This window comes from uncultured Jannaschia sp. (assembly GCF_947494025.1).
Lineage (GTDB): Bacteria > Pseudomonadota > Alphaproteobacteria > Rhodobacterales > Rhodobacteraceae > Jannaschia.
The window spans coordinates 1-57034 of record NZ_CANLTQ010000008.1; the positions used below are offsets into that span (position 1 = coordinate 1).

Annotated in this window: 49 protein-coding genes and 3 pseudogenes (1 of these 52 cut by a window edge); 27 read left to right on the top strand and 25 right to left on the bottom strand. The window is 69.3% G+C overall.

All coding sequences use genetic code 11. The features are described from left to right. The 4 genes and pseudogenes from Q1B08_RS11770 to Q1B08_RS11785 all read left to right on the top strand — a co-directional run. On the top strand, nucleotides 1–438 hold a 438-nt coding region (locus tag Q1B08_RS11770), incomplete at its 5' end, for a transposase (RefSeq protein ID WP_299818739.1). Nucleotides 439–707: 269 nt separating this feature from the next. Then, nucleotides 708–974, top strand: coding sequence for a transposase (locus tag Q1B08_RS11775; RefSeq protein WP_299818742.1), 267 nt, complete (start codon nucleotides 708–710; stop codon nucleotides 972–974). A 46-nt stretch (nucleotides 975–1020) separates the two neighbouring features. After that, nucleotides 1021–1461 (top strand): annotated as a pseudogene (locus tag Q1B08_RS11780) (transposase); the annotation flags it as partial. Continuing rightward, complete coding sequence (locus tag Q1B08_RS11785; protein ID WP_299818745.1) at nucleotides 1349–1882, top strand: transposase domain-containing protein; 534 nt, start codon at nucleotides 1349–1351, stop codon at nucleotides 1880–1882. The pseudogene Q1B08_RS11780 and the gene Q1B08_RS11785, both read left to right, overlap by 113 nt. 457 nt (nucleotides 1883–2339) lie before the next feature. On the opposite strand, the gene Q1B08_RS11790 is transcribed toward Q1B08_RS11785, so the two are convergent. Further along, nucleotides 2340–3062, bottom strand: coding sequence for a VPLPA-CTERM sorting domain-containing protein (locus Q1B08_RS11790; RefSeq protein WP_299818748.1), 723 nt, complete (start codon nucleotides 3060–3062; stop codon nucleotides 2340–2342). A gap of 255 nt (nucleotides 3063–3317) precedes the next feature. Then, a pseudogene (locus tag Q1B08_RS11795) lies at nucleotides 3318–4443 on the bottom strand (DDE-type integrase/transposase/recombinase). Between Q1B08_RS11795 and Q1B08_RS11800 the strand changes: the two are divergent. Both Q1B08_RS11800 and Q1B08_RS11805 read left to right on the top strand, forming a co-directional pair. Further along, entirely contained in the window at nucleotides 4379–4921 is a 543-nt protein-coding gene (locus Q1B08_RS11800; protein WP_299818751.1) for a DNA-binding domain-containing protein, read from the top strand. The pseudogene Q1B08_RS11795 and the gene Q1B08_RS11800 overlap by 65 nt on opposite strands. Nucleotides 4922–5021: 100 nt before the next feature. After that, the gene (locus Q1B08_RS11805; RefSeq protein WP_299818754.1) at nucleotides 5022–5291 is read left to right on the top strand and encodes a hypothetical protein; all 270 of its coding nucleotides are present in this window, start codon (nucleotides 5022–5024) and stop codon (nucleotides 5289–5291) included. Here the strand turns inward: Q1B08_RS11805 and Q1B08_RS11810 are convergent. The 4 genes from Q1B08_RS11810 to Q1B08_RS11825 all read right to left on the bottom strand — a co-directional run bounded on the left by Q1B08_RS11810 (nucleotide 5288) and on the right by Q1B08_RS11825 (nucleotide 9294). Further along, on the bottom strand, nucleotides 5288–5461 hold the full coding sequence (locus Q1B08_RS11810; RefSeq protein ID WP_299818757.1) for a hypothetical protein: 174 nt from the start codon (nucleotides 5459–5461) through the stop codon (nucleotides 5288–5290). The genes Q1B08_RS11805 and Q1B08_RS11810 overlap by 4 nt on opposite strands. A 3-nt stretch (nucleotides 5462–5464) precedes the next feature. Beyond that, nucleotides 5465–6592: a YeeE/YedE family protein gene (locus Q1B08_RS11815; RefSeq protein ID WP_299818760.1), complete on the bottom strand. Its 1128-nt coding sequence runs from the start codon at nucleotides 6590–6592 to the stop codon at nucleotides 5465–5467. 24 nt (nucleotides 6593–6616) lie between these two features. Beyond that, nucleotides 6617–7552 carry a rhodanese-like domain-containing protein gene (locus tag Q1B08_RS11820; RefSeq protein WP_299818763.1) on the bottom strand — a complete coding sequence of 312 codons (936 nt, stop codon included), beginning with the start codon at nucleotides 7550–7552 and terminating at the stop codon, nucleotides 6617–6619. A gap of 704 nt (nucleotides 7553–8256) precedes the next feature. After that, nucleotides 8257–9294, bottom strand: a complete 1038-nt coding sequence (locus Q1B08_RS11825; protein ID WP_299818766.1) for a LacI family DNA-binding transcriptional regulator — start codon at nucleotides 9292–9294, stop codon at nucleotides 8257–8259. Nucleotides 9295–9397: 103 nt separating this feature from the next. Between Q1B08_RS11825 and Q1B08_RS11830 the strand changes: the two genes are divergently transcribed. The 7 genes from Q1B08_RS11830 (at nucleotide 9398) to Q1B08_RS11860 (ending at nucleotide 18501) form a co-directional block, all read left to right on the top strand. Further along, entirely contained in the window at nucleotides 9398–10417 is a 1020-nt protein-coding gene (locus tag Q1B08_RS11830; protein ID WP_299818769.1) for an ABC transporter substrate-binding protein, read from the top strand. Nucleotides 10418–10465: 48 nt separating this feature from the next. After that, on the top strand, nucleotides 10466–12676 hold the full coding sequence (locus tag Q1B08_RS11835) for an iron ABC transporter permease (protein ID WP_299818772.1): 2211 nt from the start codon (nucleotides 10466–10468) through the stop codon (nucleotides 12674–12676). Continuing rightward, the gene (locus tag Q1B08_RS11840) at nucleotides 12673–13728 is read left to right on the top strand and encodes an ABC transporter ATP-binding protein (protein WP_299818775.1); all 1056 of its coding nucleotides are present in this window, start codon (nucleotides 12673–12675) and stop codon (nucleotides 13726–13728) included. Before Q1B08_RS11835 ends, Q1B08_RS11840 begins: the two co-directional genes overlap by 4 nt. Further along, on the top strand, nucleotides 13725–14555 hold the full coding sequence (locus Q1B08_RS11845; RefSeq protein ID WP_299818778.1) for an inositol monophosphatase: 831 nt from the start codon (nucleotides 13725–13727) through the stop codon (nucleotides 14553–14555). Before Q1B08_RS11840 ends, Q1B08_RS11845 begins: the two co-directional genes overlap by 4 nt. 51 nt (nucleotides 14556–14606) lie before the next feature. After that, nucleotides 14607–15419 (top strand): phosphatidylinositol-specific phospholipase C/glycerophosphodiester phosphodiesterase family protein, encoded by an 813-nt coding sequence (locus tag Q1B08_RS11850; RefSeq protein WP_299818781.1) that lies wholly within the window; start codon nucleotides 14607–14609, stop codon nucleotides 15417–15419. 638 nt (nucleotides 15420–16057) lie between these two features. After that, complete coding sequence (locus Q1B08_RS11855) at nucleotides 16058–16831, top strand: nitrilase-related carbon-nitrogen hydrolase (RefSeq protein ID WP_299818784.1); 774 nt, start codon at nucleotides 16058–16060, stop codon at nucleotides 16829–16831. Between the two features lie 23 nt (nucleotides 16832–16854). Continuing rightward, the gene (locus Q1B08_RS11860) at nucleotides 16855–18501 is read left to right on the top strand and encodes an NAD(P)/FAD-dependent oxidoreductase (RefSeq protein ID WP_299818787.1); all 1647 of its coding nucleotides are present in this window, start codon (nucleotides 16855–16857) and stop codon (nucleotides 18499–18501) included. Nucleotides 18502–18504: 3 nt separating this feature from the next. Here the strand turns inward: Q1B08_RS11860 and Q1B08_RS11865 are convergent, their stop codons facing one another. The 13 genes from Q1B08_RS11865 to Q1B08_RS11925 all read right to left on the bottom strand — a co-directional run bounded on the left by Q1B08_RS11865 (nucleotide 18505) and on the right by Q1B08_RS11925 (nucleotide 33487). Then, nucleotides 18505–19476, bottom strand: a complete 972-nt coding sequence (locus Q1B08_RS11865; protein WP_299818790.1) for an ATP-binding cassette domain-containing protein — start codon at nucleotides 19474–19476, stop codon at nucleotides 18505–18507. Continuing rightward, entirely contained in the window at nucleotides 19473–20408 is a 936-nt protein-coding gene (locus Q1B08_RS11870; RefSeq protein WP_299818793.1) for an ABC transporter ATP-binding protein, read from the bottom strand. Before Q1B08_RS11870 ends, Q1B08_RS11865 begins: the two co-directional genes overlap by 4 nt. Then, entirely contained in the window at nucleotides 20405–21229 is an 825-nt protein-coding gene (locus Q1B08_RS11875) for an ABC transporter permease (protein WP_299818795.1), read from the bottom strand. Before Q1B08_RS11875 ends, Q1B08_RS11870 begins: the two co-directional genes overlap by 4 nt. Continuing rightward, the gene (locus Q1B08_RS11880) at nucleotides 21226–22161 is read right to left on the bottom strand and encodes an ABC transporter permease (RefSeq protein WP_299818798.1); all 936 of its coding nucleotides are present in this window, start codon (nucleotides 22159–22161) and stop codon (nucleotides 21226–21228) included. The genes Q1B08_RS11875 and Q1B08_RS11880 overlap by 4 nt, the downstream gene beginning before the upstream one ends. Nucleotides 22162–22224: 63 nt before the next feature. After that, nucleotides 22225–23820: an ABC transporter substrate-binding protein gene (locus tag Q1B08_RS11885; RefSeq protein ID WP_299818801.1), complete on the bottom strand. Its 1596-nt coding sequence runs from the start codon at nucleotides 23818–23820 to the stop codon at nucleotides 22225–22227. Nucleotides 23821–24106: 286 nt separating this feature from the next. After that, nucleotides 24107–24913 carry a 5-deoxy-glucuronate isomerase gene (gene iolB, locus Q1B08_RS11890; protein ID WP_299818804.1) on the bottom strand — a complete coding sequence of 269 codons (807 nt, stop codon included), beginning with the start codon at nucleotides 24911–24913 and terminating at the stop codon, nucleotides 24107–24109. Nucleotides 24914–24976: 63 nt separating this feature from the next. Further along, nucleotides 24977–25876 carry a myo-inosose-2 dehydratase gene (iolE, locus tag Q1B08_RS11895; protein ID WP_299818807.1) on the bottom strand — a complete coding sequence of 300 codons (900 nt, stop codon included), beginning with the start codon at nucleotides 25874–25876 and terminating at the stop codon, nucleotides 24977–24979. After that, a complete protein-coding gene (iolD, locus tag Q1B08_RS11900; RefSeq protein ID WP_299818810.1) occupies nucleotides 25873–27705 on the bottom strand; it encodes a 3D-(3,5/4)-trihydroxycyclohexane-1,2-dione acylhydrolase (decyclizing) in 1833 nt (610 codons plus the stop codon). Before iolD ends, iolE begins: the two co-directional genes overlap by 4 nt. Then, entirely contained in the window at nucleotides 27702–29615 is a 1914-nt protein-coding gene (gene iolC / locus Q1B08_RS11905; RefSeq protein WP_299818813.1) for a 5-dehydro-2-deoxygluconokinase, read from the bottom strand. The genes iolD and iolC overlap by 4 nt, the downstream gene beginning before the upstream one ends. Next, entirely contained in the window at nucleotides 29612–30430 is an 819-nt protein-coding gene (locus tag Q1B08_RS11910; RefSeq protein WP_299818816.1) for an ATP-binding cassette domain-containing protein, read from the bottom strand. Before Q1B08_RS11910 ends, iolC begins: the two co-directional genes overlap by 4 nt. Continuing rightward, nucleotides 30430–31542, bottom strand: a complete 1113-nt coding sequence (locus tag Q1B08_RS11915; protein WP_299818819.1) for an ABC transporter permease — start codon at nucleotides 31540–31542, stop codon at nucleotides 30430–30432. The genes Q1B08_RS11910 and Q1B08_RS11915 overlap by 1 nt, the downstream gene beginning before the upstream one ends. A gap of 76 nt (nucleotides 31543–31618) precedes the next feature. Continuing rightward, a complete protein-coding gene (locus Q1B08_RS11920; protein ID WP_299818822.1) occupies nucleotides 31619–32545 on the bottom strand; it encodes a sugar ABC transporter substrate-binding protein in 927 nt (308 codons plus the stop codon). 99 nt (nucleotides 32546–32644) lie between these two features. Then, nucleotides 32645–33487: a MurR/RpiR family transcriptional regulator gene (locus Q1B08_RS11925; protein WP_299818825.1), complete on the bottom strand. Its 843-nt coding sequence runs from the start codon at nucleotides 33485–33487 to the stop codon at nucleotides 32645–32647. A 115-nt stretch (nucleotides 33488–33602) separates the two neighbouring features. Between Q1B08_RS11925 and iolG the strand changes: the two genes are divergently transcribed. After that, nucleotides 33603–34604 (top strand): inositol 2-dehydrogenase, encoded by a 1002-nt coding sequence (gene iolG, locus Q1B08_RS11930; RefSeq protein WP_299818828.1) that lies wholly within the window; start codon nucleotides 33603–33605, stop codon nucleotides 34602–34604. A gap of 2 nt (nucleotides 34605–34606) precedes the next feature. Further along, nucleotides 34607–35374, top strand: a complete 768-nt coding sequence (locus Q1B08_RS11935; RefSeq protein ID WP_299818831.1) for a TIM barrel protein — start codon at nucleotides 34607–34609, stop codon at nucleotides 35372–35374. A gap of 217 nt (nucleotides 35375–35591) precedes the next feature. On the opposite strand, the pseudogene Q1B08_RS11940 reads toward Q1B08_RS11935, so the two are convergent. After that, nucleotides 35592–36762: pseudogene (locus tag Q1B08_RS11940) on the bottom strand (Gfo/Idh/MocA family oxidoreductase). A gap of 148 nt (nucleotides 36763–36910) precedes the next feature. On the opposite strand from Q1B08_RS11940, the gene Q1B08_RS11945 reads away from it, so the two are divergent. Continuing rightward, on the top strand, nucleotides 36911–37765 hold the full coding sequence (locus Q1B08_RS11945) for a universal stress protein (RefSeq protein ID WP_299818834.1): 855 nt from the start codon (nucleotides 36911–36913) through the stop codon (nucleotides 37763–37765). Nucleotides 37766–37830: 65 nt separating this feature from the next. Next, nucleotides 37831–38223, top strand: coding sequence for a cytochrome c (locus Q1B08_RS11950; protein WP_299818837.1), 393 nt, complete (start codon nucleotides 37831–37833; stop codon nucleotides 38221–38223). 37 nt (nucleotides 38224–38260) lie between these two features. Here the strand turns inward: Q1B08_RS11950 and Q1B08_RS11955 are convergent, their stop codons facing one another. The 4 genes from Q1B08_RS11955 to Q1B08_RS11970 all read right to left on the bottom strand — a co-directional run bounded on the left by Q1B08_RS11955 (nucleotide 38261) and on the right by Q1B08_RS11970 (nucleotide 45685). Next, a complete protein-coding gene (locus Q1B08_RS11955; protein WP_299818840.1) occupies nucleotides 38261–41065 on the bottom strand; it encodes an EAL domain-containing protein in 2805 nt (934 codons plus the stop codon). Nucleotides 41066–41871: 806 nt separating this feature from the next. Further along, on the bottom strand, nucleotides 41872–44043 hold the full coding sequence (locus tag Q1B08_RS11960) for a xanthine dehydrogenase family protein molybdopterin-binding subunit (protein ID WP_299818842.1): 2172 nt from the start codon (nucleotides 44041–44043) through the stop codon (nucleotides 41872–41874). Beyond that, nucleotides 44040–45059, bottom strand: a complete 1020-nt coding sequence (locus Q1B08_RS11965) for a xanthine dehydrogenase family protein subunit M (RefSeq protein ID WP_299818844.1) — start codon at nucleotides 45057–45059, stop codon at nucleotides 44040–44042. Before Q1B08_RS11965 ends, Q1B08_RS11960 begins: the two co-directional genes overlap by 4 nt. Then, on the bottom strand, nucleotides 45059–45685 hold the full coding sequence (locus Q1B08_RS11970) for a (2Fe-2S)-binding protein (protein ID WP_299818846.1): 627 nt from the start codon (nucleotides 45683–45685) through the stop codon (nucleotides 45059–45061). The genes Q1B08_RS11965 and Q1B08_RS11970 overlap by 1 nt, the downstream gene beginning before the upstream one ends. 353 nt (nucleotides 45686–46038) lie before the next feature. On the opposite strand from Q1B08_RS11970, the gene Q1B08_RS11975 reads away from it, so the two are divergent. The 9 genes from Q1B08_RS11975 to Q1B08_RS12015 all read left to right on the top strand — a co-directional run bounded on the left by Q1B08_RS11975 (nucleotide 46039) and on the right by Q1B08_RS12015 (nucleotide 56470). Beyond that, complete coding sequence (locus Q1B08_RS11975) at nucleotides 46039–46740, top strand: FadR/GntR family transcriptional regulator (protein WP_299818849.1); 702 nt, start codon at nucleotides 46039–46041, stop codon at nucleotides 46738–46740. After that, nucleotides 46737–47711 carry an ABC transporter ATP-binding protein gene (locus Q1B08_RS11980; RefSeq protein ID WP_299818852.1) on the top strand — a complete coding sequence of 325 codons (975 nt, stop codon included), beginning with the start codon at nucleotides 46737–46739 and terminating at the stop codon, nucleotides 47709–47711. Before Q1B08_RS11975 ends, Q1B08_RS11980 begins: the two co-directional genes overlap by 4 nt. Further along, complete coding sequence (locus tag Q1B08_RS11985) at nucleotides 47708–48781, top strand: dipeptide ABC transporter ATP-binding protein (RefSeq protein WP_299818855.1); 1074 nt, start codon at nucleotides 47708–47710, stop codon at nucleotides 48779–48781. Before Q1B08_RS11980 ends, Q1B08_RS11985 begins: the two co-directional genes overlap by 4 nt. After that, a complete protein-coding gene (locus Q1B08_RS11990; RefSeq protein ID WP_299818857.1) occupies nucleotides 48778–50295 on the top strand; it encodes an ABC transporter substrate-binding protein in 1518 nt (505 codons plus the stop codon). The genes Q1B08_RS11985 and Q1B08_RS11990 overlap by 4 nt, the downstream gene beginning before the upstream one ends. Nucleotides 50296–50354: 59 nt before the next feature. Continuing rightward, nucleotides 50355–51302: an ABC transporter permease gene (locus Q1B08_RS11995; RefSeq protein WP_299818860.1), complete on the top strand. Its 948-nt coding sequence runs from the start codon at nucleotides 50355–50357 to the stop codon at nucleotides 51300–51302. Next, the gene (locus Q1B08_RS12000) at nucleotides 51299–52189 is read left to right on the top strand and encodes an ABC transporter permease (protein ID WP_299818863.1); all 891 of its coding nucleotides are present in this window, start codon (nucleotides 51299–51301) and stop codon (nucleotides 52187–52189) included. Before Q1B08_RS11995 ends, Q1B08_RS12000 begins: the two co-directional genes overlap by 4 nt. Nucleotides 52190–52210: 21 nt before the next feature. Further along, nucleotides 52211–53995, top strand: a complete 1785-nt coding sequence (locus Q1B08_RS12005; protein ID WP_299818867.1) for a gamma-glutamyltransferase — start codon at nucleotides 52211–52213, stop codon at nucleotides 53993–53995. Between the two features lie 121 nt (nucleotides 53996–54116). Beyond that, a complete protein-coding gene (locus Q1B08_RS12010; RefSeq protein ID WP_299818870.1) occupies nucleotides 54117–55022 on the top strand; it encodes a 3-keto-5-aminohexanoate cleavage protein in 906 nt (301 codons plus the stop codon). Next, nucleotides 55019–56470: a carnitine 3-dehydrogenase gene (locus Q1B08_RS12015; RefSeq protein WP_299818873.1), complete on the top strand. Its 1452-nt coding sequence runs from the start codon at nucleotides 55019–55021 to the stop codon at nucleotides 56468–56470. The genes Q1B08_RS12010 and Q1B08_RS12015 overlap by 4 nt, the downstream gene beginning before the upstream one ends. Before the next feature lie 45 nt (nucleotides 56471–56515). On the opposite strand, the gene Q1B08_RS12020 is transcribed toward Q1B08_RS12015, so the two are convergent. Continuing rightward, on the bottom strand, nucleotides 56516–56779 hold the full coding sequence (locus Q1B08_RS12020) for a hypothetical protein (protein WP_299818875.1): 264 nt from the start codon (nucleotides 56777–56779) through the stop codon (nucleotides 56516–56518). Between the two features lie 124 nt (nucleotides 56780–56903). Between Q1B08_RS12020 and Q1B08_RS12025 the strand changes: the two genes are divergently transcribed. After that, on the top strand, nucleotides 56904–57034 hold the 5' portion of the coding sequence (locus Q1B08_RS12025) for an AbrB/MazE/SpoVT family DNA-binding domain-containing protein (RefSeq protein WP_299818878.1). The gene runs 100 nt beyond the window's last position; the window shows 131 of its 231 coding nt (coding positions 1–131); it begins with the start codon at nucleotides 56904–56906; its stop codon lies off the right edge, out of view.

Sequence of the window (57034 nt, forward strand, 5' to 3'; positions counted from 1 at the left end):
TCTTCTTCGTCATCGTCCATCTCCCCTTGGGGTCAGAATGGACCGGCAACCTCATACACAGAAGATCGGACACTCTCCCCGGACGCCGATGCCGCCCGCGAAGCCCTGGAAGCTTTCGACGCCCAATGGGGCGGTCAGTACCCGTCCATCGCTCAGGCCTGGCGGCGGGCCTGGGAGGAGGTGATCCCGTTCTTCGCGTTCAGCCCCGAGATCAGGCGCGTGATCTACACCACGAACGCCGTGGAAAGCCTGAACCGTGTGATCCGAAAGGCGATCAAGACCCGGGGCTCGTTCCCCTCCGAGCAATCGGCCGAGAAGCTGATCTACCTCGCGATCCGCGCCCACGAGAACACGTCGCGGACGGTCAGAGGATGGCTGACAGCGGTCAACCAGTTCGCCATACTGTTCAAGGACCGCTTCTCCCCCGTCAGGGGCTGAGAGCGGCCGCCACGTAACCGGACCGGCCGCCGGATACACAGAACTCCTGACACTCCCTCCCGACGAAGAGAAGGACAAGCCAAAGCGTCGGCAGCCGATCCCCGATCACATCCCCCGCCAGAAGATCGAACTCACCACCGTGGGCGACGACTGTGTCAAGTGCGGCGATGCGTTGCGACGCCTGGGCGAGGATGTGACCGAAGAGCTGGAATACGTGCCGGGCACTCGACCATTGTCCTTGGACCAATGGCGGACAAGGTCTCGTCGTCGTGAACCGGATCGTACGGCCGCGCATGGCCTGTTCCGGCTGCGAGGCCTTCACCCAAGCCCCTCTGCCATCCCGCCCGATCGAGCGTGGCCGTCCCGGGCCCGGTCTGCTGGCGCATGTCCTCGTCAACGAACGTGCCGACCATCTGCCACGCTACCGGCAGAGCCGGATCTTCGAGCGCGAGGGGCTCGACCTCGACCGTTCGACGCTGGCGGACTGGGTCGGCAAGTCGACGGCGCTGCTGGAACCGCTCGCCCCCTCTCATTGATTGCTTTGCAATCAACTGCCGGGCAGTGGACGCCATCGGGCGGCATGTGCTGGCCGGACAGGCGATCTTCGCCGACGACACCCCTGTCCGGATGCTGGCGCCCGGCATCGGCAAGACGGCGACAGCGCGTCTCTGGGCCTATGGTCGGGACGAGAGGCTTTGAAGCGGTGCCGCACCGCCTGCCAACTGGCATCGGTTCTCACCCGACCGGCGGGGCGAGCATCCGAAGGATCATCTCGCAAGCTATCGGGGCCGGATGCACGCGGACGGCTATGCGAGGTTCGATGACCTCTACCGCTCGGGCGACATCCGCGAGCTCGCCTGCATGGCCCCTCACGGCAGATTTGCGATGCAAATCGCCTGTCGGGCAATGCATGTCCGGCGCAAGTTCGTCGACGTCCCCAGGGCCCAGGGGTCGGCGATCGCCGACAAGGCCATCCGGCGCATCGCACAGCCCTACGCGGTCGGGAAGGAGACGCGGGGTCCGCCACCGGACCGGCGCGTCGAGGTCCGGCAGGCGAAGGCGAGGCCGGTCTTCGACGATCTCGAGGCCTTGGCTGCACGTGCAACTGCCCAGCATCTCCGGCAAGTCGCCGCTGGCTGTGGCCAGCCGCTACGCCCTGACCCGCATGACGCGGCTCAGACCCTATCTCGACCACGACTTCCTGGAACTCGACAACAACACAGCCGAACGCGCCATGCGATCGGTGGCCGTCGGTTGGGAGAACTACCTCTTCGTCGGCTCGCAGACCGGCGGCCGCGCCGCCGCCATCGCCTACACCCTGATCGAGACCGCCAAGCTGAATGGTGTGGACCCGCAGGGATGGCTTGCCGATACCCTCGCCCGCATCCCGGGTTACAAGATCACCCGCGTCGATGATCTTTTGCCGTGGAACAGGCCGAAGTAGCGCGGTCAGGCCGGACCGTTACGATCCGGCTACATCGCCGCGGGTCATTCGTGTCGGGCGGCGGCGCGGGCGGCGTGCGCTAGGCGATCCGACCGGCGTCCGATCGCCGTGACCGGGAGGCGATCGCTGCGAAGCGACGGGGTCGCGCACCGGGAACCGCGGGCAAGCCCGCACCGCACATGGCGATCCCGGCCGGGATCGTTCGTGCGGCGCCGGACATTGCCCTGAAGGAACCTATCGGAACGTCTTCGGCGTCGCGGGATACATACCCGATTGAACGCAAGCCGCTTTGGGCCGTCAGGCCGACCCTCGATTTGCCACGCACGGAGGGCGCAAGACGTCCGTGATAGAACGCCCAGAGAATTCGCTCGAGCGCATGAAAAGGGCCGCAAGCGGTTGCTTGCGGCCACGGTGTTCTGGTTCGACCAACCTGGCGGTCGAGCCGTAAACCTGACGATCAGGCCTTCTTGCGACGCAGAGCGGCGAGGCCGCCCATTCCTCCAAGCAGCAGCAGGCTGGTTGCCGGCAGCGGGATGACGTTCGGCGTATCGCCGGCGTTCAACGTGATCGCGTCGATCTGACCGTCGATGTTGTCCTGCAGCCCGGTCGTATCGACGACGAATTGCAGCGCATAGACGTTGCTGAAGTCGAAATCGTCATAATCCTCATCGGTGCTGAACTGCGTGAGGAACAGGTTCGGGCTGAACGATCCGCTTGCGACGTTCTCCATATAGGTAACCACGGACCCTGCGCTGTCGGTCAGGTTTGCCGTGATGTTCACATTGCTGTTGTTGTCGAAGGACGCGCCTTCAAAGCTGAAGAACGGGTCGGTCCCGATCAGCAGGCTCGTCATCAGGCCTTCGCCGTTCGCGTCATAGGTCAGCGTGCCGGAGCCGGTCGAGTTCCGGGTATTCGAGAAGGTCAGGATGCCGTCGAACGAGTCGAAGGTCGTGGCATCGGTCGGACGATTGCTCGTCGAATTGTCCGCCGTCATCGTGCGGAATCCACCGATGGCGTCGGGTGCCGCGACGGTCGATGTGTTGACGCTGTCCGCGCTCGGGACGTCGCTGACGACCTGATCAGTGTCGAACTGGTCGATCGTGACGGTCGCAGCGAACGCGCCTGCAGTCGACATCAACAGCGCAGCAGCGGCGGTAAGGCCGATATACTTCGTGTTCATATTTGCTCTCCTCAAGAAGCGAAATTACTTCCCGTTAACCTATCGCCGATGTGATACCTTGTCACCCGTAATCTTTTCTGGCTGCGAGAGAACCTGTAGCCTGATCCTGTTCGACGGTTGAATTGTGATGTTAGGCTTCTGAATCCATAAGAATAAAGCATCAGATCGTAGGTCTGGCACATAGCCTGCGCAGCCAGAGGTGGCTTGGTTTGTCTGAACAGCTTCCGGGCTTCGCTAAGTGGATCTCCGCGGTGGTTATGCCGCCGCCGGGATTGGCGATGGCTGGCTGAGATAGGCGCTGTCAGGCGTCAGCCTGCCGAGCAACGAATGGGGCCGTATGCTGTTGTAGAAGCCGGGATAGCGGCCGACGCTCGGGCTTCGGAGATGCTGGCATAGGCCCGCAGATAGACATCCTCGTATTTGATTGTCCGCCAGAGCCGCTCGACGAAGACGTTGTCGCGCCGGGCGCCTTTGCCGTCCATGCTGATGGCGACCTTGGCATCCTTCAGACCCTGCGTGAAGTCGACGCTGGTGAACTACGAGCCTTGGTCGGTGTTGAAGATTTCCGGCCTGGCCTGGCGTCAGAGCGCCTTCTCCAAGGTCTCGATGCGAGACAGTCGGCGGATAGCGTGATCGACAGCCGCCAACTCAGGACCTTGCGGCTGAACCAGTCGACGACGGCGGCAAGATAGACGAAGCCCCGGGGCCATGGGGATGTAGGTGATGTCCCCTTGCGGTGATTGCATGAGATCACCTTACGGGCAGTGATCGCCCAGACTCGGTTGGGCCGGGTCACGGCCAAGGCCCCTCAGCAGATAGGGAAAGGACTTGTGCCCCGGCGCCGGTTTCGACGTCCTCGGACGGCGGTAGATCGCCGCGACCTCCATCCGCTTCATCCACTGCCCGGCAGTGCATTGCGCAGCAATGTCACGAAAGGGAGCGTCGTCACGTGGCACCGGCCGACCTCGTGGCCCTCGTCGTTCAGCAGGCCTGTCGCACGAGACTGAGCCTATGGTTCCGGTCGATCATCGCTTTAAGCTCGGCAGGAGACCTGCCCTCCCGAGCGCGACGGACATCGGAGCAGGGACCGTGGTTCCAGCAGGGCCGCGTAAGCCCTGCGGAGCATCGTTCTCCAGCGTCAGCTCGCCGATCTTCGCATGCAACGTCTTCACTTCGACAACCGGAGTGCCTTCGGCGGCAGGCGCGATCCCGAACACCCCTGAGGCCCCCTCGAGCAGCTGCGAGCGCCATTGCGTGATCTGGTTGGGATGACATCGAACCGTTCGGCCAGCTCAGCCAGAGTTCGCTCTCCCTTGATGGCTGCAAGCGCCACCTTCGCCTTGAGAGCCGAACTGCGGTTCCGGCGCGGTCGTCTCGTCATGGTCTCGCATCGCTCATCCGCATCATGCCGATGTCGCGCGGATCATCCACTCATAGCCCATGTTCAGATTTCTCGAGCCGGCTCTCCGCTGCAGACGCTGATCGAATGGGACAACGACGTAACCGCCGTCGGCGACGTGGCCCAACGCTTCTCGATGTATCGCAACGAGGCGCATCATTCCCGGACCAAAGTGCTCAGAGACCGTTTCCCCGTCGTGCGCCGTCTGGTCGGCACGACATTCTTCGTGGCAGCCGCGCACGAGTTCGTCCGCGTGAGTTCACCGACATTCCCGATCCTCGCAAAATATGGCGTAACCTGCCCGGAACACATTGCCGGGTTCGCATCTGCCAGCGGGCTTCCCTATCTCGCGGGCGCGGCATGGCTTTTGTGGATGCGCGGTTGCGCCTACCATGCCGCCGACGCAGAGGCCCTCACGCCGGGGCAGAACTGCCAACGGCATATACAGCACGGCGCGTAGCGTCGCTCACATCGGTGGGGTGACCGGGGCGAGACCGCCGAACACCAGAACCATCGCCGAATTCGCCTCCCGGTTGGATAGGAACAGACAAGGATGTCGTGTGCTGCATCGCAGTCCATCGGCCCAAGGACGTGATTTTCGCCGTGACGGCGAGTATCTCGGTCGACGGCGCGCCGACGATCCGATCCTGCCGGGAAGCGATCAGCAGCGACTGGCGATCCTGCTGCTGGTCGATGGGATTGTGCCTTCGCCGCGATCGACCTTCCGGCCGATCAGTATCGGGGCCGAGGATGTTCTGCATGTGCCGCTGGAGACCGGCCGCCGGGTACGCGTCGACCTGTGGGGACACGACCGGCGGGTCGCCCGCTAATTTGCAGTCGGCAGGGAGGCGCAATGGGCGCCCGCCGCCACCGCCCCCGATCCGAGCGCGAGGAACGCCGGCTGCGCGTAAGGATCGAGCGGTTCCGAGGCCGCGAGGTCGAAGGCCAGAAGCCCCACGACCAGCAGCGCGACGATGGAGGCGGTGAGTTTGCGGGTCATCGGTCAGCCTCCCAGTCCGAGTCTCGGGCGTAGCTTCACACCGATGACCGATCCCGCAAAGGCCGCAGCGAACCATACCCAGCCATGCAACGACCCGGTCGAGATACCCGAAAAGAACGCGCCGACGTTGCAGCCGAACGCGATCCGCGAGGAATAGCCGAGCGCCAGCCCCGCCACGATGGCCGAAATCCACGCCTTCGTCGGGTAGCTCGGCAGCTTCTGTCCGAAGCCTCCGCGCCATGCCGTCACAAGGAACGCGCCACCAATGATTCCGAGATTGGTCAGCGAGGTTACGTCGGTCAGCAGGCTCTCGGCAATGCGGTCCTGGTTGGCGGGCAGGCTCCAGAAGGCCGACGCCTCGGTCGGGAACCCGAGACTGGTCGCGCCCTTGGCGACCCAGAGGCCCAGGCCATAGACCACGCCCCAAGGCTGTCCGGCCACGATCAGGTTCAGGATGGCCAGCGCGGCGATCACGACCGAGGCGACGACGTAGCGGCGCTGGATGCGGCGATGCTCGGCCGGTGCGAGCCTCAGCACCAGCACGGCCACCGCGGCCAATCCCGCCAACGTCACGAGAAGCCCCCCGGTCCCGTCGAGCGCGATGACCGGAAGCGCCCCGAGATCCGTCCACCAGATCAGGTTGAATGCGCCGAGGAACGAGCCAATCGCGAAGAACGGCAGAGAGATCAGCCCGATCGGATTGCCGCTGCCGGAGTTGACCAGCGTGCCCGACCCGCAGCCCAAAACAAGCTGCATGGCCAGCCCGAAGACGAAGGCGCCGCCGATCATGGCGAAGCCGACCGGGGCATGCGCGCCGACAAGCTCTTCGCCGTGACTGGCCAGGAGCGGGAACGCGACGAGCGCGACCAGGCCGATGGACAGGAGGTGGCCCAGAAGCCCGTCCGGATTGCGATCCACGATCATCCGGCGCCACGGACCGGCAAATCCGAAGCGGAACCCTTCGAGCGTCATCCCGAAGCCCAGCCCGATCAGGATCAGCGCGCCGTAGCGCGCGCCGGCGAGCGCCGCGACGGCCAACGCGACCGCCAGCGCCGCCCCGATGAGGGCGGCGCGGGTCAGGGTCGATGCGCCATCGGTGGACGTGGGCAACGCGGCTTCGATATTGGACATGGTCTCTCCCCTTCGGGGTGTTCCTTAGAAGGCCGAGGTGATCTTGTTCCACATCACGCGCAGCGGACCGGGAACGTTGGCCATCTCATAGCCGGCATTCGACCAGCCGACCATGGACTCGGGGTAAAGCTTCACGTTCTCGATCCCGGCAAGCTCGGACAGCGCAAACCAGTTGGTCGCCGCCCAATGTCCGGTGTTGCAGAACGAGATGATCGCCTCGGCGTCGGTGAAGTCCTGTTCGATCGCGATGTCGCGCGCAGCGTCGGCATCGACGATGGCCGGTCCATCCGAGAACCAGCCGGCATGCTCGAAATACTGCGACTGCGGCAGGGTGCCGGGCTTTGCAGCCGCCGGATGGGATTGCCTGCCCTCCCAAAAGCTCTCGGAGCGTGCGTCAAGCAACAGGGCCTCGTCTTCCCCCCCGATCGCCTGCTGCACGTCATCGACCGTCGCCGTCCACCGGTCGTTCCAGGTGACTTCGATGTCAGATGCTTCGACCTCGGTCGATGCGTTGGAAAGTTCGTAGCCCGCTTCGATCCAGGCGTTGACGCCGCCGTTCAGGATCGAGAGATCCTCGAAGCCCGAGGACTTCAGGGTCCAGTATACGCGGGCGGCGGCGCCGAAATCGGTCACGTCGCTGCCCTGGTAGGTGATGACGACATGGTCGGCGGTTTCAAGACCAAGCTCGCGATAGGTCTGCTCCAACGCGTCGGGAGCAACGATCGCACCGGGATTCTCAGCGGGACCGCGAAACAGCTGGTAGGGCGCCGATGCGGCGCCGGGAACGTGGCCTCTGCCAAAACCGTCGTTTTCGGCGCTGCGGATGTCGATGACCCGGACCTCGTCGAGGGCGGCCTCGAGATCGGCGGGCGCGACAAGCGGCGCCAAATCGGCCGCCGACGCGGCAGAGGCGGCAAGGGCGAACGCGCCGATAAGCGCAGTTTGTGGCAGCGTGAGCATGCGGACGTCTCCGATCATTCGGTTCCGGTCATTCGGTATTGCATGCCATGTGGTCCGCGAACCCGACTGGAACAAGCCGCCGGGTATCCAGCGTCAGGAACGCGGACAGGGAAACGCGGGCGTCCGATGAAACACCCGTTCTCCAGAAGACGGCGTGTCGCGTCGTATTTCTCGCCGAACCTCCGGTCGCTGGTTTTACTTCCTTTTCCCGGGGAACTGTTGCGACGCTGACCGCCGGGTACGGATACCGGCTCCGGGGTAAAAGGAGCATGCCATCCGCCGCAATCCGTTTATGGGGCATCGGTTCCCGCGCGATGTCATCCTTTGTGCGGTGTGCCGGTACTGGCAAGATCCTCTGCAGCCTTATCGAGGCCCAGATGGTGATCGGGACATAGCGCCTCCAGTGCGAGATAGCGCGTCCCCACTCCTCCCTAGGCTATCGGCTCCCCCTACCCGCTTGGTTCAGCTTGGCAGGTTCGTGGAAGTGCCACCGTCACATCGTCACATCGTCCCATCGTGCCGTATTTGCCTCGTCGGAGCCGCCGCGCTGGAGCACGTTCTTTCGGTTGTGACGAAGGGCGCGACGTAGGGTGATTTGCGAGTCGGGGGACTGCAACGAATACGCCGCGCCGGAGACACCGCCCGTGACGACGTAGGACTCGAACCGAATTGCGTCCGGCAAACCCGGAACGTTTCATGACGACCTAGGTAACCTCGTTTGCAGGGTGAAGTCCGACCGTATCACGCAGGACCAGACTCGCCTCGAGGCTGATGGCGTCGCCACCGACGGCAGTCTCATCCAGCCACGAGACGCAAGCCTCGCACATTCGGTCGATAGGTTGGGAAAAGGTCGTCAATCGGTAATTCTCCCAACTGGCCTGCTGAATATCGTCGAATCCGATGACGGACAGGTCCTCGGGAATCCGAAGGCCGAACTGGCCGCGCGCAACGTCGACAAGGCCGCAGGCCATGAGATCGGTTGTACAGAACACTCCATCGGGCGGATGTTCGGCAGAGAAAAGCGCAATCCCAAGTTCGCGACCGGTCGCATAGGATGTTTCGCCAATCGCCTGCTCGACGACCGGAACGGACGCCGCGCGAGCGGCGTCGACGAACCCCTTCGCCCGAAGGCGCAGGCTTGTCGTCGCGGAGAGGGAGGTGGCGAGAGCCGACTTGACGCACCCGCTTTCGCGCAGGATCCTGAAGGCGCGCTGACCGCATGCGACATCGTCGAGCCTGACATGCAGCGCATGGGGAAACTCCTCGTCGCGATTTATCAGGATCAGACGAAGACCGTTGCGCGCGCAGAGCGTTCCAAGGCTCGCGTCAGGACGCCCTGACAGGACGATGGCTGCATCCGTGCGGTAGGACATCGCCTGTCGCAACGCCCCCTCGACGCTCTCGTCGGATCGGTCGGTATTGATGAGCATCGCGACCTTGCCGGCGGCCTGAAGCCGGTCGGTCAGGGCGGCAAGAAGACGAGCCCGGAACGGCGTATCCAGCTCAGCGACAATCAGAGCGACGATGCCCGACTCGGACCGGGTCAGGCCCCGTGCAAGGTGGTTCACGTGGTAGCCGAGAGACTCCGCGGCGGCGAGGACCTTGGCGCGGGTTGCCGGCGAGACGCTCGCACCCGGCGTGAAGGTCCGCGAAACGGCGGTGCGGGAGACGCCCGCTGCCTCCGCGACATGCTTGGCGCTGACACTGCGACGGGACGGGCGAGGGCCGGGGTTCTGCTTCATGGATATGGTTCGATACCTCGCGCCGTGTACCGCGCATGCTTTTCCTTGACAGACGCCTTACCACAGGGTGTGCTTTTGCACAGCTGTGCAAAGGGAGGAAGTCATGAACAAGACGATAGCGATTCTGGTTGCCGGGGGGGCATCGGTCGTTGCGGGGGCGGCATCCGCGCAGAACCTCAATTTCATATGTTCCGCGGATCAGGCCGTCTGCGAACGTCTGGTATCGGAGTTCGAGGGTTCGCACGATATCGACGTCAACATGGTGCGGCTGTCATCGGGAGAAGCCTATGCGAAACTTCGCGCGGAAGCCCGTAACCCACAAACGGACCTGTGGTGGGGCGGCACGGGCGACCCGCATCTACAGGCTGCCTCGGATGACCTGACGGAGGAATACCAATCCCCGATGCTCGAGGAATTGCAGCCTTGGGCCGTCCAGCAAGCGGAGACGTCGGGGCACCGGACTGTCGGCGTGTATTCGGGCGCCCTCGGATGGGGATACAATACGGAGATCCTGTCGGAAAAGGGGGTCGAGCCGCCCCGATGCTGGGACGATCTGCTTGACCCGGCGCTTGCGGGCGAGATCCAGATCGCGGATCCGAACTCCTCCGGGACTGCCTATACGGCGCTCGCGACCCTGGTGCAGCTCATGGGCGAGGACGAGGCTTTCGAGTACCTGAAGGAACTCGACGCGAATGTAAGCCAGTACACGAAATCTGGCTCCGCGCCGGTCAAAGCCGCGGCGCGTGGCGAGTCGGGCCTTGGAATCGTGTTCATGCACGATGCCGTCGCGCAGGCCGAGGAAGGCTTCCCGATCGAGGTCGTCGCGCCCTGCGAGGGAACGGGGTACGAAATCGGCTCGATGTCACTGATCGCCGGTGCGCAGAACGAGGAGGAGGCCAAGACCTTCTACGATTGGGTATTGACCGCCGAGGTCCAGTCGATCCTGCCTGAGGCCGGATCGTTCCAGATCCCGTCGAACAAGAATGCCGAAGCCCCCGAGGCGGCGCCGGACCTGAGCGAAATCAAGCTGATCGACTACGACTTCGCCGAATACGGCGGAACCGAGCGCCGGTCCGAACTCCTGTCCCGCTGGGACAGCGAAGTCGGCGGCGTCGGCAACTGAGCGGGTGGCCGACGGGGATCCGTCGGCCACGTCCTAAAAGGATCCTCCATGCAACGTGACAACCGGCGGCTCGACGTCCTTCTTCTGGCTGCGCTGGTCTGTTTCGTCCTGCTGCCGTGGTACCATATTCGCGGAGGATTCTTCGGGCTTGGCTGGGTCGCGGACTGGAGGAGCGACCCGGATCTCTGGCCCGGGATCGCGCAGCTTTCACGTTTCTGGCTCTGGCCCCTGCCGATCCTTGCGGGTGCAGCCGTGGCGCTCAGGCTCCTGTGTCCGGCTGGACGCCCGCGCGGCACGCTGCTTCTGACGATCGGCGCCCTCGGTCTGGCCTGGATGATCGTCGAAGGCCTCTCGATCGGCCTGCGCGGCTGGAACTGGTCGCTTCTGGAGGCCATGTTCGGCGACGTGAACGGCCAGCCGGCTTTCGGCGCCGGCGCGGTCGGACTCGGCCTCTGTTTTGCGGGGATGATCGCTTTCGGATTGGCCGAACGCGGCGCGCTCAAGGGCGACGCTTTCGTCATCGGCGCGATCACGCTCCTGGTCTTCCTTGTCACGGTCTTCGTCCTTTACCCGCTCGTTTCGATGTTCACAGGGGCCTTCCAGGACTTCCGTGGCGCGTTCACCACCGAGGGCGTGCGGAACAACATCGGCGATCCGCAGGTCTGGAGCCTCCGTTGCGTGACCGGGTCGGGCGGTTGCGGCGTCGCGTGGCGGACGCTCCTTCTCGCGGTCTGCACGGCAACGGGAACCACCGCGCTCGGCCTGGCCTTCGCGCTTGTCGCGACGCGGACGGGAATGCCGTTCAAGAAGGGTCTGCGGCTCCTGACGGTCCTGCCGATCATTACGCCGCCCTTCGTCATCGGCTTGTCGCTCATCCTGATGTTCGGACGCGCGGGCTTCATGACCGAGCTGATCGAGGATGTGACCGGCTGGCAGCTCGGGCGATGGCTTTACGGGCTCACGGGCATCTGGATCGCACAGATGCTCAGCTTCACGCCGATCGCCTTCCTTGTCCTGATCGGCGTGGTCGAAGGCGTGAGTCCCTCGATGGAGGAGGCGAGCCAGACGATGCGGGCCGGGCGTTGGCGCACGTTCCGGAAAGTGTCGCTGCCGCTGATGGCGCCGGGGCTCGCCAACGCGTTCCTGATCGGCTTCATCGAGTCGATGGCCGATTTCGGCAATCCGTTGGTGCTCGGCGGTTCGGGCGGGGTGCTGTCGACCGAGATCTTCTTCGCCGTTGTGGGCGCGCAGCACGATCCCGCTCGTGCTGCTGTGCTCGCCATGATCCTGCTCTGCTTCACCCTTTCGGCATTTCTCGCGCAGCGTCTCTGGCTCGGCCGACGCAGTTTCGCGACCCTGTCCGGCAAGGGCGACGGGGGGCGGCATGCGCATCTTCCCAGGCGGGTCGCCGTCCCGGTGATCGCCGTGGTCGCCGGCTGGTCGGTCTTCACGATCTCCGTTTACGGCATGATCATGTTCGGCGGCTTCGTCAGGGTCTGGGGCCTCGACCATTCGCTCACGCTCGCGCATTTCGAACGGGCGTTCTCGATCTCCGTTACCGACGGCATCGCCTGGACCGGCGTGGCATGGAACAGCTTCTGGACGACCATGAAGATTGCGCTGATCGCGGCGCCGCTGACAGCCGCGGTCGGATTGCTCACTGCCTGGCTGATCGTCCGCCAACGGTTTCCGGGCCGGACGGCATTCGAATTCGCGCTGATGCTGAGCTTCGCCATCCCGGGAACGGTGATCGGGATCAGCTACATTTCGGCGTTCAATCTGCCCCCGCTGCAAATGACGGGAACGGCGCTTATCCTGATCTTCTGCTTCGTGTTTCGGAACATGCCGGTCGGGGTGCGGGGTGGGGTCGCGGCGATGGCGCAGCTCGACAAGTCGTTGGACGAGGCGTCCATGACGCTGGGCGCTTCCAGCCCGCGAACGCTACGGAAGGTGATCCTGCCGCTGCTGCGTCCCGCGATCCTGGCCGCGCTGGTCTATTCCTTCGTCAGGGCCATCACCTCGATCTCGGCGGTGATCTTCCTGGTCAGCGCGAAGTACAACATGGCCACGGCCTATATCGTCGGCCTGGTGGAGAACGGCGAATATGGCGTCGCCATCGCCTATTCGACGGTCCTCATTGTCGTGATGATTTCCGTCATCGGGGTCTTTCAGCTTCTCGTGGGCGAGCGTCGGCTTCGCCGCGGTCCCGGGAATGCGCGAAAGGCCGCGGCAAGACGGACAGAGGAGGTGCCGGCATGAACGGCCACAAACGCGGCGCGGTGTCGTTCCATCGTGTCCGCAAGGACTTCGGTAGTTTCACCGCCATTCACGATCTCGACCTCGAGATCGAACCGGGCGAGCTGGTCACGCTTCTCGGACCCTCCGGCTGCGGCAAGACGACGACGCTGCGGATGCTGGCTGGACTGGAAAGTCCCAGCAGCGGCGAAATCCATATCGGCGGACAGGACGTGACGCGACTGCCGGCAAATCGGCGCGACGTGTCGATGGTCTTCCAGTCCTACGCCCTGTTCCCGCACATGAGTGTGGCGCAGAACGTGGCCTACGGTCTGGAATCCGGCGGCACGAAGCCTCGGCAAGCCATGTCGATGGCGGAGAAGGGGCTCGATCTGGTGGGCCTCGCCGGCATGGCCGACCGGTTGCCGTCCGAGCTTTCGGGGGGGCAGCAACAGCGGGTCGCCGTGGCACGGGCGCTGGTGCTCGAGCCGCAGGTTCTCCTGCTGGACGAGCCGTTGTCGAACCTCGATGCACGGCTGCGCCGCAGGGTGCGGACCGAGATCCGCGACCTGCAACAGCGGCTCGGCTTTACCGCAGTCTATGTCACGCACGATCAGGAGGAAGCGCTCGCCGTCTCGGATCGGATCGTCGTGATGCAGGGGGGACGGATTGCGCAGCAGGGCACGCCGCGCGAGCTTTACGAAACCCCGGCGTCGGAGTTCATCGCCGACTTCATCGGCGAGGCCAACGTTATCGACTGCGTCGTCGAGGCGGTCGCGAACGGCTCCGCACGGATCGCCGTCGGCAATCTGCGGCAGGAAATGGTTGCCCGTGGCGCCACGCCCGGACCGGCGAAACTCGCCGTGCGTGCGAACGCGATCCGGCTCCTGCCCGGACCGGGCGCTCTCTCGGGGCGTGTGCTGTCGGCGGCGTATCTGGGGGATCACATGGAATACGAGGTCGAGACCGAAAACGTGCGCCTGTTCGTGATCGCCCCCGAGGACGACCGGACACTTTCACGCGGCGACCCCGTCTCCCTCGAGTTCCGGCCCCGCGGTCTGGCGTTGATCGCATGAGCGCGGATCTCGACATCAGGTCACGGCTTGCGCTCGCGGAGGCGGTGGCCCGGCAGGCAGGAGACCTCGCAAAGGACTACTTCGATCGGCGCGGGACGCTGCGCATCGAAGCCAAGCGCACGCTGCAGGACATGGTGAGCGAAGCCGATCGGGAGGTCGAAAACGTGATCCGCGCGGCGCTGTCCGAAGCGTTTCCCGACGACGCGCAGCTGGGCGAGGAGCATGGGTTGACGCCGGGCACCTCCGGCCTGACCTGGGTGATCGACCCGATCGACGGCACCGCGCCGTTCCTCGCCGGCCTGCCGGGCTGGTGCGTTTGCATCGGCGCTTGCGACAACGCCGGCCCGGTGATCGGCGTGATCCACGCCCCGGTCCTGGGTGAGACCTTCGTTGCCGCAAGGGGCGGGGAGGCCACGCTCAACGGCGATGTCATCCACGTCACCGACCGCTTCGACCTTACGACCGGGCTTCTGGGGATCGGCGCGAATGACCGCGTGCCGCATGCCCGGGTGGGGGAGATGCTGGCCGCATTGATGGCCGCGGGGGCGAACTGGACGCGCTACGGGTCCGGCGCCTTGATGCTTGCCTGGGTCGCCGCGGGCCGTTTGGTCGGCTATGTCGAGCCGCGCATGAGCGCCTGGGACTGCATGGCGGCCTATTGCCTGATCGAGGCCGCGGGGGGCCGCGTCCTGAGCTTTCCGCAAGGCGAGGCGATGCTGCGTCCGGCCCCCGTACTCGGCGCGTCGCGGCACTGTTACGATCAAATCCTGACCCTTTCGCGGCTCTCTGACGACGCGGTCTGGGGGGACCGCGAAGACCACAGGTGACGCCCCTCGAATGACGCGTCCCACGCATCGAACGAAACCCGGGAGACAGACATGCTGAAGATCATGACGATATGTGCGGCGGCGCTGGCTGCGAACGTCGCGTTGGCTGCGGAGGATGTGACGCCTCTGGCGAAGGCGCATGCCCATAACGATTACGAGCACGAGCGTCCGCTGCTTGACGCTTTGTCGTACGGCTTCACCGGCTTCGAGGCCGACATCTGGCTCGTGGACGGCGAGTTGCTCGTCGCGCACGACGAAGACGAGATCGAGGCGGGCCGGACGTTGCAGAAGCTCTATCTCGACCCGTTGCAAGCGCGCATCGAGGAGAACGGTGGGCAGGTCTATGCCGCGGGTACGGACCGTCCGGTCATGCTGCTGATCGATATCAAGTCGGACGGGGCCGAGACCTACGAAGCCCTGTCGGCCGTTCTCGAGGATTACGACGATATGCTGACGACCTATCGCGACGGCGAGATGGAGCCCGGCGCCGTGACGGCCGTCATCTCGGGCAACCGCCCCCGCGAGATGATGGAGGCGCAGGACGTTCGCCATGCCGGCTACGACGGGCGAATGGACGACCTCGAGTCGGATATTCCGGCATCGTTCATGCCGCTCCTGAGCGACAACTGGACGAAGCATTTCGACTGGATGGGCGAGGGTGAAATGCCCGGCGACCAGCGCGCCAGGCTCGACGACATCGTGACGACGGCGCATGACAAGGGCTGGCAGGTCCGGTTCTGGGCAACGCCGGACGAGGCCGGTCCGGCACGCGAAGCGATCTGGACCGTGCTGGACGATGCGGGTGTTGACCGGATCAACACGGACGATCTGGGCGGTCTGCAGGACTTCCTGCAATCGAAGTAGGAAGCCGACGGCCGGCCCATACGCCCGAGCCGGCCGTCACCTGTTGGAGCGACGGGGGACGCATGGTTGCGCGTCGGATCGGCCGGGCCCCGCCGGACTCCTCCTTCGAGGCCGGAGGCAATGCACGGGCCGAAGCCGTGATCGGGCCGTTCAAGACCGAGATCATCCGTCCGCGGGACCCGTGGGCGCAACCTGGAGGGAGTCGAAATCCTTGCCTCCGGAACAGATCGACCGGTTCGACCCCCGCCGCCTGCTCGACCCGATCGGGCACCTCCAGCCAGGGATCGATCTCGCATACCCGGGTAGACCTACATGCAGCGGCAATCCGCATAGGGCGATTCATGTTTTTTCGATCGGACATCACCCAAGCGATCCGTGACTGCCCTCCGTTTTGTCCGGACAGCCTGGCATGACCATCAAAGGCCCCAGCGGTGGATCGTCGATGATCCATCGCGGCACACCGGATGTCGTCGGGAGGCGGTCGCACCATCAGTCCCGTGCAAAGGCCCCGGACGAACGATATGGTTTTGCAGGCATCGCCGAACCGCCACCCTGGAGCCTTCCATGACCAGCTTACCGTCCCATCCACCGATACGATCCGCGCGCTGCCCGGCGGCTCGCACGGCCGAGACCGCGTCGTGAAGGTCGCGATCTGGCAGACACTCCCGCACGACGGTCTCGACGCGGCCTGCCGGGGGCTTGACCGGGCGGCTCGGACGGCGCGCGGGGCCGATGTCCTGCTGGCACCGGAGATGGTCCTCGGCGGCTACGCGATCGACCTCGAAACGATCCGCTCCAATGCCGCCCAAGCCGAGACGCTGATTGCCGAGATGGCCCGGATCGCCATCCGCCACGACATCGCGATCGTCTGCGGCCTCGCCCTGCCGGGGGAGCCGTTGCCCCGGAATGCCGCGATCGCGGTCGATCGCACCGGACGGGAGCTTGCCCGCTACGTCAAGACCCACCTCTACGGCCCGACCGACGGGGGTCGCTTCACGGCGGGCAATGCACTTTCGCCGGTCTTCGACCTCGCAGGCTGGCGGGTCGCGCTCGCCATCTGCTACGACATCGAGTTTCCCGAACTCGCGCGCTCGCTGGCCTTGCGCGGCGCGGACGCCATACTCGCACCGACGGCCAACATGCGACCGTTCGACAGCGTCGCGACCCGGCTGGTCCCCGCCCGGGCGGAGGAAAACGCCGTCTACGTCGCCTATGCGAACTATGTCGGCACGGAGGGCGGCGTCGAATACGGCGGCCTTTCCTGCATCTGCGGACCGGATGGCGAGGATCTGGCAAGGGGTGGCGGCGAAACCGCCGGGATCCTAGAAGCGACGTTGTCCAGAAAGGATCTGGATCGGATCCGCATCGGCCTGCACCACCGTGCCGACCGCCGTTCCGATCTCTACACCTGACCGTCCGAGGAACGCCCGCGCCCATGACGATATCGCTATTCGGTCCCGACTTCCCGTTCGCCTACGATGACTGGATCGCACATCCGGCGGGCCTCGGCGCCCTGCCCGACACGGCGCATGGCAAGCGCGTCGCCATCATCGGATCGGGCGCCGCGGGAATCGTCGCCGGATACGAGCTGATGAAGCTGGGGCTGCGGCCCGTCGTGTTCGAGGCGGGCGCCTTCGGCGGCCGCCTGCGCTCGCATCGCTTCGAGGGCACCAAGGACGTGGTGGCGGAGCTGGGCGGCATGCGCTTCCCAGTCTCTTCGCGCGCGTTCTGGCACTATGTCGACCTGCTCGGCCTCGATAGCGCGCCTTTCCCCAACCCGCTGACCCCGGCGGCGCGGTCGACGGTGATCGACCTGCTGGGCCAGACCCATTACGCCACCACGCTCGACGACCTGCCGGATCTCTACCGCGCGGTGGCCGACGCCTACGACGCGGCGCTGGAGCGGGGGGCGGACTTCGCCGCGCTGAAGGCTGCCATTGCGGCGCGCGATCCCGCGCGGATCAAGGAGATCTGGGACCCTATCGTGAAGACCTGGGATGAGCGCACCTTCTACGACTTCGTGGCCTCCTCGGACGCGTTCCAGGCGCTCAGCTTCCGCCACCGCGAGGTGTTCGGTCAGGTCGGCTTCGGCACCGGCGGCTGGGATTCCGACTTCCCGAACTCGATGCTCGAAATCCTGCGCGTCAACGCCACCGAATGCGACGAGAACCAGCGGCTGATCGCGGGCGGCGTGGCGCAGATGCCGCATGGGCTTTGGCGGCACGCGCCGGAGGTGTTGGTGCACTGGCCGCGCGGCACGACGCTGGCCGCGCTCAACGGCGGCGCGCCGCGGGCGGGCGTCGCCCGGCTGCGGCGCGACGAGGCGGGGGGGATCGAGGTGACCGATCGCTGGGGGCGGGCCGAGCCCTTCGACGCGGTCATCGTCACCTGCCAGAGCCATCTGCTGTCGACCGCAATCGACACCGAGGAGCGGCTGTTTCCACACGCGCTCTGGATGGCGCTGGATCGCACCCGGTACATGCAGTCGGCCAAGACCTTCGTGATGGTCGACCGGCCGTTCTGGACCGACCGCAACCCGGCGACCGGGCACGATACGATGTCCATGACTCTGACCGACCGGATGACGCGGGGCACCTACCTGTTCGACAACGGGCCGGACCGGCCGTCCGTGATCTGCCTGACCTATTCGTGGATGACCGACGCCCTCAAGGTGCTGCCCCTGCCGGTCGACCGGCGGGTGGAGCTGGCGCTCGGCGCGCTCGGACAGATCTATCCGGGCGTGGACATCCGCGGCCATATCGTTGGCGAGCCGGTCACGATCTCCTGGGAGAACGAGCCGAACTTCCTCGGCGCGTTCAAGGGCGCGCTTCCCGGGCACTACCGCTACAACCACCGCATGTTCGGCCATTTCATGCAGGAGATGCTGCCCCCCCACGAGCGCGGGATCTTTCTCGCGGGCGATGGCGTGAGCTGGACACCGGCCTGGGTCGAGGGGGCGGTGCAGACCTCGCTGAACGCGGTGGCGGGGGTGATCGCGCATCTGGGCGGGCGCTTCCATCCGGAGAACCCCTCGCCCTGCGATCGTTATCCGGACTGGGGCCCGGTCGTCCTGCCCGAATGAGCGTCAGGCCGGGGCGCAACGAACGAAATGTCCCGGCGACACTTCCAGCAGCTCCGACGGCGCGGGCACGGCATAGACGTCCGGGCGGCCGACATCCTCGGGGTGAAAGCGATGGCCCGCAGGCGGCGGCGGGGCGGCCCCCGCCGCACGGTCGCGATCCGGATGCAGGATCGTGTCGGGATCGGGGATCGTGGCGATCAGCTTGCGGGTATAGGGATGCGTCGGATTGGCGAAGATCGCGTCCCAGGGCCCCAGCTCCACGATCTGACCGAAATACATCACCGCCACGCGGTCGCTCATGTGCTCCACCACCCCGAGGTCGTGGGAGATCATCACGAAGGAGAGCGAAAGGTCCTCCTGCAGATCGAGCAGCAGGTTGATGATCTGCGCGCGCACCGAGACGTCGAGCGCCGAGACGGGTTCGTCCAGCATCAGGATCCGCGGATCGAGGATCAGCGCGCGGGCGATGCCGATCCGTTGTCGCTGGCCGCCGGAGAATTCGTGCGGGAACCGCGCGCCGTGCTCGGGCAGCAGGCCGACCTTCAAGAGAATGTCCGCCACCCGGTCGTCGATCTCGCTTCTGGTTCGCGTTCCGTGCAGGCGCAGGGGGGCGGCGAGCGAGCGATGCACGGTCTGCCGCGGGTTGAGCGACGCATAGGGATCCTGGAACACCATCTGCGCGATGCGCGCGCGCTCCATCCGGCTGGGCCCGGCCGCGCCGGTGAGGGAGCGCCCCTCGAACAGGATGTCGCCCGAGGTCGGCTCCTGCAGTCCCATGACCGCGAGCGCGGTCGTCGACTTGCCGCAGCCGGACTCGCCCACGATGGAAAGACATTCGCCCTCCCCCAGCGTAAGGTCCACGCCGCTCACCGCACGCAGCACCCGCTTGTTGCGCGCGAGCAAGGTGTTGCCGACCGGGAAATGCACGTGCAGATCGCGGATCTCCAGAAGCGGCGCGGGCGGTCCGTCCCTCATGCCCCGCCCCCCGCCCGCTGCCGCGGATCGCGCACCGGGTTTCGCGCCTCGGAGCAGAACTCCCGGCTCAGGCTCTCCCTGTCGGCGATCATCCCGTCGATATCCACGAGCCGCTGACGCCCGGCCTCGCCGTGCCGCGAGCCGAGGCGCGGCAACGCACCCAGAAGACCCTGCGTGTAGGGATGGCGGGGATCGGCGAAGAGGTCGTAGGTGTCGCGCTCCTCCACCAGCCGGCCCTGATACATCACGCCGACGCGCTGGCACATGTTGGCGATGACGCCGAGGTCGTGGGAGATCAGCAGCACCGCCGTGCCCCGCGCCGAGCAAAGCTCCGCGATCAGCTTGAGGACCTCGTCCTGCACCGTCACGTCGAGCGCCGTCGTCGGCTCGTCCGCGATGAGCAGGTCCGGATCGCAGGCGAGCGCGATGGCGATCATCACCCGCTGGCGCATGCCGCCCGACATCTGGAACGGATAGGCCCGCACGCGCTCCTCGGGGGCGGGCACGTGGACGGAGGCCAATGCGTCGACGGCCCGCTTCTGCGCCTCCCCCCAGCCCATCCCGCGATGCAGCACGAACATCTCGGCGATCTGGCGCCCCACGGTCTTGAGCGGGTTGAGCGCCGTCATCGGCTCCTGGAAGATCATCGCGATCCGGTCGCCGCGCAGCCGTCGCATCGCCTTGTCCGACAGATTGCGAAGGTCCTCGCCCTTGAAAAGGATCTCGCCCCCCGACACCGCCAGCGGCTTCTTGAGAAGCCGGATCAGCGACAGCGCGGTCAGGCTCTTGCCCGAACCGCTCTCGCCGACCAGACCGAAGGCCTCGCCCGGAAGGATCGTGAAACCCACATCCCTGACGATATCCAACGGCGCGCCCCGGCCGGGGATTCCCACATGCAGGTTGCGCAGGTCCAGAAGCGGTGCGTCGCTCATGCCGTCCGGCTCCGCATGTGCGGGTCGAGCAGGTCCCGCAACCCGTCGCCCAGCAGATTGAACCCGAGCACGGTCACGAAGATCGCGAGCCCCGGAAACACGGCCGCCCAGGGCGCGATCACGATGAGTTCGCGTGCGCCGGTCAGCATCGACCCCCAGGACGGGAACGGCGGCCGGATGCCGAGGCCCAGGAACGACAGCGCCGCCTCCGCCAGCACCGCCGCGCCGATGCCCAGCGTCGAGATCACGAGGATCGGCCCGACCATGTTGGGCAGGAGCTGCGTCGCCATGATGCGGATGTCGCCGTAACCGAGCGTGCGGGCCGCCAGAACGTAGCCCTGCCCCTTGAGCGACAGCGTGGAGGACCGCGCGATCCGGCAGGTCCAGGACCAGTTCGTCAGCCCGAGCGCGATCAGCAGGCTGGGCAGACCCGGCCCCAGGATCGCCATGATCGCCAGCGCGAAGATCAACGACGGGACCGCCAGCATCGTGTTGGTGAGCCCGTTCACCAGATCGTCCCACCAGCCGCCCCAATAGGCCGCCGAGATCCCGAGGCTGAGCCCGATCACGGAATTGATGATCTGGCTGACGATGCCGACCGTCAGCGAGATCCGCGCGCCGTAGAGGACGCGGGTATAGACGTCGCGTCCCTGTTCGTCGGTGCCGAACCAGAACTGCGCGTCCGGCGGCTCCTCGGCATACATGAGGTTCGCGTCGAAGACCGGGTCGAACGACGTCAGAAGCGGCGCGAACACCGCCCCCACGCAGACCAGCAGGACAAGCCCCCCGCCCAGCCAGAGATTGAGGTTGAACCGTCTCATGTCTGTTTTATCCGCGGGTCGATCGCTGCGTAGACAATGTCGACGAGCGTGTTGATGAGAAGAAACCACACCACGATGACGAGGATCGTCCCCTGCACCACCGGCGTGTCGCGGATCGAGACCGAGTCGACCAGCAGCGAGCCGATGCCCGGCCAGGAGAACAGCTTCTCGATCACAACCGCCTGCCCCATCATCGAACCGAACTGCAGCCCGATGGTGGTCACGACCAGCACCATGACGTTGCGCACGAGATGCCAGCGGACGACGCGCGCCTCGCTCATCCCCTTGGAGCGCGCGGTGCGAATGAAATCCTCGTTGGCGATCTCCAGAACCCCCGCCCGCGTGGTCCGCGCGAGCAGCGCCAGCGGCGTGACACCCAGCGTGATGGCGGGCAGGATGAGATAGCGCCAGCTCCCGCCGCCGTAACCGAAGCTCGGCAGCCAGCCCAGCACCAGCGCGAAAAGGTACATCAGCAACAGCCCGAGCCAGAACTGCGGCAGCGACAGGCCGGAGACCGCGCCGATCATCGTGACGCTGTCGAGGAGGCTGCCCGGCCGCAGGGCCGCGATGAAGCCCAGCGGCACGCCGACGACGATCGCGAAAGCCATCGCCGCGACGGCGAGCTTCAGCGATGCCCAGAGGCGCGCGTTGATGACGTCGAGCACCGGCTCGCGGGTGCGGAACGAGGTGCCGAGGTCGAAGCGCGCGAGGCCCGTGATGTAGTCGGCGAAGCGCAGGTAGAGCGGCTTGTCGAGGCCGAACTGCTCGTTCAGCCGGGCCAGCATCTCGGGGTCGGCGGCGGTGCGGCCGTCCGCCATGAGGCTCGACGCGAAGCTGCCGGGCACGACGCTGAAGATCACGAAGATCAGCAGCGCCACGGCGAGCAGGGTCGGGATCACCTGCAGCAGGCGACGGATGGTGAAACGCAGCACGCCGCTACGCCCCCGCCCGCGCCGCGGCCCCGAAGGGCCGCGGACAGTGAATGGTGCGGGCGATCATCTGCGCGAATCGGGCGCCGTCTCGTCGATCCAGAGATCCTCGTAATTCTGGATCGCCAGCTCCGTCGCGTTGGCCTGCAACCCGTGGACCCAGGGCTGATAGGCCATCACCGCCTTGTTATAGTTGAAGAACCAGCTCGGCGCGCCTTGCTGCACGATGTTGTTGGCCTGACGCAGCAGGTCGGTCTTCTTCGCGGGATCCGTCTCCGCCCCGGCCTCCTCGAACAGCCTGTCGAATTCCGGGTCGCTGAACTGCTGATAGGCGCAGCTGCTCCGCGGCGTCTTGGAGTAGTAGCACTTCAGGACCTCGTAGTCGTCGGGCCCCGAAAGGTTCGACCACATGAAGGCCTCGAAGTCGCCGGCCGGCACGATCTCGGCCAGCACGGAGGCCTCGACCGGCACGGCCGTCGCGCGGATGCCCGCGTCCCGCAGCATCGGAATGATCGCCTCGACGATGGTCAGGCCCCAGCTTTCGTTCTGCGTCGCCGTGATCGCGACGTCGATGCCGTCGGGATAGCCCGCATCGGCCAGCATCTGGCGGGCGAGGTCGGGGTCGTAGGCGGTCGGCTCGGCGGCCGGGTCGTAGGCGGGCGAGGAGATCGGAAGCCAGCCGGTCGCGGGGTAGGCCTTGTTCTTGACCAGCTTGTCGATGATCAGGTCGTTGTCGATGGCGTGACCGAACGCCTGGCGCACCTCCTTGTTGTCGAAGGGCGGCTTGGTGTTGTCGAAGCCGACATGGCGGGTATAGACCTCCGCCACCTCAAGCAGGTTCTCCGACAGCTCCGGGTCGGCCTGATAGGCGACATACTGCGTCGGCCCGAGGACCGAGACGTCGATCTCCTGGTTGCGGAAGGCCACGTCGCGCGCCGAGGCGTCGCCCAGAAGGACGATGTTGACGCGGTCCAGGTAGGGCTGCCCGTCCTCGTAGAACTCGTCGAACTTCTCCACCACCACGCGGGAGCCGGGAACGTTCTCCACGAACTCGAAGGGCCCGAGGCCGATCGGATTCTGGATAAAGTCCGGATCCTCGCCCGCGCCCGACGGATAGATCGCCGCGTTGGTCTGCATCAGGGCATAGCCCGGATCGGTCGGTGCGACGGTATAGGTGATCTCGAGCGTGTGGTCGTCGATCTTCTTCAGGCCCGAGATATGCTCGGCCGCGCCGCTGTTGAACTCCTCGATACCGGCCACGTCCGCGAAGTAGCGCGCGCCGGGAAAGGCATTCGCGGGATCGGCGATCCGCTCGTAGGAATAGATCACGTCATCGGCGGTGAACGGCGTGCCGTCGTGGAACACCGCGTTCTCGCGCAGCTTGTAGGTATAGGTGAGGCGGTCGTCGGACGCGCTCACGTCCGTTGCCAGCTCTAATTCCGGCTTCCCCTCCTCGGAATTCCACTGGTACAGGCTGCGGTGGATCGCCTTGGCCGGGAACTCGTCCTGCGTCGAGGGCGAGGTGTGGATGTCGAGCGTGCCGAAGCTCGACCCGTAGGGCGCCACGAAGTTGAGCGTGCCGCCGGATTGCGGCTCCTGCGCGAGCGCCACGCCGGCCGTCCCGGCCAGCAGCGCCGCGGTGAGTGTGAGTGCCTTCAGCATTATGGTCTGTCTCTCCCTGTTCGGTCTTTTATCGACGTCCGCCATGCCGCGTTGCCGGCCCGACACATGATCTCCCTCCGAGCAGCGTCACGGCGCAGGACGTATCGTCGAGGATGTCACCCGGATCCGTCTCAAGCAAGTCGCATGAGACGAGGGCGATGTTCGCGACCGTCCCCGTCGCCGCCCTCCCGACGGCCAGACTCTCCCGACGACGTTCCGGCGGGACCGGTCCGGTCCGCGCGGAATCCCCCTCCCCGCGTCGCGACGTTGAGCGTGTGATCCCGAACTAGGCGTCGCGCGCGAGGATCCATTCGACCTCCGGCGCAGGAACGAAGCGCCAGTTGCGGCGCGGTCCGGCCATGACGTTGAGGTAGTAGAGGTCGAACCCGTAGGGCGCCCCGCAGGGATGGTGGCCGCGGGGGACGCAGACGACGTCGTGGTCGTGCACCGCCATGGTCTCGTCGAGCTGGCGGTCGTCGGTATAGACCCGCTGCACCGCGAAGCCGTCGGACGGGTCGAGCCGGTGGTAGTAAGTCTCCTCCAGATAGGTGATCCGGGGGAAGTCGTCCTCGTCGTGGCGGTGGCTGGGATAGCTCGACCAGTGCCCGGCGGGCGTGAACACCTCCGTCACCAGGAGGCGCTCGGCGACGGGGCTGTCCTCCATCGCGATGTTGTTGACGTGGCGGGTGTTGGTGCCGCGCCCGCGCTCGGCCGTGGCGGGCGTCTCGAGCCGGCGGGCCGGGAAGTCGCCGCCGGGCGTGGCCGGGGCGGAGCAGACCGCGAGCGTGCAGTCGGTTTCCGCGACCGCCGCCCACTCCGCGTCGCGGGGGATGTAGACGGCCTCGGGCGGCGTGCGCTCGAAGACGTTCATGCGCGTGCCCACGGTGCCGAAATCCTCGCCGCCGCCGGCGATGCGCGCCCGGCCCTCCACCATCACGAGGATCGCCTCCTCGCCGTTCGTCGCGGCGGCCGCCTTGTCGCCCGCCCGCAGGCGGTGCAGCGCGAAACCCACATAGCGCCAGCCGGCGCGTTCGGGGGTGATGCGGTGAACCTCGCCGTGCGTGCCGAAAGGGCGGTGGAGCAGATGGGGCATGGGGCCTCCGTCAGGTTTCAGGTTGCGCGTCCGGCGCGGCGGAACGCCCGCGGGACGACGATCTCACGCGACCGCGAGGCCCGCCGCCGCGCAAAGGCGCCGGATCTCCGCGTGGCCGGTCCGGGAATAGGCGGTCGGATCGGCACGGGCGGGGTCCTGCTCGGCCTCCACCACGATCCAGCCGTCGTAGCCCATCGCCGCCAGCCTTTCGGTCACGGCGGCGAAGTCGATCGTGCCTTCGGGGTCGCCGGGAACGGTGAAGGCGCCGGCAATTACCGCGTCGAGAAAGGACATCCCCTCGCTCCGCGCCCGCGCCACCACCGGGGCGCGCACGTCCTTGAAATGGACATGGCCCACGCGGCGCCCCCAGCGGTCCAGCACGGCGAGCGGGTCCGCGCCGCCGAACCGCAGATGGCCGGTGTCGTAGAGCAGATGCACCGCCTCGCCCGAGCCCTCCATCAGCCGGTCCACGTCGTCGCCGGACTCGATCATGCTTCCCATGTGGTGGTGGTAGGCGAGCGGCACGCCCCGTTCCGCGCACCACGCCGCAACCTCGGTCAGTTTCGCGGCATAGGCCGCGATCTCCGCAGGCGAGAGTTGCGGGCGGTCGTTCACCGCCACGTCGCGGCGGCCCTGCACGGTGTTGGAGCATTCGGCATAGACGAGGCAGGGCGCGCCGAGGGCGGCGAACTGCTCGACCTGCGGACGGATCGCGGCGATCTCCTCCGCCGGTGTCCGGCGCAGGAGCCCGCCGGAGCACCAGCCCCCGCAAAGCGCGAGGCCGTGGCGGTCGAGCAGGCCGCGAAGCCCCTCGGTGTCCGACGGCATGCGCTGGCCGCGCTCCACCCCCGCGTAGCCGATGGCCGCCGCCTCGCGCAGCGCGTCCTCCATCGTGTAGGCCGCCGTGAGGTCGGGCAGGTCGTCGTTCTGCCACGCGATGGGGGAAATGCCGATACGGATCACGCTCCGGGCCCCCGCACCAGCGACCGGCCGGCCAGCGCCGTCTCGTAGGCCTCGCGGGCCGCACGCACTTCGGCGCGGCGGGACACCTCGGGCACGCCCACGTCCCACCACGCGCCGCCCGCCCCGGTGCCGGGTCCGGGATCGGTATCGATCACGATGACCGACGGCACGTCGCGGCCCCGCGCCGCCCCGAGAAGCGTTTCCAGCTCGTCGATGCCGCCCGCATGCGCGGCATGCGCGCCCATCGCGGCGGCATGGGCCGCGAAGTCGATGGCGGGCGGCGCGGCCACGCGCGAATCCGCGTAAAGGTTGTTGAACGGCGCGCCCCCGGTCGCCGCCTGCAGGCGGTTGATGCAGCCGTAGCCGCGATTGTCGGTCAGCACGACCGTGAACGGCACGCGCAGCATCGCCGCGGTGGCGAGCTCGGAATTGGCCATCATGTAGCTGCCGTCGCCCACGAAGCAGACCACGTCGCGCTCGGGCGCGGCCATCTTGAGGCCGAGCGCGCCCGCGATCTCGTAGCCCATGCAGGAATAGCCGTATTCCATGTGATAGCCCCCCGCCGAGGGTCGCCAGAGGGTATGGAGCGCGCCGGGCATGGAGCCCGCGGCGCAGATCGCCACCGTCCGTTCGGTGGCCTGCCGCTGCACCGCCCCGATCACCTGCGCGTCGGTGGGCAGGGCGTTGCCCGCGGGCGCGGCCATTACCGCATCGGCCCGGGCGAGCCAGTCGGCCTTCCGGTCGTCCGGCGCGCCCGCCGCGCGGTGATCGCCCAGAGCCTCGCTCAGCGCCGAGAGTCCTTCGCGCGCATCGGCCATCAGCGGCGTCGCGCCGTGCTTCGCCGCGTCGTAGGCCGCGACATTGAGCGAAAGGAGCCGCTGATCCCCCATGAGCCTCCGGGAGCCGGTGGTGAAGTCCTGCAACCGCGTGCCCACGCCCAGAAGCAGGTCCGCCTCCGCCACGGCCGCGTTGGCCGCGTCGGTGCCGGTCACGCCCACGGCGCCGAGATTCGCGGGATGGTCCCAGGGAAGCGCCGACTTGCCGGCCTGCGTCTCGACCACGGGGATCGCGTGGTCCGACGCGAAGGCCGCAAGCGCGCCCTCGGCGCCGGAATAAAGCACCCCGCCGCCCGCCACGATCACCGGACGGCGCGCGTCGCGGATCGCCCCGGCCGCCGCCTCCAGCTCGCGCAGGTCGGGGCGCGGGCGGCGGATGTGCCAGACGCGCGGCGCGAAGAACGCCTCGGGCCAGCTGAACGCCTCGGCCTGCGCGTCCTGGCAGAAAGCCAGCGTGACGGGGCCGCAGCGGGCGGGGTCGGTCATCGTGTCCATCGCCCGCGGCAGCGCGGTCAGAAGCTGCTCGGGCCGCGCGATGCGGTCGAAATACCGCGACACGGGGCGCAGCGCGTCGTTGGCGCTGATCGTGCCGTCGTCCCAATCCTCGACCTGCTGGAGCACCGGATCGGGGGCGCGGCTCGCGAACACGTCGCCGGGGATCAGGAGCAGCGGCAAACGGTTCACATGCGCCGTCGCCGCCGCGGTCACGAGGTTTGTCGCGCCGGGCCCGATGGAGGTCGTCACCGCCATGGCCCGGCGGCGGCGCATCGCCTTGCCATAGGCGATGGCGGCATGGGCCATGGTCTGCTCGTTCTGGCCGCGCCAGGTCGGCAGGACGTCCTGGACGCCGTGCATCGCCTCGCCCAGGCCGGCCACGTTGCCATGCCCGAAGATCGCCCAGATCCCGGCGAGGAAGGGCGTGCCCTCCTCCGTCATCTGCACCGACAGCCAGCGCATCATCGCCTGCGCCGCGGTCAACCGGATCGTGCTCATGCGGCGTCCTTTTCGTTCCGTCGCGCCCCGTCCCAGGCGCGGCACAGGGTGTCGTAGCGTTCGGCCATTCCGGCCACCGCCGCGTCGTCGCCGACCTGCCCCGCGAGCCAGCCGCGCGCCGCCTCCGCGAAGATCGTCCGGCCCACCGCGAAGCCCTTCACGAGCGGCACCCGCGCCGCCTCGCCCAATCCTTCGACGAGGCGATCCATCGGCGCGTCGAGCCCGAGGACCACGATGCCGCGGGTATGGGGATCGTTCGTCTCGATCGCGGCGACGCAGGCGTCCCAGGCGGCGCGCGACGGCTGCGTCTCGAGCTTCCACCAGTCGGGAAAGATCCCGGCCCCGTAGACGCGGGCGATGACCCGCGCGGTCGTGTCGTCGCCCACGGGGCCGAGTTTCGACGAGATGACCTCCAGCAGGAATTCCAGCCCGTTGCGGCGCGACGCGGTCCAGAGTCGGCCCACGGTGGCGAGCTGGTCCCGCCAGGTGGCGTCGTCGTCGTCGGGATGGGCGAAGACCAGACATTTCACGACCTGATGGCGCGGCCATTCGCCGAGGCCCCCGCAATCGGGACCGAGCTGGCCTTCCAGCGCGAGCGGGCGGGAGCCCGGAAGCTCCGCCGGCCGCCCGACCCACAGGCCGGTGCCCGACGCGGCGTGCAGCGCGTCGCGGCCCAGCCGGTCGTCGCAAAGGATGCCGTGGCCGGGCCGCCCCTCCGCCACCCGCGTCGTGGCCTCGAGGCACAGCCGCTTGAACGCCCCGATCCGCTCCGGCGTCGCGCCCGGCATCTCCTCGAACTGCGCGCGGTGGTCGAAGGCGAAGACCCGCATCGCGGACCAGTCGCCGCCCGTCCGCGTGTGCCGCGTGGTGGCCCAGTGGACCTGCTCCAGCGCGCCGTCGTTGCGAAGGTCGGGTCGGACCACGCCGCGGTCCAGAAAGAAGCGCAGCTCCGCCCAGGTCGGATAGGCGGGCGTGCAGCCGTGGCGGCTCACCGCGAAGGCGCCGCAGGCATTGGCCCAGGTCAGCGCGGTCGCCCAGTCCTCCTCGCCGAGCCAGCCGCGCAGAAGGCCCGACATGAACCCGTCGCCCGCGCCCAGCACGTTGAACACCTCGATCGGGAAACCTTCGCCCGCGATCCCGGCCTCCCAGCCCTCGACGGCACCGGCGAAGGCCACCGCGCCCTTCGCCCCGCGCTTGCAGACCAGCACCGCCTCCGTCAGCGCGCGCACGCGGCGGAGCGCGTCCAGCGTGTCGGTCGTGCCGCCAGCGATATGGAACTCCTCCTCCGTGCCCACGATCAGGTCGAACAGCGGCAGCGTGGATTGCAGCTTTTCCGTCACGGCCTCCGACGCCACGAAGCGGCTTTCCCCCTCGCCATGCCCGGCCATGCCCCAGAGGTTCGGACGGTAGTCGATGTCGAGCGCGGTGCGCGCGCCGTTCCCGCGCGCGAGGCGCAGCGCCTTCAGCGTCGCCGCCTCCACCTTGGGATGCGACAGATGCGTGCCCGTCGCGCAGACGCAGCGCGCCTCGCCCACGAGATCCGCGTCGATGTCGGCCTCCGTCAGGCCCATGTCGGCGCAGCGTTCGCGGTAGAAGATGAGGGGGAAGCTTTCCGCGTCGCGGATGCCGAGGAGGACCAGCGCGGTGAGCCGGTCGGGGTCGGTCTTGACCCCGCGCACATCCACGCCCTCGCGCGCGAGCTGCTCGCGGATGAAGCGGCCCATATGCTCGTCGCCGACCCCGGTGATCACCGCCGAGCGCAGGCCCAGCCGCGCCGTGCCGCAGGCGATGTTGGTGGGCGAGCCGCCGATATACTTGTCGAAGGACCCCATGTCCTCCAGCCGCCCGCCGACCTGCGCGCCGTAGAGATCGACCGAGGAGCGGCCGATGGTAAGCAGGTCGAGCGTCATACCGTACCTCCGAGCGAACCTTCGAGCTGGGCCATCTCCTGCCCGCCGGCCATCATGTCCTGCAAGGCTTCCGGCGTGATCTCGCCGCGTTTCGCGGTGCCCAGCGTCCGGCCGCGGTTCAGGACCGTGAAGCGGTCGCCCACGGCAAGCGCGTGACGGACGTTGTGACTGATGAAGACGACGCCGATGCCCTGCTTGCGCACCTTGTCGATGGTGGCGAGCACGTTGGAGGTCTGCCGCACGCCGAGCGCGGAGGTCGGCTCGTCGAGGATCAGGACCTTGGCGCCGAAATGGACCGCGCGGGCGATGGCCACGGTCTGCCGCTCGCCGCCCGACAGCGTGCCCACGGCCTGATCGGGCGCGCGGAGCGCGATGCCCATCTCGCGCATCCGCTCCATCGTCACCGCGTTCATGCGATCCACGTCCATCCGCTTGAACGGTCCGCGTCCCACGGTCGGCTCGCGTCCCATGAAGAAGTTGCGCGTCACCGACATGAGCGGGATCATGGCGAGGTCCTGGAACACCGTCGCGATTCCCGCCTCCATGGCGTCGCGGGGGCTGTTGAAGGACATCGGCCGCCCCTCGAACAGGATCTCGCCCCGCGTGGGCCGGTGGACGCCCGACATGGTCTTGATGAAGGTCGACTTGCCCGCGCCGTTGTCGCCCAGAAGGCAGTGGCACTCGCCCGGATGCACGTCGAAGCTGACGCCGGCCAGCGCGATGATGTTGCCGAAATGCTTCTCGATGTCCTTCATCTCGACGATGGGCGCGCCCGCGGGCGCGTCGCCGTGGTGGAAGGCCGTGTCCCCGTTCATCACCGCTCCCCCGTGACGCGCTTGCGGATGGCGTTGTTGAACAGCACCGCGATCAGGAGCATTCCGCCCAGAAAGACCTGGAACCAGTCCTGGTCGAAGCTCGTGTAGCCCAGCCCGATCACCACCATTCCGAAGATGATCGCGCCGAAGAAGGCGCCCACGGCCGACCCGTAGCCCCCGGTCAGGAGGCAACCGCCGATCACCGCCGCGATGATCGCCTCGAACTCCTTCTGGAAGCCGCGCCGGGCGTCGGTCGATCCGGCGTCCATGACCGTGATGATCGCGACCAGTGCCGCGCAGCAGGCGGTCAGCATGAAGAGGGCGATCTTCACCCGGCGCACCGGCACGCCGGAATTGGTCGCGGCCAGGGTGTCGCCGCCGGCGGCGAAGATCCAGTTGCCCGCAGGCGTGCGCAGCAGGAGCCAGGTCGCGACGGCGGCGAGGGCCACGAACCAGACGATCTCCACCGGCAGGCCGGGCACCTTGGGGGTGCCGTTGCCGAAGGTCTCGATCACGCCCCGGTCGGCCGCCCAGGCGAAGACCGGGCCGAAGGCGTCGCCGGAGAAGAACGGCGCGAGCGGATCGCCCTCCGTCGCGTCGCGCACGCCGCGCAGCTGCGTGGAGCCGCCGGTCACGGCCTTCAGCCCGACCAGCGACAGCCCCCGCAGGATGAACAGAAAGGCCAGCGTCACGATAAAGGACGGCAGGCCCGAGCGGATCACGATGGTGCCGTTGACCGCGCCCACGGCGGCGGCGAACAGGAACGTGAGCGGGATCGCGAGAAGGAGCGGCAGCCCGACCGCGACCGTCGCCGCCCCGAAGAACAGGCCCGCGAAGGCCACCATGGAGCCGATGGACAGGTCGAACTCGCCCCCCACCATCAGAAGCGCCGCCCCGATGGCCAGGATGCCGAGCTGCGCGGCGGGCGTCATGAAGTTGACGATGCCCGACAGGGTGAACATCGCCGGATCGGCCGTGAGGACGAAGAAGACCGTGACGAGGATGACGCCCGCGATGGCGCCGAGCTCCGGCCGCTTCATCAGGCGCGCGCCGAAGCTTTCGGTCTTCAGCCGCTCGTCGGCCGCCGGATGCGTGGTCGTGTCCGTCGCCATGATCCCCTCCCCGGATCGGTTTCGAGGACGGGGGACGGGGGGCGTGCCCCGCGTCCCCCGCCGCGCGGGTTTCGCCTCAGCGGATACCCTGCGAGGACAGCTCGATCACCTGCTCGGCCTTGTCCTGGGTGACGAGGTTCGGACCCGAGGGCACGTTGCCGCCCGGCACGAGGCCGTATTCCGCGTTGAGCGCGAGGAACACGACCGGCAGGTAGCCCTGCAGGAACTGCTGCTGGTCGATGCCGAAGGCGGCGTCGCCGTCCACGACCGATTGCAGGAAGCCCGCCGACAGGTCGAACGTGGCCACGTGGATGTCGCCCGTCCGGCCCACGGCCTCGACCGCGGCGACGGCCGGTTCGCCCACGAGCGAGGCGCCGAGGCCCATCACCGTGTCGATGTCGGGGTTGGATTCCAGCGCGGCGCGGATGCGCGCCTCGACCTCGGCGGGGTCGTTGGAGGTGGGCACGACCTCGACCGTGCCGCCGAAGCCGGCCGCGAAGCCCTCGCAGCGCTGGTCGAGCGCGACGTTGCCCACTTCCTGGTTGACGCAGATCGCGTTGGATCCGCCCATCGCGGCAAGCTCCTGCCCGGCGGCCTCGCCGGCGTCGTATTCGTCCTGCCCGACATGCAGGAGCGCGCCCAGCTCGGCCGAAACGTCGGAGCCGGAATTCATCGAGATCACGGGAATGCCCGCCTGCACGGCGCGCTCGATCGACGGGCCGAGGGCGTCGGCGTCGGGGATCGAGACCACGAGGCCGTCGGGCTCCTGGTTCACGGCCGCGTCGATGAGCTGGCTCATGGCGACCATGTCGAAGGTCTCGGGCGAACGGTACTCGACATTGGCGCCGGTATCCGCGGCGGCCTGGTCGACGCCGTTCTTGACGACGGACCAGAACGGGTCGTTGGCCTGGCCGTGCACGATGACCTGGATGTCCTGCGCCAGCGCGGGCGCGGCAAGGCCGATGACCGCCGCGGCGGTGGCAGTGCGAAGCAGAATTGTCATGTGTTCCTCCCAGAACGGGGCGCCCCCCGGCGCCCGATATTCTTGTCCGCCCCAATAAATGGAACGTATATTCCGTTTTCCGTTCTTCGGGGCCTTGTGTCAAGTCTCCGTGCGGAGCGCGCCCGCCGCCACGCAGAGCGCGGTACTCAGCGCGATGGCGGCCGTGGGCGCGCGAAAGCCCGCCACCTCGTCCTCGCGGGCCACCAGAAGCGCGCGGGCCACCTCCGCGAGCGGCCCGCTCTCGTCGTCGGTCAGGCCGTGGACCACGATCCCCGCCGCGTCGGCCTCGCGCGCGAAGCCCAGCGTTTCCTGCGAGAAGGGCGCGAAGGTGACGGCGAAGACGATGTCCCCCGGACGCAGCGCGGCCTGTGTCGCGATCAGCCCCGCCGCCGGCCGCACCTGCGTCTCCACCCCCATCTTGTCGAGCAGATAGGCCATGTTCGCGACGATCGCGAAGGCCCGCCGCGCGCCCACGAGATGCACCACCCGCGCCGCCGCCATGTCGGAGGCGATCCGGTCGGCGGCGCTGCTGGTGACGGTGTTCCGCAGCCGCAGTAGCGACTTGTGCCCCGATTCCGCGAAATCCGCGATCAGGCGGTCGACGCCCGGCGCGGCGTCGGGCGACGCCCCCTCGCGCAGGTTGGCGAAGCGCACCGAATAGTCGGGACGGAACTCGCTGTAGCGTTCGCGGAACAGCGCCTGCATCTCCGAATAGCCCGAAAATCCGAGCCCCTGGCAGAAGCGGATGTAGACGGAGGGCGCGACCTCCGCCGCGCGGGCCATGTCCGCCACCGTGGAAACCGCGAGGAGATGGAGATGGCGCCGCGTGAACGTCGCGCATTGACGCAAACGCTTCGGCAGGCCCGGCGCGACCGCGTCGATCCGCTCGATCAGCTCGGTGACCGTGACCGGACCCGGCGGGCCCGCGCTCTCGTCCGTCATCGCGACCTCGCTCGTTGACAGCAGGCGGGGATCCCGCCATTCCATAATGGAACATTCATTCCGAAATGGCGAGGCGTTCCATACCGTCGCGGAACGTCCGGGAGGGAAACGCGACATGAAGACAGCCCTGTTCGGTGCCGGGCGGATCGGCAAGGTCCACGCCGCCTCGGTCCAGGCCGACCCGCGTTCGGAGCTGGTCGCCGTCGCCGACGTGGTGCCCGCGGCGGCCGACGCGCTCGCGCAGGCCTTCGGCATCGCGGCGCGTGCGGCGGACGAGATCCTGGCCGATCCATCCGTGGACGCGATCCTCGTCGCCTCCTCCACCGACACCCATGCCGACCTGATCGAGGCCGCGCTCGGGGCGGGCAAGGCGGTGTTCTGCGAAAAGCCGATCGACCTCGACCTCGCCCGCGCGCTCGATGTCCGCCGCGTCGCCCTCGCGCAGGAGCGGCCGGTGATGATGGGCTTCAACCGCCGCTTCGACCCGAACTTCGCCGCGCTGAAGGCGGCGCTCGACGCGGGCGAGATCGGACGGGGCGAGCTTCTTTCCGTCACCTCCTTCGACCCCGCCCCGCCGCCGGTCGAGTACATCAAGGTCTCCGGCGGGCTTTTCCGCGACATGACGATCCACGACTTCGACATGTGCGCCTTTCTGTTCGGCATGCCCGCGACGGTGATGGCGCATGGCGCGAACCTCGTGGACCCGGCCATCGGCGCGGCGGGCGACATCGACACCGGAATCGTCGTCCTGTCCTATGCGGACGGGCGCATGGCCACGATCCGCAATTCCCGCCGCGCCCCCTACGGCTACGACCAGAGGGTGGAGGTGCTGGGCTCGAAAGGGCTGCTCGGCGCGGAGAACGAGCGCGAGACGACCCTGTCGAAGGCGACGGCGGCGGGCGTCGTTTCGGCCAAGCCGGTCCACTTCTTCCTCGAGCGCTACATGCGCGCCTACGCGATCGAATGGGCGGCCTTCGTGGACGCGGTGCGGGACGGCAAGCCGGTCCCCGCGACGGTGCAGGACGGGGTGAACGCGCTGGCCCTGGCGGAGGCGGCGAACCGCTCGCTGTCCGAGGGCCGGCCGGTCGCCCTCACGCCCGACATGACGGGGATCTGAACATGCCCCCCCTCGGGGCCTGTGCCGAGATGCTCTGGCCCGACCGTCCCGTGGCGTGGCGCTGCGCGCGCCTCCGCGAGATGGGGTTCGCGGTCGGGTTGTGGAACGCGTGGGAGCACGACCTCGACGCGCTCGCCGCGAGCGGCGCGACGTTCTCGATCATGAACGGCTACAAGGTCGGTCGCCTGTCCGACGCGCCGGGGGCCGCGACGCTCCTCGCCTCCGCCCGCGAGGTGGCGGAGATCGGGCGGCGGCTCGGCGTGGCCCGCCTCAACCTTCACGGCACGGGACTGGGCGCGGGCGGGCGGCCGGTCCGGCCCGAGGTCGCAACGCCCGCCGGCTGGATCCGGGCGCGCGACACGCTCGCCCGGATCGCCGATCTCGGCGCGGAGCTGGGCGTCGTCTTCACGCTGGAGAACCTGAACACGGCCGTCGATCACCCCGGCGTGCCCTTCGCCCGCGCCGAGGAGACGCTGTGCCTCGTCGCGGCGGTGGACCATCCGAACCTGCGGCTGAACCTCGATCTCTACCACGCGCAGATCGGCGAGGGGAACCTGACCGGGCTGTGCCGCGCTGCCCTGCCCTGGCTGGGGGAGATCCAGGTGGCGGACGTCCCCGGCCGCTGCGAGCCCGGCACCGGCGAGATCGCCTATCCGGGCATCGCGCGGGCCCTGAGGGAAATGGGATATGCGGGGCCGGTGGGGCTGGAAGCCTTCGCCTCCGGCGATCCCGAGGCGGCGCTGGCCGCGTTCCGCGACGCCTTCGCCTGAGCTTGGGGCGCGACGGGTGGACCGCTCATGGCGGGTTATTCCGGGGGGACCACGAGCGCTTCCCGACGCGGCGTGCGATTAACAGCGACCGGAGTCGGGCGGGTGCCACGCTCCCCCCGTCGGGCGCCTTTTCCTGGCTCCGAGCCGATCCCGTTGCGTGAGCATGACGCGGCGGTCCCTCGGTCGGAGGCCACCCGACCGAGGGACCGCCACGCCCCTACTGCCCGCCCTGTTCGGGCGGCGCGGGCGGGCGGCAATCGACCCAGCGGCCCCCGTCCCGGGCCGACGCGGCGACGGCGTGGATGGCGGCCACCGAGCGCAACCCGTCCTCGGCGCGCGGACAAAGCGACGCCGCCGGATCGACGGGCCGCCCCTCGGCCTTTGCCGTGATCGCCTCGGCGAGATCGGCGTAGAGATTGGCGAAGGCCAGCGGCATCCCCTCGGCGTGGCCCATCGTGACGCGGTTGGCGCGATCGTGCTCGGGCGACAGCCCCGCCTCGCCGCGCTCGATGATCTGCGTCCGCCCGCCGAGCGGCGTCCAGCGCAGCTGGTCGGGCCGCTCCTGCGCCCAGGCGAGTCCGCCCCGTTCGCCGAAGACCTGCAGGCTCAGCCCGTGCTGCCGGCCGAGCGCCACCGACGAGGTCCAGAGCCGCCCGACCGCGCCGCCGTCGAAGCGCAGGTTGACCTGCGCGTCGTCCTCGAGGCGGCGGGAGGCCACGGCGCTCACTGTGTCGGCGGCGAGCCGCTCCGCCTCCTGACCGATCACGAAGGAGGCCAAGTGCAGCGCATGGATCCCGCAATCGGCGAATTGCGCGCTTTCTCCCGCCTCCGCCGGGTCGTAGCGCCAGCGCACGCGCGGGTTCTCCGCGTCCGACGCATCCGCGTGGTGCCCGTGCGCGAACTCCGCCACCACCACGCGCACGGCGCCCAGATCACCCCGCGCCACCATGGCCCGTGCGTGCCGCACAAGCGGATAGCCGGAATAGCCGTAATTGACCGCGCAGATCCGTCCCGCCGCCCGCGCGGCCGCCACGAGGCGCGCCCCCTCCGCCACATCCATCGTCATCGGCTTTTCCACGAGGACGTGGAACCCCGCCTCGAGACAGGCCAGCGCGATCTTCGGCATGGGTGCGGTTGGGCGTGGCGACCGTGACGAGGGCGGGCCGGTCCGGGCGCCCGGCCTCCGCCGCCAGCATCTCGCGCCAATCCCCATAGGCGCGCTCCGGCGCCAGCCCCAGCTCCCGCCCGAAGGCGCGGCCCGCCTCCGCGCGGTGGTCGAGCGCCCCGGCCACGAACTCGAACAGCCCGTCCAGCCGCGCCCCGATCCGGTGGGCCGGTCCGATCTGGCTGCCGCGCCCCCCGCCGATCAATCCCCAGCCCAGTCGCATCGCCTCGCCCCCGCCCTGCCGCGCCCGGCCCGACGGGTAAGGCGCGGTCCCGCCGCGCGCAAGCCGCCGCGCGGGCTTGATCTCCATCAAGGACGTGCCCCGCGGGATCCGCGATCCTCGACGCGAACCGGATATGGGGGGCGACGGAATGCGGAACGCGACGATACGGCTTCTCGTGGAGAGCGGCGCCCGCGCCGACGATTTCGCGGCGCTGCGCGAGGGCGCGCAGGCGCTCGGTGCGCATCTGTCGGTGCTCGTCCTCGGCGCCCTGCCCCGGATGCCCGTCTATGCCGGCGGAGCGGCTGAATACGGCGTCGTGGCCTTTCCGCAGGACTGGAGCGACGAAATCGCGGCGGCGGAGGCCGAACTCGCGGCGAGTGCCGTGTCGCTCCGCGAGGAACTGGCCCGAGAGGGATGCAGCGCCGAGGTCGAGATCCTGCTGGCCGAACCCGCCGCGCTCGGCGCGGCCATCGCGCGGCGGGCGCTGCTCTGCGATCTCGTGGCGATGTCCGACGGGCTCCGCGACGGGGACGGCGCCGTCGTCGCCGCGGCGCAATCGGCGCTGTTCCACATGCCCGCGGGCCTCCTCGTGAACGGTGCGCGGCAGCCCCGCGCGCTCCAGCCGCGGCGCGTCCTTCTGGCCTGGAACTCGGGCCTGCCGGCCGCGCGGGCCGCCCATGCGGCGCTGCCGCTCCTGCGCGCGGCGGCGGAGGTGACGGTGGCGGTCTTCGACCCGGTCGCCACGACCCTGCGCGACGGCGAGAATCCCGGCTCCGACATGGCCCGATGGCTCAGCCACCACGGCTGCCGCGTGGAGGTGCAGCAATATCCCGGCGGCGGGGCCGAGATCGGCCGGGCCATCCTCGACCGCGCGCGCGAGCGGGCGGCCGACCTCATCGTGATGGGCGCGTGGGAGCATTCGCGGATGCGCGAGCTGATCCTCGGCGGCACGACCCGGACGATGATGGCACAGACCGAACATCCGGTCCTGTTCGCGCATTGATCGCGGCCCCGCGGCCGTGCAGGGTGCCGCGGGAACCGGACGCCCCGACCGAAAAGGACCCCACGATGCGCCTCGCCCCCCCGACGCTCGCCACCGCGCTTCTTCTCGCCGCCTGTCAGGCGGGCGACCCGCTGCCCACGGAGGCGGACGTGGACGCCGCCCGCGGGCGGGCGCTCTTTGCGGCGAACTGCGCGGAATGCCACAGCGCGGACGGGACAGGCGGGATCGGGCCGGACCTGACGGGACTTGCCAAGGCGGCGGGCGGCACGTTTCCGGAGACCTACGTGATGGCCACGATCGACGGGATGGACCGCCACGGCGACCCGGACGCGGTGATGCCGGAATTCGGCGCCCGCGACCTCGGCGACACGGTGATCGTGGAGCATGGCGGGCTGGGCACGCCGGTGCCCGCCGACCTCCTCGCCCTCACCACGTTCCTGCGGGACATACAGAAGTAGCGGCCCCGCCGGCGGGGCGCGGAGCCGGGCCGGGAGCTCAGGCGCCGCGCGGCAGCGTGGCGAGGACATGCCGATGGAGCCGCGAAAGAAGCGCGTGCAGCTCCTCGGCGGGCACCGGGGGCGAGTAGACGTAGCCCTGCACCTCCGTGCAGCCCTCCGCCCGGACGGCTTCGAGCTGATCGGCGGTTTCCACCCCTTCCACCGTGACCGCCATGCCGAGGCTCAGCCCGAGGCTCGTGATGGCCCGCACGATCGCCTGCGCCTCCGAGCTCTCGTGGAGGTCGCGCGTGAAGCTGCGGTCGATCTTGATCTTGTCGAACGGAAACTTCCGCAGGTAGCTGAGCGACGAATAGCCCGTGCCGAAATCGTCCATGGAGATCCGCACGCCGAGCGCGCGCAGCTTTTCCAGAAGCGCGAGGGTCGCGTCGGTCTGCGTCAAGAGCACCGTCTCCGTGATCTCGAGCTCGAGCCGCCCGGCGTCCAGGCCGGAATCCGCGAGCGCCGATTCCACCTCGCGCACGACGTCCATGCCCTTGAACTGCAGCGGCGACAGGTTCACCGCCACGCGGATCCCCGCGGGCCAGCTCGCCGCCTCGAGACAGGCGCGATGGAGGACCCAGGCGCCGATCCGGTTGATCAGGCCGGTCTCCTCGGCGAGCGGGATGAACTGGTCGGGCCGCACGAGGCCGCGCTCGGGGTGATGCCACCGCAGAAGCGCCTCGAAGCAGGACACGCGGTCCGTCCCCATATCCACGATCGGCTGGTAGCAGAGGCGGAACTCGTCGCGGCTCAGCGCCGCGCGAAGGTCGAGCTCGAGCGCCCGACGGGCCTGCATCCGCGCGTCCATCTCCGCCTCGAAGAAGCGGAACGCGCCGCGGCCGTCTATCTTGGCGCGGTAGAGCGCGAGATCGGCGGCCTTTATCAGCGTGTCGGCCTTGGTCCCGTCCGCCGGCGACAGGCCGATGCCGACGCTCGTCCCGATCACGATCTGGTGGTCATCGATCCGATAGGGCGCGCAGAGCGTCTCGATGATCCGCTTCGCCAGATGGGTGGGGGATTCCGCGTCGGTCATGTCGAATTGGAGGATGGCGAACTCGTCGCCGCCCAGCCGGGCCACCACGTCGCCCTCGCGGACGCACCGCTTCAGCCGCCCGGCCACCGCTTGGAGGAGCTTGTCGCCGATCGGGTGGCCCAGCGTGTCGTTCACCGGCTTGAAGTGGTCGAGGTCGAGGCAGAAGACGGCAAAGGTGTCCGGCGTCTTCGCGTCGAGCGCGGCCTCCAGCCGTTCGCGGAACTTCACCCGGTTCGACAGGCCCGTCAGCGCGTCGTGATGCGCCATGTGGGCCATGCGCGCCTCCGCCCGGCGGCGTTCGGTGATGTCGGAATAGGTGACGACCCAGCCCGCCGGCATCGGCACCTGCGAGACCGAGATCGTGCGCCCGTCCGGCAGCGTCATGGAGAAGACCGCGCCCGCGCCGGACGCGACGGCGGCGCGCAGTTCGCCGGCCACCTCCGCGATGTCCCGCCCTTCGCAGGCGCCCGCGTCGCGCATCGCCGCGAGGATCGTCTCGAGCCGGGTGCCGGGGGCGAGAGCCGCGGCGTCGAGCCCGAAGATCTCGGCGAACTGGCGGTTGCTGACGATCAGGCGGTCCTCGTCGTCGAAGAGGCAAAGCCCCTGCATCATGTTGTTGAGCGCCGCGTCGAGATGGGAGGCGTGCCGGGCGATCTCGGCCTCGGATCGGGCCACCAGCGCGGTCCGCGCCTGGGAGAGCTGCTGCATGACCCGGGCGAACGTCCGCGACAGGATCCCGATCTCGTCGTGCCGTCGTGTGAGCGCGTCCGGAATCGGCACGCCCTCCTGCGCGGCGGCGATGGCGCGGCGCAGCCGGTTGCCGGGAACCAGCACCATGCGGGTGATCGTGACGATCGTGCCGAAGACCAGCGCGAGGGCGACCAGCGCGGAAGTGGCCAGAAGGCCCCGCTGGAGGCGAACGAGATGCGCGAGCGCGACCCGCTCGGACACGGCGGCGTGCAGCACCAGTTCGCCGAGCCCGGGCAGCCGGCCCGCCTCGACCCGGGAAAAGCTTTGAAGATATCTCCGCGAGGACGCCCCGCCTTCCCCGCCAGGGCCCAGCAGGTCGTCGACGACCGCCCCCGCCCCGTCGCCTGCCGTCCGGTAGAGGATCGTGCCGCGCGCGTCGCAAAGGACAAGGACGTGATCGCCGTTCTGCGCGCTTCCCCAGACGCGGATCGCGGCGAGGCGGTCCAGAAACGTCGTCCGGTCCAGAACGCCATGCACCGCGCCGATCACCGTGCCGGACCCGTCGCCCGCCCGGATCGGCTGGCTCAGGACGAGCGTTTCGGGTTCGGACCCGGCACGCGCGGTCGCGACGCGCGCGGCGTCGGACGGTGGGCCGAAGGCGCCGGCGGCGACCGCGCGCGCCCTCTCGGACGACAGGCCTTCGAAGGCGATGAGTCCCCCGGCGGCATCGAGGACGGCATGGGCGGAGAACACCGCGTCCCGCCGCCCGATTCCGCTCAGCGTCTCCGCGAGGGCATCGGAGTCGGCCTCGGCCAGCGCGTTTCGCACCGAAGCGTCCCCGGCCGTGCGTTCGAGCGTATCGAGCGCATCTTCGACGTGGCGCACGACGCTCGCGAGGTCCGCCTCGGTCGCGCGGTCGAGCTTCGCGGCGACGTCCGCCCGCATGGCCCGCTCGGCCAGCTGCTGCGACATCAGCGCGCCTGCGGCCAGCGGAAGCAAGGCGAACGCGATCAGCGTCGCCGTTACCTTGACGCGCAAACCGCCGAGGCGATTGCGGGTTCCCTGTAGCGCGTGCGCCACGCTCACCGGTCCGCCCATGCGGCAGCGGCCCCGTCCCGCGCCGCCCCGGCGGCGGCGCGGCGGCAGGCGGCCATGGCTGCGGTCGGGCCGGACGGAATGGGGCGCATCGGGGATCTCCTGCGGGACGACGATGCGCGGCGTAGCAGTCGGCCCTCCCCGATTCCTTAACGGGGCCGGCGCCGGACCCGCCGAATGGCGCGGCTTTTGCGCGAATTGCCGTCATGACGGGGCAGGCGCGACCCCGGGCGGGCCGTGGTGTCCGTGCGGCGCCGGGCGCAGCGTGTCGGCCGAGGCCTCAGCGTCGAGAGCGGACCGACCGACGGGCTGGTCTTTCGCCGGATCTCCCCCCGCCGTCCTGCTGGCCGGATCGCGTGCGGCGACACCCTGGAGCGCCTCGACATCTTCCCGATCCGCCCGCCGAGCCTCGGGTGGGGGGAACGAGCGGCGGCGCGGCGCTCGGCTTATCGGACTTTGCCAGCCGATCGAGGGCCTCTGGGCAAACCTTCAGGAAGGACATCGATGAAAGGTCTCGTTCGGCGCGATGGCGGGGCCTCGTCCGAAGGTTCGCAATATCGTGGAACCGCTCGCATCCCGACCTTCCGGGAGGACAGGAGGATAAGGCGCAACGCCGCGCTGTCGCGGGCCCATCGCATCGCCATTCACGGGATCAGCGGCGAGGAGTTGGAAATGCGCCTGCGGGCATCTCCGGTCGTTTCCGGAGCGACCCGTGATCGCATTCCGGGACTTCGATATGCGGGGCGCGGCCCCGCGCGCCCGGGGCCGCCCCGCACGTCTCGGGACGCGCGTCACCCCGTCCCGATCAGGTCCTCGACCCGGATCGGGACATGGCGCACGCGGATGCCGGTCGCGTGATGGACCGCGTTGGCGATGGCCGCGGCGGTGCCGACGATGCCGATCTCCCCGATGCCCTTGATGCCCGCGGGGTTCACGAGGGTGTCCTCCTCCGGCACCATCATCGCACGGACATCCATCACGTCGGCGTTCACCGGCACGATGTATTCGGAGATGTTGTCGTTCATCACCGCGCCGGTGCGGGGATCGATCTCCGTCTTCTCCTGCAGCGCATGGCCCAGGCCCCAGATCATGCCGCCGAGATATTGCGAGGTCGCCGTCTTCTCGTTCATGATCCGCCCCGCCGCGAAGGCGCCGTAAAGGCGCGGCACGCGGATCTCGCGCGTCCAGCGGTTGATGCGGACCTCGGCGTATTCGGCCCCGAAGGCGAAGGCGGTGTATTCCTCCTCCGGTCCGCCGACGATGCCGACCTCCGCGCCGTAGAGCCCGCCCCGTGCATTCGGCCGGGAGCCGCGCGGCGCCCATTCGGCGTATTCCTCGATCGCGCCCTGCCCGAAGGCGTCGAAGACGGCAGCGACGTCGATCCGCTCCGGCGTGGTGCCGAGCCGTTGCATGATCCGCTCGCAGGCGATCTGGATCACCGACACGTTGGAGGCGGTCGAGATCGAACCGCCCGCGATGGTGCCCGGCGGCAGGCGGCTGTCGCCCAGCTCGACCTCGACCCGGTCCACCTCGAGGCCCAGCCCCTCGGCCGCGGCCTGCGCGATCACGGTATAGGCCCCGGTGCCGAGGTCGTGGCTGGCCACCATGACGCGGGCGCGGCCCGTCCGGTCGAAATGGACGCGCACCGCGCAAGGCGCCATCTGCGTCGGATAGGCCGCTGTCGCGCAGCCCCAGCCTACGAGCCAGTCGCCGTCGCGCATCGACCCCACGGCGGGGTCGTAGTCCCGCCAGCCGAACGCCTCGCCGGCCATGTCGTAGCATTCCATCAGCGAGCGCGAGGTGTAGGGCACGCCGTTGACCGGCTCGGCGTCGATGTCGTTGCGCCGGCGCAGCTCCACCGGGTCCATCTCCAGCCGGCGGGCGAGTTCGTCCACCGCCGATTCCAGCGCGAAATAATACGGCGTCTCGGCCGGGGCACGCATGAAGCCGGGCGTCTGGCGGTCGGCATGGACGCAGGTCACGCCGGTCCGCACCGCGTCGGCGTGATACATCCGCGCCGTCTTGTCGGCGCCGTTCACCACGTAGGTGTCGGGCCGCGACGACAGTTCCCGCCCCTTATGCTCGAATCCGGTGAACCGCCCGTCCGCGCGCGCGCCGAGGCGGACGCTCTGCTGCGTTTCCGCGCGGTAGGAGGCGGTGGTGAAGCCCTGCTCGCGCGTGACGTAGAGCTTGACCGGCCGGTTCAGCCGTCGCGCCGCCGCCGCGACCATCGGGGTGAAGGTGTAGAGGCTGCCCTTGCCGCCGAAGCCGCCGCCCACATAGGGGCTCACGATGCGGACGCGCTCGGGCGCGATGCCGAGCTCGCTGGCCACGCCCGCGCGGAAGCCCTCGACCCATTGGCTGGGCACGTAGAGCGTCAGATCCTTGCCCGACCAGACGGCGGTCGTCGCGAAAAGCTCCATCGCGTTGTGCGTATTGGCGGCGGTGTCGTATTCCACCTCGACCCGCTCCGCGGCCGCCTCCATCGCGGCGTCGAGATCGCCCGAGCTCAGCGCCATGTCGGGAAGTTCCTCCGGCTCGAGACCTTCGGCGCCGAACACCGCGGCGGGCGCCTCGGCGGAATAGGCGACGCGCAGGCGCTTCGCCGCCTCGCGCGCGGCGAGGATGTCGTCGGCCACGACCATCGCCACGGTCTCGCCGTAGAACCGCACGTCGGGGCCCGCGAACGGCTCCCAACCCTGTTGCGCGTGACCGCCGGTGGAGAACATCCCGTCGGGCTCGAGGCCGAGCGGGTTGGCGTGGCTGAAGATCTCGCGCAGGCCCGGCACGGTGCGCGCTTCGGACTCGTCGATGCCGGTGATCGCCCCGCGCCCGATCGTCGAGGTCACGAGATGCGCGTAGAGCGGGTTCGGCACGGCGAAGTCGGCGGCGTAGCGCGCCTCCCCCATCACCTTCTTGCGGGCGTCGATGCGGCTGACGGCGGCGCCGATGCGTCCGGTCATTGGCTGTCTCCCGAATTGCGCGGCGTCATAGCCTTCGCTTCCATGAGGCCCCGGGCCACGGTGTCGCGGCCCAGCGGGATCTTGAAGTCGTTCTCGCCCCAGCCCCGCGCGCCGGCGAAGGCGCGTCGGCCGGCCTCCACGGCCACGTCCTCGGTCAGTTCCCGACCCGCAAGCCAGTCCTCGACCTCCCGCGCCCGCCAGGGCACCGTCGCCGCGCCGCCGATGGCGAGCCGCGCCTCGCGCACCGTGTCGCCGTCGAGGTCGAGCGCCACCGCCGCCGAGGTCAGCGCGAAGGCGTAGCTGTCGCGGTCGCGGACCTTGGTGTAGACGGAGCGGCTCGCCCATTCGGGCACGGAAAGGCGGATCGCGGTGATCAGCTCGTCGTCCCCGAGGATCGTCTCGCGCGCCGGATCCTCGCCCGGCGGCACGTGCAGATCCCCGAAGGCGATCTCGCGCCCGCCCCCGCCGGAGCGCGTCTCCAGAACCGCGTCGAACAGGATGAGCGCGTTGGCCCAGTCGCCGGGGTAGTTCGCGATGCAGCTCTCCGACGTGCCGAGCACGGCGAGAAGCCGGTTGATCCCGTCCTTCGCCGCGCAGCCCGAGCCGGGCTCGCGCTTGTTGCAGGCGCTGACGTTGTCGCGGAAATACGGGCAGCGGGTGCGCTGCAGCAGGTTGCCGCCCAGCGTGGCGACGTTGCGCAGCTGCGCGCTCGCCGCCTTCCACAGCGCCTCCGACAGGACCGGCGCGCGCAGAAAGGCCGGGTGCTCTGCCGCCTCGGCCATCGTGGTGCCGGCGCCGACGCGCAGCGTGCCGTCCTCCCCCTCTTCGATGCCGCGTTCGAGCACGCCGCCCAGATCGGTCAGCGAGGGCGGTTGCAGCACATGCAGCTTCATCAGGTCGATCACGGTGGTGCCGCCCGCGTGGAACGCACCCCCCTGCCCGGCCACGCCCATCGGTTCGACCACGGCGACGGCCTCTTCCACCGAGCCGGGTTTCTGGAACGAGAACGGACGCATCAGCTCGCCCCCCGCGCTTCGGTCTCGTCGCGGGCCTGCACCACGGCCGCCACGATCCCCTTGTAGGCGCCGCAGCGGCACAGGTTGCCCGACATGTATTCGCGGATCTCCGCCTCCGAGCCGGCATGGCCTTCCGTGACGCAGCCCACGGCGCTCATGATCTGGCCCGGCGTGCAATAGCCGCACTGGAATCCGTCATTGTCGATGAAGGCCTGCTGCATCGGATGCATCTCGCCCGCTTCGGCAAGCCCCTCGATCGTCGTGACCTCCGCCCCGTCGAGCGTGGCAGCCAGACGCAGGCAGGAGTTGATCCGCGTGCCGTCCACCAAGACCGTGCAGGCGCCGCACTGGCCGTGATTGCAGCCGACCTTGGTCCCGGTCAGGTCCAGCCGCTCCCGCAGGAGGTCCAGAAGCGTCGTGCGGGCGTCGAGCGTGAAGCGCTCCGGCCTGCCGTTGATCGTGATCTCCACCTCGACCTCCGGCCCACCCGCGGGCACGGCCTCCGCCTCCTGCGCGCCGGCCTGGAAGGCCCCGAAGGCGGACGCGCCACTCGCGGCGGTGCCCTTCAGAAGGGAGCGTCTGGATATGCCCAGATCGGGCGGGGCGCTGCGGGGATCGGTGGCCATGACGGGGGACCTCGTGTGGAACTGGATATTGTTGGAGCCGCCCGGTACCGGCACGGGACGATCGGGGGGCAACGGGAGGCGGCCCGATCCGTTCCGTCGAGCGGATCCGTTCCGGGCCGGATCCGGGGAACGCCGCGCGCCGCGCCGGGACTCCCGGACCCGTCCCATGCGGTCGCGGGGCGGCCCGACGCGAGGCAGCCCGCGTCGGATCGTCGCGACCTGCGCGGCCGGTGCCGGGCGCCCCCGCCCCGGGAACCCGGACAGCGGCGGAATGATGGGGGGGATCCGCCACAACGCTCTTGACAACGCGGCTCGAACCAATGCTCTTTTGGTTCGCAACGAGAGGATATCGCTTGGCCGACGGAACCGACGAGAGCGACCGACTGGACGACGTGGCCCGCGCGCTCGACGCGCTGCGCCGGATGATCGACGCCGGACGCCTGCCGGCCGACGGGCGGTTGCCCACGGAGCGGGAGCTCGCCGCCGAACTCGATGTCGGCCGCCGCGCCGTGCGCCGTGCGCTCGAACGGCTGGGGGCGGAAGGGCTGGTCTGGCGGCGGCAGGGCAAGGGCACCTTCGTGGGCCAGCCCCCCGACCCCGCCGCGCTGATGGCCGCCCATGCCGCACCGGAGGCCGACCCGCTTTCGGTGATGGAGGCGCGTCTCGTGATCGAACCGGGCCTGGCCGCGCTCTGTGCCAGGCGAGCCGACGCGGAGGACGTGGCTCGCCTGCGCGACCTTGCCGCCCGCACGGCCCAGGCGGCCGACACCTCGCAGGTCGAGCTCTGGGACGGCGCGCTGCACCGGCTCATCGCCCGGATCGCCGGCAACCCCGTCCTGCTCACCGCCTTCGCCTTTCTCGACGAGGTGCGCCGCGGCGTCGGCTGGCAGGAGACGCGGCTGCGCGCGCGCAACCCGGACGCACTGGCGCTCTACGAGGCGCACCACGCGGAGATCGTGGACGCCATCGCCGCGCGGGACGGGGACCGGGCGGAGCAGGCGATGCGCGCCCACTTGTCCGCGCTCCGCGACCGCATGCAGGCGGCGGCCGCATGAGCGCGCTGCTCGAGGTCCGCGACCTGTCCATCGCCATCGCCGGGGCGGAGCGGCCGCTCGTGGATCACGTCTCCTTCGACGTCGCCGCCGGCGAGACGCTCTGCATCGTGGGCGAGTCGGGCTGCGGCAAGTCGCTCACCGCGCTGGCGCTGATGGGGCTGCTGTCCGACCCGCCGCTCCGGCGGATCGGCGGCACGGCGCGGTTCCGCGACCGCGACCTTTTCACGATGCCCCCCCGCGAGCTGCGCGGCCTGCGCGGCGGGGAGATGGCAATGATCTTCCAGGAGCCGATGACCTCGCTCAACCCCGCCCTCACCGTGGGCGACCAGATCGCGGAGGCCGTGCGCACCCACCGGGCCTGTTCCCCGGCCGAGGCGCGCGACCGGGCGCTCGAGATGCTGCGCCGCGTCCGCATCCCCGCCCCCGAGAAGCGTCTGGAGGAGCATCCGCACGCGCTTTCGGGCGGCATGCGGCAACGGGCGATGATTGCGATGGCGCTGGCCAACGATCCCGCGCTTCTGATCGCGGACGAGCCGACCACCGCGCTCGACGTCACGGTGCAGGCGCAGGTGCTCGACCTGATGGTGTCGCTGCAACGCGAGAGCGGGGCCGGCATGATCCTGATCACCCACGATCTGGGCGTGGTCGCGGGCCTCGCCGACCGGGTGGCGGTGATGTATGCTGGGCGCGTGGTCGAGACCGGTCCCGTCGCCGCGATCTTCGACGATCCGCAGCATCCCTACACGCTGGGCCTCATCCGCTCGATCCCCGCGCTTTCGGGCGAGCGGCGGCGGCTCGTCACGGTGCCGGGCACGGTGCCCACGCCCGCCACCATGCCCGAGGGCTGCCGCTTCGCGCCGCGCTGCCCCTTCGCCGGAACGGATTGCCGCGCGGCGCCGCCGCTCGCCGAGATCGCCCCCGGCCACCGCGTCGCCTGCCACCGCGCCCCGATCGAGGAGAAGGCGGCATGAACGAGGTGGTGCTGGAAGCGGTCGGCCTCGAGAAGCGCTTCACCCGCAAGAGGCTGTTCGCACCCGACACCGTGGTGCGCGCGGTGAACGGCGTCGACCTCGCCGTGCGGCGGGGCGAGACCTACGCGATCGTGGGGGAGTCGGGCTGCGGCAAGTCGACGATGGCGCGGCTGCTGCTCACGCTGATGAAGCCCTCGGACGGCACCGTGCTCTACGAGGGGCGCGACACGGCGGGCATGTCGGAGCGCGAGCTGCGTGCGCTGCGCCGCGACCTGCAGGTGATCTTCCAGGATCCGTTCTCCTCCCTCAACCCGCAGATGAGCGTCGGCGCTTTGATCGAGGAGCCCTTGCGCGTCCACGGGATCGGCACGGCGAAGGAACGGCGCGCGAAGGCCGCGGAGATGCTCGCCCGCGTCGGCCTGCGCCCCGAGCATGCCGACCGCTATCCGCACGAATTCTCCGGCGGCCAGCGCCAGCGCATCGGCATCGCCCGCGCCCTCGTGACCGGCCCGCAGGTGGTGATCGGCGACGAGCCGGTCAGCGCGCTCGACGTGTCGATCCAGGCGCAGGTGATCAACATCCTCGCGGCCCTCAAGGCCGAGATGGGCCTGACCCTCGTGCTGATCGCCCACGACCTTGCCGTGATCCGCCACATGGCCGACCGCGTGGCCGTGATGTATCTGGGCGAGGTGATCGAGGAGGCGCCGGCCGACGACCTCTTCGCGCGGCCCGCCCATCCCTACACCGCGGCGCTGATGGCGGCGATCCCGATCCCCGAGATCGGCGCGCGCCCCCCCGCCGCCACGCTGGAGGGGGAGCCGCCGAACCCGGTCGCCCCGCCCCCCGGCTGCCGTTTCCATCCGCGCTGTCCGCATGCGCGCGAGAATTGCCGCACGGACCGTCCCGCCCTGCGCCCCCTCGGCGACCGGCGCGTCGCCTGCCACTACGCGGAGGAGCTGACGCTGCCGGGCATCGCCACCGAGACGCGCCCGCGCGCGCCCGGCGTCGCGCGGCGTTTCGCCCTGCTCGACGCGAGAACCAAAGAAACCGACGGAGGAGAGAGACCATGAAGAGATTCCTGACACTGACCACCGCCCTCGGCCTCGGGCTTGCCGGCTGGGCCGGGCCCGCCGCCGCGCAGGATCTGCGGATCGCGCTGCAATCGGATGCCGACGTGCTCGACCCCGACCAGTCGCGGACCTTCGTGGGCCGGATCGTCTACACCTCGCTTTGCGACAAGCTCGTGGACATCACGCCCGATCTCGAGATCATCCCGCAGCTCGCCACCGAATGGTCGTGGAACGAGGACGGCACGGTGCTGACCATGCAGCTCCGCGAGGACGCGTCCTTCCACGACGGCACGCCCTTCAACGCGGAGGCGGTGGTCCGCAACATCGAGCGCAGCCAGAACCTCGACGAAAGCCGCCGCAAGTCCGAGGTGGCCAGCATCGAGAACGTCGAGGCGACGGGCGAATACGAAGTGCGCTTCACGCTCGGCGCCCCCGACGCGACGCTGCTCGCGCAATTCACCGACCGCGCCGGCATGATGATCAGTCCCGACGCCGCCGACGCGGCCGGGGTCGAGTTCGGCCTCGACCCGGTCTGCTCCGGTCCGTTCCGGTTCAAGGAACGCATCGCGCAGGACCGGATCGTGCTGGAGAAGTTCGACGAATACTGGAACGCCGACGCCTACCATTTCGACACGGTGACGTTCCTGCCGATCCCCGACACGACGGTGCGCTTCGCCAACCTGCGCTCGGGCGACATCGACATGCTGGAGCGGCTCGCCACCGCCGACATCCCCGCCGCCGAGGCCGATCCGGAGATCGAGGTCCAGTCGGCCACCTCGCTCGGCTACCAGGGCATCACCTTCAACGTCGGCAACGGCGATCGGGCGAACAATCCGTGGGGCGAGGACAAGCGCCTGCGCCAGGCGCTCTCGCTCGCCATCGACCGCAACGCGCTGAACCAGGTCGTGTTCGACGGCTCCTTCGTGCCGGGCAACCAGTCCTTCCCGCCCGCCTCCCCCTGGTACGACGCGGACCACCCCGTGGCCGAGCGCGACGTGGAAGCCGCCCGCGCGCTTCTGGCCGAGGCGGGCTATCCCGACGGCATCGACCTGGAGGTGCAGGTGCCCAACACCAACGTGCCGCTTCAGGTGATGCAGGTGATCCAGGCGATGGCCGCCGAGGCGGGGATCCGCATCTCCATCACCGCCAAGGAATTCGCCACGATGCTCTCCGACCAGACGGCGGGCGACTACACGGCGAGCCAAGTCGGCTGGTCCGGCCGGGTCGATCCGGACGGCAACATCCACCAGTTCGTCACCACGGAGGGCGGCATCAACGACAGCGGCTTCTCGAACGCGACGGTGGACGAGGCGCTCGACGCCGCGCGGACCTCGAACGAGACCGAGACGCGCAAGGCCGAGTACGACGCCGCCCGCGACGTGCTGATCGACGAGTCGCCGCTCGTCTACCTCTACCACGACGCCTGGGTGACCGCGCTCGACGCCGCGATCGAGGGCTACGTGGCCTATCCGGACGGCATGATCCGCCTCGAAGGCGTGACCATGTCCGAGTGACATGAGACCCGCGGGGCCCCCTGACGGGGCCCTGCACCTCCCGAACCGGAAGCCCGCCCATGCTCGCTTTTCTCGCCCGGCGCGTCCTCGTCGCGATCCCCACCGTGGTGCTTATCTCCATGCTCGTCTTCGGGCTTCAGCACCTGCTGCCCGGCGACCCGATCCTCGTCATGGCCGGCGAGGAGCGCGACCCGGAGGTCATCGCCCTCCTGCGCGAGAAGTACCGCATGGACGACCCGATTCCGGTCCAGTACCTCGCCTGGATCGGCAACGCGCTGACCGGCGACCTCGGCACGAGCCTCCGCACGCAGCAGCCGGTGCTGGAGTTGATCGGGGAAAAGCTCCCGGTGACGCTGCAACTGGCGCTGATGGCGCTTGTCGTGGCGGTCTGCATCGGCATTCCGGCGGGCGTGATCTCGGCCTACCGCAAGGGAACATGGGTCGACTGGCTGGCCAATCTCGTGGCCCTGTCGGGGCTGTCGGTGCCGAACTTCTGGCTTGGCATCATGCTGATCCTCCTCGTTTCCGTCCGTCTCGGCTGGCTCCCGGCGAGCGGCTACGCGCCCTTTTCCGACGACCCGCTGCGCTCGATCCAGGTCATGGCGATGCCCGCCGTGGTGCTGGGCACCGGGCTCGCGGCGACGCTGATGCGGCACACGCGCTCGGCCATGCTGGGCGTGCTGCGCGCCGACTACGTCCGCACCGCCCGGGCCAAGGGCCTGTCCGAGCGCCGCGTGGTGATCCGCCACGCGTTGCGCAACGCGCTGGTGCCTGTCGTCACCGTCACTACGATCCTCTTCGGGGAGCTTCTGGCCGGCGCCGTGCTGACGGAGCAGATCTTCACCATCCCGGGCTTCGGCAAGCTCGTCGTCGACGCGGTGTTCAACCGCGACTACGCCGTGGTGCAGGGGATCGTGCTCTGCACCGGCGTGGCCTTCGTGGCGATGAACATCCTTTCGGACGCGCTCTACCGCGTCCTCAACCCCCGCATGGGAGAGGTCGCATGACCGCCGTCGACCCTGCCGCCGTCGCGCCGGGCCTCGACGCGCCCGACCTGCCGCCGCGCCGCTCGCGCGTCTGGGCGAAGCTCAGGCGCAACCCCGCGGCGATTGCGGGCGGGGGGATCGTCCTGTTCTTCGCCGCCGTCGCGGTGCTCGCGCCCGTCCTGCCGGTGCCGGGACCGGCGGAGGCCGACTGGTCCGCCGTGCGCGCCGCGCCCTCCGCCGCGCATCCGCTCGGCACCGACGAGCTCGGCCGCGACGTGCTCGCCCGCATGGTCTGGGGCGCGCAGGCCTCGCTTCTGGCGGGCGTCGTCTCCGTGGCCATCGCGCTCCTCCTCGGCGTGCCGCTGGGCGTGCTCGCGGGCTACCGGCGCGGCTGGATTGACGCGGTGATCTCGCGCTTCACGGAGGCGCTGCTCGCGGCGCCGTTCCTGATCCTCGCGATCGCCTTCGCGGCCTTTCTCGGCCCCTCGCTCACCAACGCCATGATCGCCATCGGGCTCTCGGCCATGCCGCTCTTCGTGCGGCTCGCGCGCGGGCAGACCATGGCGGTGATGACCGAGGATTACGTGGAAAGCGCGCGCGCCATCGGCGTGGGCCACCTTGCCACCGTGGGGCGCTATGTGCTGCCGAACATCGTGCCGCCGCTTCTGGTGCAGGCGACGCTGACCATCGCCACGGCGATCATCGCGGAGGCGTCGCTGTCGTTCCTCGGCCTCGGCCAGCAGCCGCCCGCGCCGAGCTGGGGCTCGATGCTCAACGTGGCCAAGAACTACCTCGAGGTGGCGCCGTGGATGGCGCTCTGGCCCGGCATCGCGATCTTTCTCGTGGTGCTGGGCTTCAACCTCCTCGGCGACGGGCTGCGCGACGCGCTCGACCCGCGCGACCTCTGATCCGCTGCTAAAGGACCGTCCATGACCTTCACCACCCGCCCCGAGATCAAGGGCAGCTTCGGCGCCGTCGCCTCGACCCACTGGATCGCTTCCGCGATCGGCATGAAGATGCTGGAGGCCGGCGGCTCCGCCGCCGACGCCGCCGCGGCCACGGCCTTCGCGCTCAACGTGGTGGAGCCGCATCTGAACGGGCCGATGGGCGACGCGCCGATCATGGTGCAGCGCAAGGACGCGCAGGCCCCCGACGTGATCTGCGGGCAGGGCCCCGCCCCCGCCGGCGCCACCATCGAGCATTACCGTGGCGAGGGGCTCGACTTCGTGCCGGGCTCGGGCCTGCTGGCGACCGTGATCCCCGGCGCCTTCGACGGCTGGATGACGCTTCTGCTGGAACACGGCCGCCTGCCGCTGTCGGAGGTTCTGGCGCCCGCGATCCACTACGCCCGTGCGGGTCATCCCGCCCTGCCCCGCGTGGCGCACACGATCGCGGGGCTCGCGGACTTCTTCCGCGATGAATGGCCGACCTCCCATGAGACCTGGGTGCCGGGCGGCCGCGCACCGGAACCCTGGGACATGATCCGCAATCCCGCGCTCGCCGAAACCTGGGCGCGGCTCGCCGCCGAGGCCGACGCCGCAGGCGGGCGCGAGGCGGGGATCGAGGCCGCGCGACGGGCTTTCGCGGAGGGCTTCGTGGCGCAGGCGGTGGACGACTGGATGCGCGAGGCCTGCGTGATGGACGCCGCGGGCGGGCGCCGGAAGGGCGTGCTGACCGGGGCCGACATGGCCGGCTGGCGCGCCACGACCGAAGCGCCCGCGTCCATCGAGCAGGACGGCTGGACGATCTGGAAGCCCGGCTTCTGGAGCCAGGGTCCGGTCCAGCTCCAGGCGCTCCGCCTGCTCGAAGGGCGCCTGCCCGAGGACACGCACTCCGCCGAGTTCGTCCACCTCGTGACCGAGGCGCTCAAGCTCGCCATGGCCGACCGGGAGGCCTATTACGGCGATCCCCTCCACACCGACATCCCCGCCGAAACGCTCCTGTCGCGCGACTACGCCGCCGCTCGCGCCGCCGGAATCGGGCGGGAGGCCAGCCGAGAGCAGGTCCCGGGCGACATCGCGGGCTTCGAGACCTGGACCCGCGCCATGCGCGAGCGCGCGGGCGTCGGAGGCGCCACGGGCGCGGGCGTCGGCGCGGGCGAGCCGACCATGGCGCACCTGACCGAGCGCCGCGGCGACACGGTGCATATCGACGTGGTCGACAGCGACGGCCTGATGGTCTCGGCCACCCCGTCGGGCGGCTGGCTGCAATCCTCGCCGGTCGTTCCCGGCCTCGGCATGCCGCTCAATTCCCGGGCGCAGATGTTCTGGCTCGACGAGGGGCTGCCCACCTCGCTCGTCCCCGGACGGCGGCCGCGCACCACGCTGTCGCCCTCCATGGCGCGCGACCCGGCGGGCACGCGGATCGCCTACGGCACGCCCGGCGGCGACCAGCAGGACCAGTGGCAGCTCGTCTTCATCCTGCGCCTGATGGCGGGGACGCGCGACCTGCAGGAAGCCATCGACGCGCCGCTCTTCCATACCGGCCACGTCCAGGCGAGCTTCTATCCGCGCGGCCTGCGCCCCGGCCACCTGATGGTGGAGCCGGCCTTCGGCGAGGCGGTGATCGCAGACCTGCGCGCCCGCGGACACGACCTCGAGGTGGCCGAGCCCTGGAGCGTCGGGCGCCTGACCGCCGCCGCGCGCGACCCCGACGGGTCGATTCGCGCCGCCGCCACGCCCCGGCTGATGCAGGCCTACGCGATCGGCCGCTGACGGGTGGCGCGCGACGGGCGGGCTTGCTACGGCGCCGGGCGCGACGGCCCCGCGGCTCCCGCCATGCGATAAGGGCAGCCCCGCCTCGGTCCGGGGCTGCCGACACGGAAGGATTCCCGCCATGCCGCTCCGCCCCAGCCGCGAGGTCTTCATCACCGCCGCCATCACCGGCGCGGGCGACACGACCGGCCGATCCGACAAGGTGCCGGTCACGCCGGCCCAGATCGCCGACGCCGCGATCGAGGCGGCCGAGGCCGGCGCCGCCATCGCCCATCTCCACGTCCGCGACCCCGAGACCGGCGCCCCCGCCCGCGACGTCGCGCTCTACCGCGCGGCGGTGGAGCGGATCGCCGCCTCGGGCGTCGACGTGATCCTGAACCTCACCGCCGGCGCGGGCGGCGACCTCGTCCTCGGCCCGCCCGACGCGCCGCTGCCGGTGGACGCGGCGGGCACCGACATGGCGCCGGCCTCCGAACGGCTCGCCCATGTGGCCGCGCTGCGCCCCGAAATCTGCACGCTGGATTGCGGAACGATGAATTTCGGCGAGGGCGATTACGTGATGACCAACACGCCCGCCATGCTGCAGGCGATGGCCGCGATGATCCGCGACCTCGGCGTCCGGCCCGAGATCGAGATCTTCGACACGGGCCACCTCGTGCTGGCCAAGTGGCTCAAGGAGCAGGGGCTGATCGACGACCCGGTGGTGGTGCAGCTCTGCATGGGCATTCCCTGGGGCGCGCCCGACGACATCCCCTCCCTCTCCGCGATGCTCGCCAACCTGCCGCCGGACTGGACCTTCTCGGCCTTCTCCATCGGCCGCAACCAGCTGCCCTATGCTGCGATGGCGGTCCTTGCCGGCGGCAACATCCGCGTCGGTCTGGAGGACAACATCTGGCTGGAGCGGGGCGTGCTCGCCACCAACGCCGACCTCGTGACCCGCGCCCGCACGGTCGCCGAAGGCATGGGCAGCCGCATCCTGTCCCCCGCCGAGGTGCGCGAACGCCTGCGGCTGGAGCGCCGCTGGTGAGCGCGCCCCTGCGGCGGGCCGCCTGCATCGGCGGCGGCGTGATCGGCGGCGGCTGGATCGCGCGGTTCCTGCTGGCCGGGATCGACGTCGCCGTCCACGACCCCCACCCCGAGGCGCGACGCATCGTGGGCGAGGTGCTCGCGAATGCCCGCGCCGCCTATGCCGCCCTCACCGACGCCCCGCTGCCACCCGAGGGCGCGCTGACATGGCACGACGACGTGGCCTCCGCCGTCGCGGGCGCGGACTGGGTGCAGGAAAGCGTGCCGGAACGCCTCGACCTGAAGCGCCGGGTGCTGGCGGAGATCGACGCCGCGACCGGGCCGGGAACCCTGATCGGCTCCTCCACCTCCGGTCTCCTGCCTTCCGATCTCCAGGACGGACTGCGCCACCCCGAACGGATGTTCGTGGCCCATCCCTACAACCCGGTCTACCTGCTGCCGCTGGTGGAGATCGTCGGCGGCCGCCAGACCGCGCCCGGAACCGTCGCCCGCGCCATCGCCATCCTTGAGCCGCTCGGCATGAAGGGTGTCGCCATCGCGAAGGAGATCGACGCCTTTGTCGGCGACCGCCTGCTCGAGGCGCTCTGGCGGGAGGCGCTCTGGCTTGTGCGCGACGACATCTGCGACGTGGAAACGCTGGACGACGTGATCCGCTACTCCTTCGGCCTCCGCTGGGCGCAGATGGGCCTGTTCCAGACCTATCGCATCGCCGGCGGCGAGGCGGGGATGCGGCACTTCCTCGAGCAATTCGGCCCGGCGCTGCACTGGCCCTGGACGAAGCTCACCGACGTGCCCGACCTCGACGACGCGCTGATCGACAAGATCGCCACGCAATCCGACGCGCAGAACGCGGGCCTGTCGATCCGGGCGCTGGAGCGCATCCGCGACGGCAACCTCGTGGCGATCCTGCGCGCGCTGAAGCACGGCGACGGGGGCCGGGGCTGGGGAGCGGGCAAGCAGCTCGCGGAGTTCGAGGCGCGGCTCGCGGCAGCGGCCCCGCAAGCGACGGGCCCCGTCACGCGCGAGGTCCGGGTGCCCGACGACTGGACGGATTACAACGGCCACATGACCGAGCACCGCTACCTGCAGGTCTTCGGCGAGGCGACCGACGCCGTGCTGCGCCGCATCGGCGTGGACGCGGATTACGTCGCGGCGGGGGCGAGCTACTACACGGTGGAGACCCACCTGCGCCATCTGGGCGAGGCGCATGCCGGCGACCGCATCACCGCGACCGCGCGCGTCGTCTCCTTCGACGCAAAGCGCCTGCACCTGTTCCACCGGTTGACGCGGGACGGCGTTGAGATCGCCACGGGCGAGCACATGCTCCTCCATGTCGACCGCGAAACGGGTCGCGCCGCGCCCGCGCCGGACGCGATCCTTGACGCCATCCGGCCGCTGGTGAAGGCGGCGACCGACGATGCCGTGGGCCGGGCGATCCGGCCGGCCTAGCCCGGCGGATCGGGCGTGCGTGTCAGACCCGCACGCCCGTGCGGCCTACTTGCCCTTCTTCTCGCCGAGCGAGAACGGCTTCGCCGCGCCCGAATTGGCCGTTGCCGAAACCTTCGGCTTCTCCTGCTTCGGCTTCTTTACTTCCTTGTTTCCGCGCTTGTTGCCTTTTCCCATCACGACCTCGCAGGGGTTGAACCGGCCCGGCGACATGCCGGGCGGACCGTTCCTCAGGAAAACCAGGGTTGCCTGACCGCTGTCAGGGCGATGATTTCGATGAAGGCGTGCGCCCGTCCGATCCGGATCGGGCACGCCCTCATGGCGTAGGCCCTTGGCGGCGATCCCGCAAGGTCCGGCATCGCGGGCCGTGGAACGGTCTGGAATTCCCGCGCGTCCGGATATACGTATTTTACGTGTCTATCCAAAGGAGGCCACCATGCAGGTCGCGAAATGGGGCAATTCGCTGGCGATCCGCCTGCCCGCGGCGGTGGTGAAGGCGCTCGACCTCGCGGAGGGGGACGACATCGCCGTCCGCATCCGCGGCCCCCGCGAGATGGAGGTCGAGCG

Bases quoted from the DNA above. Each gene is read 5' to 3' on its own strand.
- Q1B08_RS11925 (WP_299818825.1), bottom strand. From the start codon at position 33,487: ATGACGGACGAGAGCGCGGGCCCGCCGGGTCCGGTCACGGTCACCGAG.
- Q1B08_RS11945 (WP_299818834.1), top strand. From the start codon at position 36,911: ATGCGGAACGCGACGATACGGCTTCTCGTGGAGAGCGGCGCCCGCGCC.
- iolB (WP_299818804.1), bottom strand. From the start codon at position 24,913: ATGCCCCATCTGCTCCACCGCCCTTTCGGCACGCACGGCGAGGTTCAC.
- Q1B08_RS11830 (WP_299818769.1), top strand. From the start codon at position 9,398: ATGAACAAGACGATAGCGATTCTGGTTGCCGGGGGGGCATCGGTCGTT.
- Q1B08_RS11995 (WP_299818860.1), top strand. From the start codon at position 50,355: ATGCTCGCTTTTCTCGCCCGGCGCGTCCTCGTCGCGATCCCCACCGTG.
- Q1B08_RS11885 (WP_299818801.1), bottom strand. From the start codon at position 23,820: ATGCTGAAGGCACTCACACTCACCGCGGCGCTGCTGGCCGGGACGGCC.
- Q1B08_RS11810 (WP_299818757.1), bottom strand. From the start codon at position 5,461: ATGACCCGCAAACTCACCGCCTCCATCGTCGCGCTGCTGGTCGTGGGG.
- Q1B08_RS11875 (WP_299818795.1), bottom strand. From the start codon at position 21,229: ATGAGACGGTTCAACCTCAATCTCTGGCTGGGCGGGGGGCTTGTCCTG.
- Q1B08_RS11970 (WP_299818846.1), bottom strand. From the start codon at position 45,685: ATGGCCACCGATCCCCGCAGCGCCCCGCCCGATCTGGGCATATCCAGA.
- Q1B08_RS11870 (WP_299818793.1), bottom strand. From the start codon at position 20,408: ATGAGCGACGCACCGCTTCTGGACCTGCGCAACCTGCATGTGGGAATC.
- Q1B08_RS12005 (WP_299818867.1), top strand. From the start codon at position 52,211: ATGACCTTCACCACCCGCCCCGAGATCAAGGGCAGCTTCGGCGCCGTC.
- iolG (WP_299818828.1), top strand. From the start codon at position 33,603: ATGAAGACAGCCCTGTTCGGTGCCGGGCGGATCGGCAAGGTCCACGCC.
- iolC (WP_299818813.1), bottom strand. From the start codon at position 29,615: ATGACGCTCGACCTGCTTACCATCGGCCGCTCCTCGGTCGATCTCTAC.
- Q1B08_RS11860 (WP_299818787.1), top strand. From the start codon at position 16,855: ATGACGATATCGCTATTCGGTCCCGACTTCCCGTTCGCCTACGATGAC.
- Q1B08_RS12010 (WP_299818870.1), top strand. From the start codon at position 54,117: ATGCCGCTCCGCCCCAGCCGCGAGGTCTTCATCACCGCCGCCATCACC.
- Q1B08_RS11850 (WP_299818781.1), top strand. From the start codon at position 14,607: ATGCTGAAGATCATGACGATATGTGCGGCGGCGCTGGCTGCGAACGTC.
- Q1B08_RS11845 (WP_299818778.1), top strand. From the start codon at position 13,725: ATGAGCGCGGATCTCGACATCAGGTCACGGCTTGCGCTCGCGGAGGCG.
- Q1B08_RS11990 (WP_299818857.1), top strand. From the start codon at position 48,778: ATGAAGAGATTCCTGACACTGACCACCGCCCTCGGCCTCGGGCTTGCC.
- Q1B08_RS11980 (WP_299818852.1), top strand. From the start codon at position 46,737: ATGAGCGCGCTGCTCGAGGTCCGCGACCTGTCCATCGCCATCGCCGGG.
- Q1B08_RS12000 (WP_299818863.1), top strand. From the start codon at position 51,299: ATGACCGCCGTCGACCCTGCCGCCGTCGCGCCGGGCCTCGACGCGCCC.
- Q1B08_RS11825 (WP_299818766.1), bottom strand. From the start codon at position 9,294: ATGAAGCAGAACCCCGGCCCTCGCCCGTCCCGTCGCAGTGTCAGCGCC.
- Q1B08_RS11965 (WP_299818844.1), bottom strand. From the start codon at position 45,059: ATGCGTCCGTTCTCGTTCCAGAAACCCGGCTCGGTGGAAGAGGCCGTC.
- Q1B08_RS11820 (WP_299818763.1), bottom strand. From the start codon at position 7,552: ATGCTCACGCTGCCACAAACTGCGCTTATCGGCGCGTTCGCCCTTGCC.
- Q1B08_RS11920 (WP_299818822.1), bottom strand. From the start codon at position 32,545: ATGACAATTCTGCTTCGCACTGCCACCGCCGCGGCGGTCATCGGCCTT.
- Q1B08_RS11790 (WP_299818748.1), bottom strand. From the start codon at position 3,062: ATGAACACGAAGTATATCGGCCTTACCGCCGCTGCTGCGCTGTTGATG.
- Q1B08_RS11950 (WP_299818837.1), top strand. From the start codon at position 37,831: ATGCGCCTCGCCCCCCCGACGCTCGCCACCGCGCTTCTTCTCGCCGCC.
- Q1B08_RS11985 (WP_299818855.1), top strand. From the start codon at position 47,708: ATGAACGAGGTGGTGCTGGAAGCGGTCGGCCTCGAGAAGCGCTTCACC.
- Q1B08_RS11815 (WP_299818760.1), bottom strand. From the start codon at position 6,592: ATGTCCAATATCGAAGCCGCGTTGCCCACGTCCACCGATGGCGCATCG.
- Q1B08_RS11910 (WP_299818816.1), bottom strand. From the start codon at position 30,430: ATGAACGGGGACACGGCCTTCCACCACGGCGACGCGCCCGCGGGCGCG.
- Q1B08_RS11865 (WP_299818790.1), bottom strand. From the start codon at position 19,476: ATGAGGGACGGACCGCCCGCGCCGCTTCTGGAGATCCGCGATCTGCAC.
- Q1B08_RS11785 (WP_299818745.1), top strand. From the start codon at position 1,349: ATGTCCGGCGCAAGTTCGTCGACGTCCCCAGGGCCCAGGGGTCGGCGA.
- Q1B08_RS11935 (WP_299818831.1), top strand. From the start codon at position 34,607: ATGCCCCCCCTCGGGGCCTGTGCCGAGATGCTCTGGCCCGACCGTCCC.
- Q1B08_RS11915 (WP_299818819.1), bottom strand. From the start codon at position 31,542: ATGGCGACGGACACGACCACGCATCCGGCGGCCGACGAGCGGCTGAAG.
- Q1B08_RS11960 (WP_299818842.1), bottom strand. From the start codon at position 44,043: ATGACCGGACGCATCGGCGCCGCCGTCAGCCGCATCGACGCCCGCAAG.
- Q1B08_RS11840 (WP_299818775.1), top strand. From the start codon at position 12,673: ATGAACGGCCACAAACGCGGCGCGGTGTCGTTCCATCGTGTCCGCAAG.
- Q1B08_RS11835 (WP_299818772.1), top strand. From the start codon at position 10,466: ATGCAACGTGACAACCGGCGGCTCGACGTCCTTCTTCTGGCTGCGCTG.
- Q1B08_RS11800 (WP_299818751.1), top strand. From the start codon at position 4,379: ATGGCTGCAAGCGCCACCTTCGCCTTGAGAGCCGAACTGCGGTTCCGG.
- iolD (WP_299818810.1), bottom strand. From the start codon at position 27,705: ATGAGCACGATCCGGTTGACCGCGGCGCAGGCGATGATGCGCTGGCTG.